The organism is Pasteuria ramosa, assembly GCF_056496785.1.
Genome location: NZ_CP143099.1, coordinates 1,229,388 through 1,287,058 on the forward strand (window position 1 = coordinate 1,229,388; position 57,671 = coordinate 1,287,058).

Consider the following 57,671-nt stretch of genomic DNA (forward strand, 5'->3'; position numbering starts at 1 on the left):
AATAGAATTGTGGTCATGACAAGTGTTTGTAAGTTTTTTTTCGTGAATTTAGACAATATATGCTCACTCCTATCGACTAAGGTTATCTAGCTTGCCTTAATATTTTAATTTTATTATTTTATTAAAAAATACAAAATATTTCTATTAAGTTTTTTAAATTTATTTTTTAAATTTATATTTTTTTGAATTTATAATTAATAAACGGTTTAGTTAGTTATTCGTAAATTTTTAAATAATAAATAAATTTATAATTTAAATTATATCTTTAAATTATAATTAAGTCTATGTTTTGGGCTAATTTTATTTTTTTTCAAACTTCATTTTCTTACATATTAAATATTTGCTTATGATGTAATGTGTTTTTATTTATAAGTTTAATTATTTATATTTTTTTATGATTTTGATATTTTCCTAATGATTAAATTTAATATCTATAATTAATCTTAATAATACACCGGATTAATATAAATGTAAATTTAAAAATATTAAATTTAATTCATATAATTTTTTTGAGATTTTGTTATTTGCACTCATGAGCATAATCAGCTACCATGTAGTTGCTAAGCTCACTTTTTCGTTTATTTGTTAGTGTAAATTTGTTGGTAGAGGGTGTTTGCGATAACGATAGCAGTTGTTTTAGCTGGTGCGAGTGGACGTATGGGAAAGATTGTTACACAACTCATAGCAAAAAATCCTACTTTTAGTTTAGTAGCAGCTGTTTCACCCTCCAAAGCTGGTCAAAGTGTAGGCGTTGAGGGTCTTAAGTTCATAGGCAGTGTAGAAGAAGCTTTAAGTTCCGTAGATTGCGATGTTTTAGTTGATTTTACAATACCTCATTTGGTAAAACAAAATCTTATGTTGGCTTTGCGTCATAATGTTTGTCCCATTATAGGGACCTCGGGTGTAACAGAAGTTATTTTAAATGAATTTGGTGCTAAGTACAAAGATATTGGTTTAGGAGGTATTATTGTACCTAATTTTGCTATTGGTGCTGTACTTATTGGGATGTTTGCTGCTGATGCTGTGCGTTATTTACCACATGTAGCGATTACCGAAACACACCATGATAAGAAATTGGATGCGCCTTCAGGGACAGCTCTCAAGTTGGTTGATATGATGGATGAATCTGGGGGCTTAACCGCTAAGACTTATGATGATAATGGTGTTTATAAAGGGGTTAAGATCAATAGTTTTCGTTTTCCTGGTCTTGTAGCTCATCACCGAATTTATTTAAGTGGTTTTGGCCAGTTATTAACATTGCAACATGATGCGACGCAACGTTTTTCTTTTATGCCTGGTGTAAAGTTAGCGATTGAACGTGTAGGTTATTTAGATCGTTTAGTTTATGGATTGGAGCATTTGATCACATTATGAATGATCATTTTTTTGATGGTGACAAAAAACAGGCTGGGATTTATGTATTAAAACGGCTTGAACAAGCTGGTTTTGAGGCTTATTTTGTCGGTGGTTGTGTGCGTGACATGTTGCGTGGTTGTTTGCCTATCGATTATGATGTAGCGACTTCTGCTACACCTAATGATGTGCAATCTCTTTTTCCGCATAATATACCTGTTGGATTAAAGCATGGTACAGTTATGGTTGGTGTGGATAAATGTTTTTTTGAAGTGACAACATTTCGTGTTGAAGGTGCTTATGACGATAATCGTCGTCCTAAGTATGTAACTTTTGTGACTTCATTGCGTCATGATTTAGCTAGGCGTGATTTTACGGTTAATGCAATGGCAATGGATGTTCGAGGTCATCTATATGATTATTTTGGTGGACAAGTTGATTTAGAACATCGTTGTTTGCGTACTGTAGGGATCGCTGCGGATCGTTTTTCTGAAGATGCTTTGCGTATGGTTCGGGCAGCGCGTTTTGTAGCTCAGTTAAATATGTGTTTGGTACCTAGTGTACAGAAGGCTATTTTACAACATCGAGAACTATGTCGCCATGTTTCGGTTGAAAGAACAGTTGCTGAATTCGAGAAAATATGGCAATCTACGGATCCAGTTTCGGGTTTGCGTATTTTTTTTGATTGTAAATTACATCAAACATTATTGCCGTTTGCTAATTGGCGACTTAAGGATGATTATGGGGATTTATTAGGTAAATTTAGTTTGTGTAAAGATAGTGATGTTTGTTGGGGTTTATTTTTAAACTTATTTTATATTACAAATTTATCTGGTCAGGTAGCGGCTTTAAAATTTTCTCGATTGAAGCAAAAAAAAATTACGTTGCAATGTACGCTTGTACATCATTTGCAACCGTTTACCAAAGACCACGTTCAACCTTTATTGCTTAAATATGGCCTTGCGATAGTCAAAAAAGGGTCTTTATTAGCTCAGGCTCTAGGATTGATTATGTCTGATAATAATATTCAAGAAGAGATAACGACTTGGTTTTTTTTATTGAAAATACATAATTTATCATCATTAGCTATCGATGGTAAAGAACTTTTAGCTCGCTTAAAAGTAGCGCCTGGCCCTTTTATGGGTTCCATTTTACAGCAGCTGTTTTATGATGTTGCTTTAGGTGTTCTGGCTAATGATAAGGATACTTTATTAACTAAAGGAGAGCAATTATATTTTGAGCAATGCTGTTCAAATGCATGATCTTGTCATTTCACCAGCTCTGAAAGAAAAATTGATAATTAGTTATTTGAATGAGGTGATTTCAACCCAAGATACTGTGGTCGATTATTTAAAGCAGCATCATGATGGGCTGAAAAATATTCTTGTGATAGCTAATTATCAAACCCATGGACGTGGACGTCTTGGGCATTTATGGCGTACATTTGGATATACAGCACTTACATTTAGTTTTTCTTTACATCGTGAAAGTGTTCCTTCTACGTGTCATTTACCTTACTATATGGCGCAGATTTTAGCTAAAACTATTATGTTTTTAGTGCAACAAAAAGTCCAAGTTGTTTTTCCGAATGACTTGTATATGAACTATAAGAAGGTAGCCGGTATATTGGTTGAGCTCAAAGGGCTTTTTTATATTATCGGTATCGGTTTAAATGTGACAACTACAGAACATGCGCTCGCTATGGTAACAGACAAACCAATATCTTCTTTGTGGATGGAAACAAAGCATGTAAACTGCTTACGTGGTTTGCTTTTAAGTCATTTTTTACAGACATTAGATGATGATATATGTTTATAATGGGGGATGAAGTTTGGCAAAACGTTTAAGCGTACGTTCGTTGGCTCAGATGTTTGTTGATAAAGTACCGATGACGATGTTAACAGCTTATGATATGCCTATGGCTTTTTTTGTCGATCGTGCAGGAATTGATATTATTTTAGTTGGTGATTCATTAGGTGCGGTGGTTTTAGGTTATGAGACAACTGTACCTGTGACCATGTCTGATATGCTCCATCATACAAAAGCTGTTGTTCGTGGTAGTCATCGTGCTTTTATTGTGGCAGATTTACCTTTTGGACAAGCCCATTTAAGTACGGACTGTCTATTGCAACAGGCAAGTAGTTTGCTCCAAGAAGGCGGAGCGATGGCTGTTAAAATAGAGGGTTTCACAGATCATTTATTTAATAATATTAAGCGTTTAGTTGAAGCTGGTATACCGGTAATGGGCCATTTAGGACTTTTGCCGCAGTCGATTAATAAGCTTGGGTCATATTTGGTTTCAGGTAAAAGTGTGGAAGCAGCTGAAAAGTTAATCTATGAAGCACATCATTTAGTTAAAGCTGGGGTATTTGCAATTGTTTTAGAATGTGTTCCTGAATTATTAGCTAAACATATCGCAGAAAATATTTCTGTACCTGTTATAGGTATTGGATCGGGTCGATTTTGTCATGGTCAAGTATTGGTTTTGCATGATTTACTTGGTTTGACGGTTGGGCATGTGCCTTCTTTTGTTAAGCAATATGCTCAACTAGGTGATATGATTGATGTTAGTGTTAAAAATTATATTAAAGATGTAAAGAACGGATCTTTCCCTTTGGAAAAACAAGGGTTTGCTCTACCTGATGAAGTTAGGATAGCTTTAAAAATAAAGATGCATGGAAGTGAGGCGTGATCTTTTGCAATTTTGTGAAGATATTTTATCTTTTAATAAAAATATGACATGGCGTCATAAAGATATAAGTGTTGGTTTTGTACCTACTATGGGTGCATTACATAAAGGACATTTGTCTTTATTAAAAAGAGCACGTCAAGAAAATGATTTAGTCGTCCTATCGATTTTTGTTAATCCATTACAATTTGGTTCTGGTGAAGATTATCAAACATATCCACATTGTTTACAGCGTGATTATGATCTAGCTATTTCCATGGGCGTAGATATTTTATTTGTACCGAAGCAACAAGATATCTATGGTTTAAATTTTGCGACCACGGTTCATGTTGAAGGTGCGGCAGAAGGTATGTGTGGTGCGAAAAGAAAGGGTCATTTTGATGGTGTTGCTACGGTTTTATTAAAGTTTTTTAATATCATCAGACCGACGCGTGTGTATTTAGGTGAGAAGGATATTCAGCAACTCGCTGTTGTTAAACAGATGGTACAAGATTTTAATTTATCGGTTGAAGTTATCCCTTGCGAAACAATACGCGAGGTAAATGGATTGGCTTTTAGTTCACGGAATGTATATTTGGCGCAGGAAGAAAAGAAAATCGCTGCCGCTTTTCCTGTTGCTCTAAAACATACCGTCGACATTTATTTACATAGCAAGCGCGTTGATGACTACGTTGATTTAGAACATAGATTACGCGATCGCTTAGAAAGTATCGATAATTTGACTGTAGACTATGTAGCTTTAAGATCCTACCCAGAGATGGCCATACCTGTTAATTTAGAGGTCAGACCTCTTGTTCTCATGGCAGCTGTTTATCTGGGAAAAACACGCTTAATAGATAATATTTTAATAAAAAAATAATTTTTTATTTTATACATTCCTTATATGCTTTTTTGAAATAATTTTTCTCAAGGTTTATTTATATTTATTACAAAATCAATAATTTGCATAATTTTTTTATTTTTTATTGTGAGCTTGTGCCTAAACCTTAATGTAGGTTAGGCTTTTTTCAAGATTGATCATATGGTAAAATTTATAGTTTTAAAAAATGCATAAATTAGCTTAGAAACTAAGGATGGGTTATTGCATTTAAAATATATATAATATTAAAATATCAACAAAAAAATAAGTATAAGCTTATATTTTAGTTTCCTTAATTTATGTCTAATTTATATATTAAAACTATAAATGGTATGTAATTTCATTTAACGTATACAACTAAATACAATAATTTCATTTGTCTTATTTTTTAAATTTCGAATCTTCCTGTAGGGATAATTCTTAATTATAAAATACTTGTTGCAAAACAGACATGATGGGAATAAATAATGATTATAATATTAAGGACTTGTCCTAAAATATTAATATATCCGAAAAGGTAAAAGTAATTTTTTTTCTATTAAGGTTTATGAGTAATGTTGTAATCTAAACACAAAAATAGACATTATAATTACTTTTAGTGCATTCAATTAGTTTTTTTAATTCTCTTTACATTGGTTTTTGGACAAGTTCTTATGATAGAATAATAAAACTTGGTTTTTTTATTTGATTTTAATTAAGATATCAAAAATAAAAATAAATATTAACCATAATAATAAATATTAACCAACTTTACTAATGGGCTACATTAGTATTATCTTGCACGTATAAGTATTAAATGTCGTTTGGAATCTTTTATCTTTAATTTTTAGTTGAATAATTATAGAATTTTTCTTTTCTTTTTATATAAAAATAATATTTTTTGGCTTAAAATAATTTTGATAGTCTTTTACTCGATTAAGTATTTTCTATTTTTTGTTATTCTATGTATAATATCCATAGAGATGCAAAAGGATTTTACATAGACAATTTTTCTCTTAGATTCTATACCAAATCCTTTTGCTATGGATCTAATTATTTTTCATCTAAATAATTTTTAAAATAATATTTTTGCAGGCGGTTTTTAAATTAATTCTAAAAATAATTATATTATTTATATATTTTATCATGAAAAATATAGTTTTCCATGTTTTTATCGATGTTCATAATAAACATTTTTTGAAGTATTAATATTGATACTATAAAAAACAGATAATTTTTTATAGTAATTAAAAAGGCTAAGCTTATAATTATAAGCTATTTTTTGATTGTTTTTTATATTTCAAATATTGCATTTTTAAAATCCTAATTTATACTAACAGAAGATTTCTTTATATAATTTATTTATTTCTGTGTTAATAGGAAAATTATTAAGTGGCTTCTTTGAGTTTTTATTTTGATACAAAGCAATAGCCATCCAATAATTGAACTTTTGTTTTAAATTTGCGCTATCCTGGTATTTATTAATAATGTCATAAATCTTATCTAAATTTTTAATTTAATTTTTATATATCATATTTTGAAACAATCCAGCTATTTCTTTGTTCTTGTCATTTCCTAGTTTATCATGTAATTGATGGTTAATGATATCTTGAAATACATAAGTTTGGTATTTAATATTATTACGATAGAAAAGATCTTTCAAACCATGATTTTCATTTTCTTTAGATAAAATTTCATCCATATTAGCTACTTGTAGTTTCAAATTACCTAAAATAACCTCGTAGTCATTTATAGCTTTATCTTTTTCTCCTGGTTGTTGTAATTCTCTCATCTTTGTTTATGCTGCTGTTAAATTTGGGGAGATGTTATTAAATAGATTCTGATCTAATTTTAATGTCATATATTGAAAAACAAATTTTTCTATGTGAGGATAACTAGTTCTTTCATTAGCAAATGATCCTGAAGATAAACTACACACAATAAGTCCTAATATAGATAACTTCGCAATTTTTTTGAAATTCAAATTAAATTCCCCCATTTTATGTTTTTATTTAAAAGCGGTACTTGCAAAAACAATAAAAGATTTAGATAGATACTAGTAATTGATTATTAAGATTAGCTTATAAATATATATTACATTATAAAATAGAATTAAATAAATATTTTAAATAATAAAAATATCAAAATTAAGTCTAAAAAATTAAGTCTATTAAATTATATGTTTTATTGTTTATTTACCCAGCTTTTTCTAAAACCGTTGTATAGAGCGTTTAAGAGCCTAATTGAATGCAATAAAAGCGATGATAATTGTTATTTTTTTAAATTATATTAATATTAATCTATTATATTAATATTTAAGATAAATACTAATATATAAAATATGAATTAAAGCGCAAATAAATTGCTAATGTATTTTAGATTATTGCTCTTAATGAAGTTTGAGGTATATCTTAAAATTAAAAATTTTCATTGATAAATATATGGACTTAAGAGACGAAGATATCTTTAATTATTATGCAAACAGATGGGTAATTAAAATATATTTTAAAATATCTAGATTTCACCCTACTTAGAAAGTGTATCAAGAAGAGCTTTATATCTATAATTAATTTTAAAGTTTTTTATAGATATTTATTGTATACATATAGGTGATGTTAATTTTCTAAAGGGCTTTCATAAACATTAGGAGAAAAAATAAGCTGATCTAATTTAAGGTACGATCTATATTTACTTTCTATAATTTATGGAAGGAATATCATCTTTGAATATTATTTTCCATAGCACTGTCGAACTTATTTTATCCCATGGGACTTTTGGTTTAAAAAAGAAAACATTAATATAATATATAATTGATTATTCTATTAAATTAAAAACAGGTATTATAAATCTATAAATAAACTTAATAAAGTATAAATATGGTAATATGGTAAAAAACCTAAAAAGGTTAGGTTTTTTAGGGCTATCCGGAAATATAGTTAAATTGATTAGGATAATATAAATATATAAATTCTGATTTTCAGATAATCACACATAAGTCTTTTTAATTATCTGAAAAATAAAAATTATCTTTTGGTATGAACAAATAACATTCCGACTTAGATTAAATTCAACTTGTTAAGTTCATTTTTAAAAATTAAAAATTAAAAATTAAAAATTATGACCTTATGTGTTTCTAAATTACAGATGTTTAAAAACAACTCCTATTTAATGTTTGTTTTGTTCGATATATTTTTTAATTTTGATAGCGTATGTATACGTTTTCAGGAAGTTTTTTTTTCTGATGTAGACGACCTTGTTGGTCGTATATGTATTCATAAGCTTGGTATTTTTCTAATTCGAATGTTTGTTTGTCATTTTGATCATTAGTGATTTCTTCCTTGTTTTTGGTGGGGATGATAGTTTTTTTTTGTGCAAATTCCCAACCTTGTTGTATAGCGAATGGTGTTGTTTGTGTGCTTAATGCTTCGCTTATTTTTGGTGTATTGACGATATATGGTAGTGACAAGAAGGTTAATGATATTAAAATGCTCGCAACGCCGCTGTTTAAGAGGATGGCTTGCCAGTTTTTAATTTTTTATTCTCCTTACTATATATTTTTTATTGCTTTTTATGGGCATGATATTTTTTTATATATAAATATGTTTTTATTTTTGTATATGCTTTTTGTTTTTTATTTATTTTATGTTCTTTTTTTTATGTTCTTTTTTTTATGTTCTTTTTTTTATGTTCTTGTTTTAGAATTGACCGGAAATATTAATATAGCTAATTAGTGATGATGTAATTTAAAAAAACAATAGCTATTATCATAGCTTTTATTGCATTTAATTATGTTCTTAACATGGGTTTTTTGGACAAGCTTTTTATTCATGTTCTGTTTTTTGTATTTATTTTTTATTTTAAGTTTCTTTTATTTATTTCTTTTAGATAATAAGTTGTTTTTTATTTATAATTATTTTGGATTTTAATTATTATTTTTTTAGGGGTTGAAATTATTTTATGTGGGGTAACTTAAGGGAGAGCTACTTTGTAAATTAGTAGTTTGTAAATGGGGGGATTTTTTTGGATAAGGATAAAGGTTTTTGCGGATGTAATAGTGGTGGTTCTAGTGATCAGCCGAATAATAAGCAGCAAAATAATTTCAATGAAGAAATTGGTAGAGAAGAACGGATGATACCTGATTTATATTTTACGCATTCTCAGGACAGACATCAGAAGGCTAGACATGATCAGAAAACAGGTGTACCAAAGCCTGCAGAGCGTTTTTTGGATGGCTTGCCTTCAAGTCAAAATCATGGGGCGCATGAATTGTTTTCAGTTCATGAAGTGTTGCATACTAATTTAAATGTTTTAGATCAATTTTTGCTTTTACGTTCACAAGTAACAGATGAGCGTTTGTTGAAGATTTTGGATCGTCAATATGCATTTTTAGCTGATGAGTATAATATGCTTGTGCAATGTTTTGCTACTGGTCAGGACCCAGAACATCGAACAGTTTCTTATAAGATGCGTCAAGATAATAAGACTTATTTTCACACATCTCAAGATGGTATGCCTATTCGTCGTCCATTAGATTCTCCTGAAGCTGTTTCTTGTGCACATGTTGCTATGTATATGATGGGTATGTTAAAATCTCTAGTTTCCATCAAATCTATAGCTTCATGTGAGGTTACTAATCCGGTAGTTAGACGTGTTCTTGCTGATAGTTTGCCTAACAATATTGAAATGGCTTATGAATCATTCCTTTATTTGAATTCCCAAAGACAATATACTGTTCATCGACTTGCTCCGGAATTTTCTCAACCATTGGTGAATGCTTTTGTCCAAGCTTTGCCTATGAATAATGTTGGACATAATTCGTATTTGCAATAATATAAGCATCGCTGTTTGAGGCGATGCTTATAAGATTTTTTTTGTTTATTTTTGTTTATTTTTGTTTATTTTTGTTTATTTTTGTTTATTTTTGTTTATTTTTGTTTATTTTTGTTTATTTTTGTTTATTTTTGTTTATTTTTGTTTATTTTTGTTTATTTTTGTTTATTTTTGTTTATTTTTGTTTATTTTTGTTTATTGTTTTTGTTTATTTTTGTTTATTGGTTTTTTTAGACTTTTTATTACTTTTTAATGCCCATTTTTTTATTTTTTGTGTTATTTTTTTCGCAGAATAAAATGTTTTTTCTTTGATTGTGATAATAATTTTTAGTGCATTAGCATAACCGGTAAGTTAAAATAAATTTAGTAATAATTATTTGGGATAATTAAATATATTTAGGAGGACGACACAATGGTCATTTGGCAGAAGCCAAATTTAATTACTGCTAAAAAGCGGAGTAGGGATCCGGCTTCGGTATTGAAGATGGAACCATTATCAGAAAAACTTAAATCTTTAGGCATAGGTAAGAAATATAAAATTATTACTTATGGTTGTCAAATGAATGTCCATGATAGTGAAGCTATAGCTGGGTTGTTAGAGCATATGGGATACATAGCTGTGTCTGAAGATGAAGGATATGAAGAAGCTGATTTGGTGTTATTAAATACTTGTGCTATACGTGAAAAAGCCGAAGATAAGGTTTTTGGCAAGCTAGGTACTTTGGCTAAGTATAAGCGTGATAATCCAGGACTTATTTTAGGTGTTTGTGGTTGTATGGCTCAGGAAGAAGTTGTTGTTAAGCGTATTTTGCAGAAATATCCATATGTTGATTTGTTATTTGGTACACATAATATTCATCGTTTACCTTATCTTTTAGAAGATGCATATTTTAATAAGGAGATTGTTGTCGAAGTTTGGTCACGTGAAGGAGAAATTGTTGAACAAATTCCTCGTTTGCGTCATGATCAACTTAGGGCTTTTGTAAATATTATGTATGGGTGTGATAAGTTTTGTACCTATTGTATTGTCCCGTATACTCGGGGTAAGGAACGAAGTCGGCAACCCGAGGATATTATTGAAGAGATCAAGCAATTAGCGGAGCAGGGGTATCAGGAAGTTACGTTGCTGGGTCAAAATGTGAATGCTTATGGCAAAGATTTTGATAAATTTCCTTATCGTTTGTCAAATTTGTTAGATGATCTCAGTAAAATAAATATATCTAGGGTTCGTTTTACTACAAGTCATCCCAAAGATTGCGACGATGAGTTAATTAATGTGTTAGCAAAACGCGGAAATTTAGTCGAACATTTTCATTTACCTGTTCAATCAGGAGACGATACAATTTTAAAACGGATGGGTCGTGGGCATACGCGTGAGCAATATCTGATGTTCGTACAACGGTTGAGGGAAGCGATACCGGATATTGTGCTTACAACGGATATTATTGTTGGTTTTCCAGGGGAAACAGAAGAGCAATTTTTGAATACGATTGAATTATTGAAAGAAGTACAATTTGATGCAGTATTTTCTTTTATATATTCACCTCGTTCAGGTACACCTGCTGCTGACATGGAGTGTAATCTTTTAGATGTGACGAAGAGCAATCGTTTGCAATATTTACAAACTGTACAAAATGATATTAGTTTAGCATGTAATAAATTACTTATTGGAAATAAATTAGAAGTTCTTGTTGAAGGTCAAAGTAAGAAGCGACAAGATCGTTTAACCGGTCGTACGCGTACTAATAAGTTAGTTCATTTTGTTGGTTCAAGTGAACTTATCGGTCAATTGAAATGGGTGGAAATTACATCGACTAATTCTTTTTTTCTGCATGGTCAAATTATTGATCAACCTTTTTGATGATAAAATTTTATTTAATTTATTTATGTTATATGGAGGCTGTTTTTTATGTCGATTTATAACATAAATCATATTTTTTTATATTTATATTTTTTTTAAAATAATTGATAAATTATGAAAAAAGGTTAATTTATATTATAACTGTTGCATATTTTACTAAATCTGGGACTTTTTTCTAACATAAGCTTGGAACGCTAGGCGGATGTCCTGCATACACTTTTATAGAAAGACGCTAGGAGGAGGGAGCACGTTGTCGCGTACCGAACGGGCACCAACTTACCGACAGATCATCACACGTGCTGTGGTGGGTAAAGGGCGAAAATTTTCACAATTATCACATACATTTGGACCCCCAAATAAAATGCACACTATTCTTGGCGCTTGGGTCATTAATCATAAATATGACTGTCGTCGGCAGGACGAGATGATTGAGGTTTTAGGTAGCTATGATTTAAATATTTGGTATTCTACGGGTGGAAATACAGAAACTGCTGTTCTTAAAGAAAATGTCGATTATGTAGAATCTATACCTATGATATATATGGATCATAATACGAATGATTTGAATTTAAAAATAAATATGACTGTGACACAGTCACCAAATTGTGTCGAAGCGGCTTTTAATATTGCTAAAGATGCAGTTCAAGTACGTGTTGAGAAAGAGATTTTAGTTGAACTTGTTGGTGAGACTAGATTATGCGTTGCTGTTTATCCTCTTTCGTATGCGGAAGCGGATGATAAAGAGCATAGTTTGATGGAAGATTCAGGTGAAATACAGTCTTTTGAAGATCTTGATCCTGATCTTTTATTAGACGATCTTGAAAATAATAATTAACAAATTATTAACGCTGTTTTTAGATCCTTATTAAGTTGAGGACCATCTCTGCAAGGAGGGTGTCAGATGGGTACCCTCACGCTTTCTGGAGAAGAATTAATTTTATTAGATGAAGATAATCTGGCCAAAAAGATTTTAATTCAAGGTCGATTACCTGAATCGATTAAACTGGACATGGAACCTAGGAATGATTTATTACATGTTTTAAATGCACCAGAACGCTCGACGATGTCACGACCTGAAGCTCAACAAGAAGAATGGTTGAGGTTACATGGTATTTCTACAGCTCTTGATATACGTCTTTTGCGTGTTTATTGGGTAGGTATTTTCCAAACGAAAATCTTACGCATTTATCGTTCTGTCGATACGCCGGCTTTACTCACGAAAGCTCATTTAACTCATAAGCAAAGTTTTCGTCGGGTATCGCTGCACGATCAGAATAATAAGGAATTAAAGCGTGTTAGTCGCATGGCCATACATGCACTTTATGCCTTAGGCTTAGATTATGGTGTTGTGCGTTGTGGAGTTGGTACAGAACGTCGTGTTTGCGTCTCACATGTTCTTTCCAATCCACGATGTCATTATGAGTTAGCTAAATTATTTGCGCAAGCAATATTAGAATATTATCAATGGTTAAAAAAAGAGCCTTGGCTAAAGCACAAATTATCCCTAGGTGCTGATCCGGAATTTGTGATGCAATCATTACAAGGTTATTTAATGGTTGCTTCACATTATTTTCCTGTTAAAGGCCGTATAGGATGCGATGCTATCTGTGTGGGTACAGGAAGAAATAAAAAACCTATTGTTGAATTAAGGCCACCACCACGTACTGAGCCTAATGCTTTATTTTTTGAATTGCGTCATAGTCTTTTACAAGCTAATTTGCGTATGAAAAATGTGGAATCTCGTTGGTTAGCTGGTGCCATGCCTCATAAAGGGCTTCCTTTAGGAGGTCATGTACATTTTGGTGGTCTAAAACCTACTTTCCCTATTTTGCGAGCCTTAGATAACTATTTAGCTTTACCATTAACACTTATTGAAGACGATCGCAGTCGTGTTAGGAGAATGAAATATGGTTTTTTAGGTAATTATCGTGAAAAAGACCATGGTGGGTTTGAGTATAGAACATTACCTAGCTGGCTTATTTCTCCTCTGATAACACGAGGGGTGCTTTCTGTTGCTGCTCTGGTGATCAAAAATATACATCTTTTGCATCAGGAACCATTACGTGATCCAGAAATCCAACGAGCATATTATGCTGGTGATAGGAGTCGTATACGTGTATGGTTGCCGCAAATTGACGAAAAATTAAGATTATTACCTTTGTATGAAAAATATAGTAAAGAAATTGCAGCTTTTTATAGACATCTTGAACTAGGTAAATCTTGGGACGAAAAGAAAGATTTTCGCTATGCATGGAAAATAACACCTTATTCTAATAAAAGAAATAGAAGTAAAAGTTGAGTTATAACTTGATTTTTACAAGAATTTTAAAAGGGTTTATTTTAAAAAATATTACAATATTTTAATTTAATAACTGTACATGCAAAAAAAGCAAAAAAATGTAAATTATTAATAAAAATAATAAAATTTTATTATTTTTCCAAAGTTTACAATATATTATATTTTAATATTTTACAAACAAAAATAGACATTCCTCTATCACCTGTGTAGAATGTAAGTGTTAAGCACACACACAACAGGGGGATAGCAAATGTCTATTAATTGTAGGTTAACAAATAAATCCCATTTGGTCAAATTTTTTCGTAAATTGGGGTTAATATCCCAATTTACTTCATCTTTTTTTTGGCAATTACAGTAATAATTAAAAAGATCCATAAAAGTTTTTATTTTTATATATTGGTTTTAAAACCGTGGTTACTACCAATTACATTATTGCGGTATACTCTGTTTATTTATAAATTGATTTATTTTTTTATTAGATTTTCTGCTTATAAAACTTGAAATTATAAAATAAAACTATTTATATTAGTTTTATTTTCTCTTTTGTTTTAGAATTTATTTTTATTTTATTGTACTTTGTTTTTGTATAATATTAATTATCAAATAACATTAAATTAATATTAATTTGTAATATTAATTTAATGTTAATTTAAAATACGTTTATCAGATGTGTTTTTTTTGGATCAATATCATTTTTATTTTAAGGTACTTAAATGGTACTGTTTCAGAAAGATAATCGGGTGATTTTTTTAAGATTTTTGTTTTGTTTACTTTTTGCGATCTTTGTTTAGATCAAATGTTGCTATGGCCTTAAATTTTGGTACGCAAGCTATAGTAGGACAACCTAAGTCTTTTTCTTATTCTTTTGGTAAAGTTTCAGCTTCTTTAAAATGCAAATAATATTTTTGTTGGTAAATCAAACAATCAAAAAATATGATAAATGGTCTTATAAATAATTTTATTAAATTATTATGCGGCATTTTTTTACCTGCTAATCAATTATCTTTTCAAAAATCTTTGATGGCACAACCAAATACGCATAAATATAATGTTCATGCTAGTTTTTTTGTTAATATGATTAAAGGTATTTTTAATTTTTATCTTGAGCTAGTATTTTGAATTATTCTTAATCATATAAATAGAAAGTAAAATATTATTATATTTATTTAAGTTTTTCTACTTGTTTTCCGGGTGTTTTTCGTATAATATCATGTTTATCAAATATTATTTCATAACCAAGATTGCTTTAGTTTAATATCCGGAAGGTGGTTGGGGAATTGATATTTTATTTTAGTAATAGACATAAAGCTTTATTAATATTATTATTGATTTTTTTCTTGTGCTTTTCATTAGGAATTTATAATGTAAATGCTGCTTCTCCTCATAAGCATTCTAAGAGTTCGATTTCGCGTTCTAGGGATAATGTTGATGATGAAATGAGCACACTTAAAGATACGATAGTTTCTCCCGGGGATAGTGCACAAGTAGATTCTTTAGCTTATGATAAGAAGATAGCTATTTTAGCAAATGGTTTAGAGCAACAGCAGAAACAGATTGCAGCTTTATCTAATAATCAACAACAGATTACGACTGCTGTGAGTAATCAGCAGCAACATCAACAACAGCAACAAGCTAATGCAATACAACCAGCTACGACAAGTGTTAGTAATGGTAGTAATGGTCTTATTGGTATTGTTAGTGATATTGTAAATATTGTAAGCAGTGTCGTTCGTGGCTTGTCATCTTAAAAATGTAAATATTTATTAGTTTAAATTATATACCCGTATATTCATAACGCACAAGAAGGAGATCTGATATGGAATATCTTCTAATGTTATCTACCACAAGTGTCGGGAATATGATCACCGTGACGCATCCTGAGATAGCTCAGGCAGCTTCTGCTTTGATAGATATCGTACAGCCGTTTATAGTTCCATTTATGGATAGTATTCTTCCTATATTAAAAACCTTAACAAGTTCTGTTTAGTGGTTTTTAAAGGTTTTAAAAATTTTATGCGGCTATACCTTGTGATATTTTATGAATATTTTCTTTTTGTGGTTTCACACAAGGACATAGGCTCAATAGTTTAGTTTTGGATATATTAAATGGTTCTATGTGATTTTGTGGATTGACAACAGGCGGGTTGATCAATATTATTCAAGATTATTTTATTTTTTAATCAAATCAAATCTGCTTTTACAATTTGTCTTACAGAGGAGGATGGGATGTGAGCGGATTTCTACATTTGATGGTTTCAGTTGCATCATCTTTTATGCCTCTTGTAAATAAGATCATCACTGCTATTGTTAATTAATTTTCATTCTAAAAAAGACTAATCCTTAATAAGGTTAGTCTTTTTTATTTATTTATTTATTTTTTATTTTATTCTCAGTTAAATTTTTTAATTTCATTATAAATTAATATAAAGATTGATTAAATAAAATCTAAAATCCATTAAATTAAAAAATTACCTTTGGGTTATTTTTTAAAATCAATTTAAAATTATTAATAATATATATGACAAAAATATTATTTTGGATATATCAAAAAATATATATAAAGTTTATTTTTGTTTTTAATTCTTTTAATAAAATTAGTAATAGATATTAAGCCTATTTGCTAATTTTTTATATTCGTATTTTCCGGCAAGTTCTAGTTATTTTATAATAAATATTTATAAGATTAATACTTATATTTTTAAATTGACATTATATAGAAATAATTTATAGGTTAAATTATGGATTAATATTATTTTTATTTATAATTTGAATATTATTTTATAAGTTAAAGATGTTTTAAAAAACACAAAACAAAGTTTTTTGTCTATATAAAGTTTGTCAGAGATTTTTTGGTTTTTAGTTTTTGTTATGAGAAGTTCAGGTGAAAATTATTTTTATTTATCTAGGATAATTTTATCTTAATTAGTAAAGTTTTATAAATTTATTCTTATACAGTCATATATTTGTGTTTTATTGCACAAAATGATGGATGACCAAAGATAGAGCATATAAATTTTTATCATAAATAATTGTTTATTGGACTTGTCCAAGAATCAATTTGAAGAGAGTTTAAGTGTTTAATCAAAGTCACTAAAAGCTATGATCATGGCTATTTTTTTGCATTAAATTAGACCATTACTAATCGGCTATATGGACTTGTGCCTAAACTTTAATACATGTGATTAAGACGAACAATTGTCATTTATGGATATTTTTAAATTTTTTTAAAAATATAAAATTTCAATATCTATTCTTATTTATGAGCTATATTGTTATAATAATCTGAATAAACTAAAAAATATTATATATATTATTATTTTTTTGGAATTTCATTAAGATATGAAAAAAGATAAATTTTTGTGTTTTGATATCTTTAAATTAAAATGCTATTTCTTTATATACATAAAAAAAACAACACTATTATTAAATTGTGTTGTTTTTTTTATGTATATATACTACTATTAATATGGAATTTAACACTAAAAGAAAAGAGCAGATAACTATGTCTAATATTAACAAGAGATATGTAAATATGGAATATGCAAAAATAGCAAAATTAACAGAAAAAGAATTTATGTCCGCCGTAGGCGTCGATAAAATAACCTTTTCAATTATAGTAGAAAGTGTGCGGAAATATGACTTGAAAAACCATGAAAAAGGGGGTAGACCAAACATACTTGACCCGGAAAATCAAGTGTTATTGTTTTTTCATAATTTTTTCTTTGGTCGTACTTATAGAAGTATTGCAAAAACTTTCGATGTTACTAGCAGTACTGTTAATAAAACTATAAAAAAGGTACAAGCTGTCGCAACAAAAGTACTTAATAAAGAAAATCCTAAAAATATGAAAAAATATCTACCTAGCTTAACATATGGCAGATTCATTATAGATGGTACAGAAATATGCATTCAACGTCCTAAGGTGAATTACAAACCCTATTTATCTGGACGTAAAAAACAAACAAGTAAGAAATCCTTAATTTTAATTTGCTCTAAAACTGCCAAGATTTATTTTACAAATTACGCTCCTGGTAGCGTACATGATTTTAATCTTTACAAAAAATCACGTATTCCATTATCAGAAAACGCAACGTTGCTAGGTGATTCAGGTTTTAAAGGCCTAAACCAATATCATTTGTATGCGATTATACCTTATCAAAACAGTAAATACAAGGTTTTAAGCCAAGAAGAAAAAGACTATAACCATATTTTATCCCAAGAAAGATCCTTAGTTGAAAGAGTTATAGGATGGCTAAAAAGATTCAAGCTTATTGCTAATAGATATCGTAATAAACTGAAAAATTTCTCAAAGCAATTTGATCTAATCTCAGCAATATTCAATCATCATTTATCTTTAGATAAATTCAAAAAATTTATATAAAATCCAAAAATATAAATTAAAAAATTCAGACAATTTACACGAACAATCAATTGTATCAAATCAATATAATTTTAGCTATTATTTAAATTTAAATAATTAAATTAAACATATAAGAGGAATAAGTAAAACTTAGTTTCCTTATTAAAACATGTTTATTGATATTTTAACACTTATGATAAAATATAATCATGAAAGTAATGATAATAACATCTTTGAAAACACTTTATTAGTCTCAAATAAACATTGCATTAAAGTTTAGGCACAAGTCCTATTAATATTTCTGGACAAGTCCATCATACATAATAACTTTTTATCATATAACATTTTTTAGCATTTTTGAATTTTTTATTTATCTTTTTCTTTTAAATTTTACAATTTTTTTCTTAATAATTTATTTAGTATTTATTTATTTTTTTTTCTTTTAAGTATCATACTAGACAGATGTTAAGGAGGGTATTTTCTTGGCTATAGATGTTTCCTCTGCGCTTTTGAGTTGGTCTTTTTTTATTTTATTGTTTACGGGTTGGTTTCGTAATTTTGCTCCTATGTTGCATTTGAAAGTTTTTTATTTAAAGGCAATGTTTTTTATGATTAGCTTGTCTTTTTTATTACCTTCTTTTATGGTAAATGAATATGTGTTTGTTCATGTTTCTTATATAATATGTTTTTTTTTATTTTGTATTTTTTTGTTTCTTTTCGTTGGGAAAGATTATTTTATTTATTAAGTGTTATTTTGGTTTTTAGTACGGTTCCGCTTCTGGGTATTTTTCTTTTGTCTGACTTGATGTTTTTTATTAAATTATGGTTTTCTTTGTTTATTCTCTTTTTTTGGGTTATATGTTCTGTATTATATTTTAGTCGTTTAAGTCATGCCATAAGTTTTTGTTTAGGTAATTGGATGTTTTGGAAATTATGGTGTTTCCTTTTATTAAAGGATAGATTAATACCAGTTATTCTGGGTGATGGTTCTTTTCGTTTAGGTTTTATCATTATTATTTTAAGTGGTTATTTTTGTTTTATTATAAAAAATATATCTATAAAAAATAGATTAAGAAAGGGAATTATATAGAATGAATTTCAAGGGGTTTGATATTTTATGGATTTAAATTTCGATTTAAAAACATGGGCAGTTATTGTAGGGATGATTGTAGGGATATCTGTAAGGCTACGTATTTTGCAAATGGATTATCGTCAATATCCAAGTTATCCCCATGGATATATTGTTCATGTTTCTTTAGGCATTATTGCTTCAGCATTAGGTTCCGTGGCTATTCCTGCTTTATTGGATGAGAACTATATCGCAGTAACTTTTTTATCTTTAGCAGCGCAGCAGTTTAGGGAAGTTCGTAAAGTTGAACGAGATACATTGGCTTGTTTGGATACAACCGAATTAGTACGGCGTGGTTCTAACTATATTGAAGGTATGGCTATGGTCTTTGAAGGACGTAATTATTTTGTTATAGGGGCTTCGCTTGTTAGTTCTTTAGTTACGATGGTTTTTCAAAGTCCTGGTTTTGGTTTGTTAATAGGATCTGTTTTATTTTTGGTCAGTCGTTTAATTTTACGTAGTCGTTGTATTCGTGATATTGCTACTGTAGATATTGTTCCTATTACATTTTCGGATGCTGATTTGTATATTAATAGTATATATTTAACGAACATTGGTGTGAAAGAGATGAAACAAACTATAGAAAAATTTGGCGTTGGTCTTATTATAAGACCTAAACAGCGTTGTCATGAAATGATTTTTACTAATTTAGGCCAGAGACAAGCTATTTTACACGATGCTTCTACTGTTTTAGGTATCTATTTTGATGTTGCTATGCCTATAATTACTCCTATGTCTAAACGTGATTTAAAAAATGGTGGTTTAATTGTTTTATTAATCCCACATACTGTTTTTAATCACGATATAATTAAAAAAGTTATTTATAATATACCGATTTTAGAAAGTGTAGTTCGTGGTCCAAGCAAGGCTGGAGTAAAACAAATGGAATAATCAATAAATATGAATTATAAAAACAGAAATAAATTTAAAAAATAAAAACAGAAATAAATTTAAAAATAAATATATTTACATAATATATTGAAAGGGATGATTTATATAAGTAGAATAAGCATTAATCGACCAAAGTTAGTAGCTATAGTGACAACTGCAGAAGATAACATTGTTAGCGGATCAGGAGTGACGGTTTTTAAGGTTTCAGATAAAGATAGCTTGAATCGATATGCTGGTATTTTAGAACGTTTTCTATTAGCATGTGCGTATGCTTTAGATGAGCATACTTTTCTTTTAGTTCAACGTAATTAAAATTGCTTGATCTTATTTTTATATGTTACTTTATATGCTATAAAATGAATTGAAAAATTATAAATTAATTTTGGGTGCATTTTATCTATGGAACTCTTGTTGATTTTTATTTGATATAAGATAAATTTCTTTATTAAATAAATATATAAATTTTAACTAATAGCATTTATTTATGCTTTTGATACTGAGAGCTTGTCCCGAAATCCGCTGTAAATAGGTTTTAAGAATCTAATCGAATGTACTAAAATCTATGATAATGGCTAATTTTTGGTTTAAATTACATGAGATAGTATTAAAATATAAAAAATAAAATAATATTGCAATTTAAATTTACACGAATTATAAAGCAATAAAAGAATTTTTCTCTGATTTATTTTTTAGAAGAAATTTAAAACTATTAATATTATATATTTATAATGAAAATTTTGGTTTTTATATGTTAATTAAATATATAAAAGTCATTATTTTTAATTTTGTGGTTTTAGATAAAATTTTAAAAATATAAATAAATGCCAATCATCTTTGCTAATTGTTTATATTATTATTTCTATAAGAGTTAAATAAATTTTATTTTTCTAAAATCAGGTTCAACCTTAAAATCTAATTTCTAATTTTTTACTGCATTTCTTTTTGCTGTTTAATTTAAGCGTCGGTTTTTTGGCTTTTAAGATTATTGGTATATCCGTTTTTATTTTTTTTATATAATAATAATAAATATTTATAATTTTTAATATTATATTTTTTATTACATAAATAACATAATATTAAAAATTATAATGGACTTGTCCAGAAATATTAATATAGACGATTAGTAATGTTGTAATTTAAACACAAAAATAGCCATTATCATAGATTTTTTTGTATTAAATTAGAGTCTTAAACACTATTTAACATGGGTTATGTGACAAGCTCAATATTAAAAATGGATATTTATGCTTATATTGTTGTTTATTCTTTTGATATATTAAGTTATGCTTGATTTAAAAACCGAGAAAATGATTTATATGTGAATAAGAGGTTGGAAATTGAACAGTTTGGATTTACATACCTTGATTTTCTTATCCAGGAATTGAAATTGGTTGATATTAATTGCGTGGGGTATGTTCGTAGTGTTAGTATTTACTTGTCTCTTCTTTTAGCTTGATAAAGGTGGTTTTTTTATGCAAACGCCCATAGTTGCTGTCATAGGTAGACCTAATGTTGGTAAGTCATCTCTTTTTAATCGTCTTGTCGGTGAGAGGCATGCTATTACAGAAAATATGCCTGGTGTCACACGGGATAGGTTGTTCAGGCAATGTGTGTGGAATGATCGCGCTTTTACACTCGTAGATACGGGTGGTTTGTTAGGTGATGAGCAAGATCCTTTTGTCGCTTCAATTAATAAGCAGGCTGAGGAAGCAATGGCTGGCGCTGATGTGATTATGTTGTTACTAGATGCCCGTGAAGGGATTACATCGTTAGACCAGGAGATTGCTAACCGTTTAAGGCGTATGTCTAAGCCTGTTTTATTAGTTGTTAATAAGGTTGATGATCAGCAGAAGGTTTCTACCGCTTATGATGCTTATAATTTAGGTTTTGGCGATGTTTTTTTTGTTTCTGCTGCTCATGGTTTAGGTACAGGTGATCTTTTAGATAAATTGATTGAATATTTACCTTCATCTAAAATTGGTGAAGAAGAAAATGATGGTGATGCCATTAAGGTTGCACTTGTTGGGCGGCCTAATGTCGGTAAATCATCATTGTTTAATAAGTTACTAGGTTTTGAACGTGTTATCGTAAGTGATGTACCTGGTACAACTCGTGATTCGGTCGATACTTTTTTTACATGGGGTAGTCAGCCTTTTGTTTTAATCGATACAGCTGGTATGCGTCGTAAAAGTCGCGTTTCCCTCTTTACAGAGCATCTAAGTATTTTGAAAACTGTTAAGCAGATTGAACGTGCGGATGTTGTATGTATGATGTTTGAAGCACAAGAGAAGATTACAGCGCAAGATCTACGTATTGTAGGTTTGATTCAGGATGCTAATAAGCCTATGGTATGTATTTTAAATAAATGGGATTTAGAATCTGAAGGAAAGAATCAATGGCGTCAAGATTTGAAACATCGTTTGTCGGCTTGTAAAGATATTCCTGTTTGTTTTGTTTCCGCTAAAACAGGATGGAATATTAATCAGCTATTACCGATGGTGATTGATCTACATCAAAGGCAGCAACAAAAATTTCCTACTTCATTGATTAATAATATTTTACATGAAGCTCAAGGACACATGCCTCCTCCTTCCAAAGCTGGTAAGGCTTTTAGGATATATTATGCGACACAAGTAGCTACGTCTCCGCCTTGTATTTTAATTTTTGTTAATGATCCCGATCGTTTACATTTTAGTTATTTAAGATATTTAGAAAATGCTCTGTACCGTGCATTACCCCTTTCTGGTATTCCTTTGAAAATCCGTCTTCGACAGAAGACTTCTTTGATAAAAAGGTGATGTTTTATGAATGGGATCTAATTATATTATTTTAATTATCTTTCTATGTATTGTTTCTTATTTAATAGGCTCTTTTAATCCAGGGTACCTTATTACGAAAATTATGTTTCATGGTCAGGATATACGCGAACAAGGTAGTGGAAATGCTGGAGCAACAAATGTTGCACGTGTTTTAGGTAAGAAATTTGGTATCTTGGTTTTGTTTCTAGATGCAATTAAGGGTGTTTTAGCTGTTTCTTTACCTTTAGTTTTTACTTCTTTTTTTGATGTTACAAGTCAGGATTTAATCTTGGTAGGTTTTTTTGTTGTCGCGGGGCATATTTTTCCTGCTTTTTTGCGTTTTAAAGGAGGTAAAGGTATTGCCACGATGATGGGTATGGTGGTAGTTTTTGATTGGCGTATTACTACATGGATTGTATTATTGGCCTTATTGGTGATTATTTTAACCAGGTATGTATCTTTGGGTTCGATCTTAGGCGTATTATTTTTTCCTTTTTTAGTTTGGTTTTATGCGTACAGTGTTTTATCTGTTATTGTGGCTCTGTTTTTAGCGTGTATTTGTATCTGGAAGCATAAAGAAAATATTTACGCCTTATTTCATCGAAGGGAGAGGCGTTTTTGGTAGATGTTGGTTGTCCTGGTCATGTTGCGGTTTTAGGAGCGGGTAGTTGGGGTACAGCTTTAGCTTTTTTGTTTGCAAAGCAGAAGTTTATAAAGAGTGTTAAGCTATGGGCTCGTAGTTCCGTTGTTGTTGATGAGTTAAATAATTGTTTGACGAATGATCGATATTTACCAAGTGTAAAATTATCGTCTCGTATACAAGCTTCGTCATCTTTGTTTTATGTTTTACAGCATGCTCAAGTCGTTATCTTTGCTGTTCCTTCATTTGCTATGAGGGAAGTAGCTGAGCAGGCTAAGGAATACGTAGCGGATGATGTTTTGGTTGTGCATGCAGCAAAGGGTTTTGAAGATAGTACTTACAATTATATGTCAGAGGTATTAACAGAAACCTTATCGCTAAAACAACCTATTATCGCTTTAGCAGGCCCCAGTCATGCTGAAGAAGTGGTGCGTGATTTACCTGCTGCTGTAGTTGTGGCTTCGCGTTCACAACATTTTTTGGAGACTATGCAAAAGTTGTTTTTAGGTTCTTGTGTACGTGTATATACTAATCAGGATATTGTTGGGGTAGAGATTGCGGGAGCTTTAAAGAATATAATAGCTTTAGCATCCGGGATGGTGGATGGACTCTGCTTAGGTGATAATGCTAAAGCTGCTTTGTTAACAAGGGGATTAGCGGAAATTGCCCGTTTTGGAATACATTTTGGGGCCAATCATGCTACTTTTGGTGGCTTAGCTGGCATTGGTGATTTGATTGTTACATGCAATAGTCATCATAGTCGCAATTGGAAGGCTGGTTATTTGATCAGCCAGGGTATGCCTGTGGATGAAGTTCAGTTAAAATTTGGGATGGTTGTCGAGGGCATTAGAACAACTAAAATTGCTCATTTCTTGTCACAGAGGGAAAATATTGTTATGCCTATTACTAGTTCTTTGTACGAGGTTCTATTTTTGCATAAGGATCCTCTAATTGCTGTAAAAGCTCTAATGTATCGTAAATGTACGGCCGAAGAAGTTTCTTTATAATTTTCTTAAGAGTTAGCACATTTTAGGGTGAAAATACGTATTATACAGACAGGCTTCTAATTTTTTTTCAATTATGATTTATTATGAAATTATCAAGAGGGCTTGGGATTGTAAAAATGAGGAAATTAGGGAAGCCGGCCATGATTGTTAATTTAAAATTAGAAGCAATAAAAAAGGGTATCTGGCCTTATTGGCCACTACCCTTTTTTATTGCTATTATTTAGCCATTTAGCTAACCAATGTTGTACCATAGGTGATTGCAAGATACCCATAATCATTTTAGGATCAGGTAATTTTTCATTTTTATCATTTTCTTTAATATCACTAAAATCTTTAAATGATGAAGAATCTAATTGTAATTCATTCAGTCCTTCCTTATGATGATTTGATTTGTTTTGCATACTAAAATGAGGTTGTAAATTTTTGTTAGGTAGCGGTGGTAAACTTGGTTTATTTTTATTTGGTAATCCAGGTAAAAAGTTTTCTGTGGGTCCTTGGGTAGGTGGTTTTCCTTTCTTATCCCAAATACTTCCTGCTACACCGATCATCTGATAAGCAGAGTCCATGATTTTTTCTAATCTTTGAAGTGATTTATTTAAGGTTTTGACTGTTGTACGAATTTTGATAAATCCATGCCAAATCTTTGGCCATTGAGCTGAAGATAGGATATTTATGATTGATCCTAAACCGCCAAGTTTTGGTATTTTATCACTTGTAGCTACAGGGTAGATGGATGAAGGCATATGTGTTGGTTTAGGTGGTATGGGATGTAAGTAATTTCTACGACGGCGTATTCGTCGGCGCCTTAGTCTAACCCGTTTATTTCGATTTTTCAAACATAAAAGCTCCTTTGTGATTAACAATATTTAATTTGATTATTGTTATATATCTTATGAATAAAGTAACTGTCTTGGACGGGCGTTTGGTGAGCAATATGCTTTTATTTTTGTGAAAAAAAGCTCCCCTGATTGGGAAGCTATTTAAAATAATCTGACCAATGTGATGTCAATGTTAAAGACAGTAATTGGTAAAGTGCCACTGTTATTTGCGGACAGGCGATATATGCCGCTCGTTCCAGAACCTGTTTTAATAATGAAAGAAGAATTTAGCCACACTTGTTCGCCGGGAATAATCGATGTCATACGACTTCCTGGCACAATAATATTATGTTTTCCTTCTCTTAATTGATAGTTTAAAGATAGAATTTGATCTTTTAATGGTAAAGCATTTATTTGTGTAATAGCTAAATATTGTTGATTTGGAGATAATATTATATAAGGGCATTCCATATAAATGCTATCACCGTTTATAGATATATTTGTATTCACAGGAATATCTTCGTATGATTCTACCGATAGCCCGTCATAGAAAACACCGCTCAATTTAGCATTATTTCCTGACACTTCTTGACCTGAGGGGCCTGTAGGGCCTTGAGGGCCAATAGGACCAGGAGGCCCACCGCTTGGACCAGTAGGACCAGTCACACCAGTTGTGCCAGTAGCACCTGTTATACCATTCTCTCCGATTGGTCCTTGAGGACCAGGACAACCTTGAGGACCAGGACAACCTTGAGGACCAGGAGGCCCGCCGCTTGGACCGGTAGGACCAGTTATACCTATACCGGTAGCACCTGTTATACCATTCTCACCGGTTGGTCCTTGGGGACCAGGGCAACCTTGGGGACCAGGACAACCTTGAGGACCAGGACAACCTTGAGGACCAGGACAACCTTGAGGACCAGGACAACCTTGAGGACCAGGACAACCTTGAGGACCAGGACAACCTTGAGGACCAGGACAACCTTGAGGACCAGGACAACCTTGAGGACCAGTAAAACCAGTAGGACCAGTAACACCAGTAGTGCCAGTTTCTCCAGTAGTGCCAGTTTCTCCAGTAACACCAGTAGGACCAGGAGGTCCGCCACTTGGACCAGTAGGACCTGTTATACCGATACCAGTAGCACCAGTTTCTCCAGTAGAACCAGTATCACCAGTAGAACCAGTAGCACCAGTTACACCAGTAGCACCAGTTTCTCCAGTATAACCAGTTACACCAGTAGTGCCAGTTTCTCCAGTATAACCAGTTACACCAGTTTCTCCGGTAGCACCAGTAGTACCAGTCACACCAGTAACGCCAGTTTCTCCAGTATAACCAGTTACACCAGTTTCTCCGGTAGCACCAGTAGGACCAGTCACACCAGTAACGCCAGTTTCTCCAGTAACACCAGTAGGACCAGGAGGCCCGCCACTTGGGCCGGTAGGACCTGTTATACCGATACCAGTAGTTCCAGTAATACCAGTAGTTCCAGTAATACCAGTAGCACCCGTAATACCAGTCGCTCCAGTAATACCAGTCACACCAGTAGCACCAGTCACACCAGTAGCACCAGTCACACCAGTAGCACCAGTCACACCAGTAGCACCAGTCACACCAGTTATACCCGTAATACCAGTAGCACCCGTAATACCAGTCACACCCGTAATACCAGTCACACCAGTAGTACCAGTCACACCCGTAATACCAGTCACACCCGTAATACCAGTCACACCAGTAATACCAGTCACACCCGTAATACCAGTAGGACCAGGAGGCCCGCCACTTGGGCCGGTAGGACCTGTTATACCGATACCAGTAGTTCCAGTAATACCAGTAGTTCCAGTAATACCAGTAGTTCCAGTAATACCAGTCACACCAGTTATACCCGTAATACCAGTAGCACCCGTAATACCAGTCACACCCGTAATACCAGTCACACCAGTAGTACCAGTCACACCCGTAATACCAGTCACACCAGTAATACCAGTCACACCAGTAATACCAGTCACACCCGTAATACCAGTAGGACCAGGAGGCCCGCCACTTGGGCCGGTAGGACCTGTTATACCGATACCAGTAGTTCCAGTAATACCAGTAGTTCCAGTAATACCAGTAGTTCCAGTAATACCAGTAGCACCCGTAATACCAGTCGCGCCAGTAATACCAGTCACACCAGTAGCTCCAGTCACACCAGTAGCACCAGTCACACCAGTCACACCCGTAATACCAGTCACACCCGTAATACCAGTAGCACCCGTAATACCAGTCACACCCGTAATACCAGTCACACCAGTAGTACCAGTCACACCCGTAATACCAGTCACACCCGTAATACCAGTTACACCCGTAATACCAGTTACACCCGTAATACCAGTAGGACCAGGAGGCCCGCCACTTGGGCCGGTAGGACCTGTTATACCGATACCAGTAGTTCCAGTAATACCAGTAGTTCCAGTAATACCAGTAGTTCCAGTAATACCAGTAGCACCCGTAATACCAGTCGCGCCAGTAATACCAGTCACACCAGTAGCGCCAGTCACACCAGTAGCACCAGTCACACCAGTCACACCCGTAATACCAGTAGTTCCAGTAATACCAGTAGCACCCGTAATACCAGTCGCGCCAGTAATACCAGTCACACCAGTAGTACCAGTCACACCCGTAATACCAGTCACACCCGTAATACCAGTTACACCCGTAATACCAGTTACACCCGTAATACCAGTAGGACCAGGAGGCCCGCCACTTGGGCCGGTAGGACCTGTTATACCGATACCAGTAGTTCCAGTAATACCAGTAGTTCCAGTAATACCAGTAGTTCCAGTAATACCAGTAGTTCCAGTAATACCAGTCGCGCCAGTAATACCAGTCACACCAGTAGCGCCAGTCACACCAGTAGCACCAGTCACACCAGTCACACCCGTAATACCAGTCACACCAGTAATACCAGTAGCACCCGTAATACCAGTCGCGCCAGTAATACCAGTCACACCAGTAGTACCAGTCACACCCGTAATACCAGTCACACCCGTAATACCAGTTACACCCGTAATACCAGTTACACCCGTAATACCAGTAGGACCAGGAGGCCCGCCACTTGGGCCGGTAGGACCTGTTATACCGATACCAGTAGTTCCAGTAATACCAGTAGTTCCAGTAATACCAGTAGTTCCAGTAATACCAGTAGTTCCAGTAATACCAGTCGCGCCAGTAATACCAGTCACACCAGTAGCGCCAGTCACACCAGTAGCACCAGTCACACCAGTCACACCCGTAATACCAGTCACACCCGTAATACCAGTAGCACCCGTAATACCAGTCGCGCCAGTAATACCAGTCACACCAGTAGTACCAGTCACACCCGTAATACCAGTCACACCCGTAATACCAGTTACACCCGTAATACCAGTTACACCCGTAATACCAGTCACACCCGTAATACCAGTAGCACCCGTAATACCAGTCGCGCCAGTAATACCAGTCGCGCCAGTAATACCAGTCACACCCGTAATACCAGTCACACCAGTAATACCAGTTACACCCGTAATACCAGTTACACCCGTAATACCAGTAGGACCAGGAGGCCCGCCACTTGGGCCGGTAGGACCTGTTATACCGATACCAGTAGTTCCAGTAATACCAGTAGTTCCAGTAATACCAGTAGTTCCAGTAATACCAGTAGCACCCGTAATACCAGTCGCGCCAGTAATACCAGTCACACCAGTAGCGCCAGTCACACCAGTAGCACCAGTCACACCAGTCACACCCGTAATACCAGTAGCACCCGTAATACCAGTCGCGCCAGTAATACCAGTCACACCAGTAGTACCAGTCACACCCGTAATACCAGTCACACCAGTAATACCAGTTACACCCGTAATACCAGTTACACCCGTAATACCAGTTACACCCGTAATACCAGTAGGACCAGGAGGCCCGCCACTTGGTCCGGTAGGACCTGTTATACCGATACCAGTAGTTCCAGTAATACCAGTAGTTCCAGTAATACCAGTAGCACCCGTAATACCAGTCGCGCCAGTAATACCAGTCGCGCCAGTAATACCAGTCACACCAGTAGCACCAGTCACACCAGTAGCACCAGTCACACCAGTAGCACCAGTCACACCAGTATTACCCGTAATACCAGTATTACCCGTAATACCAGTCACACCCGTAATACCAGTCACGCCAGTAGTACCAGTCACACCAGTTTCTCCGGTAGCACCAGTAGTACCAGTCACACCCGTAATACCAGTCACACCAGTAATACCAGTAGGACCAGGAGGCCCGCCACTTGGACCGGTAGGACCTGTTATACCGATACCAGTAGTTCCAGTAATACCAGTAGTTCCAGTAATACCAGTAGCACCCGTAATACCAGTCGCGCCAGTAATACCAGTCACACCAGTAGCTCCAGTCACACCAGTAGCACCCGTAATACCAGTCACACCCGTAATACCAGTCACACCCGTAATACCAGTAGCACCCGTAATACCAGTCGCGCCAGTAATACCAGTCACACCAGTAGTACCAGTCACACCCGTAATACCAGTCACACCCGTAATACCAGTTACACCCGTAATACCAGTTACACCCGTAATACCAGTAGGACCAGGAGGCCCGCCACTTGGTCCGGTAGGACCTGTTATACCGATACCAGTAGTTCCAGTAATACCAGTAGTTCCAGTAATACCAGTAGTTCCAGTAATACCAGTAGCACCCGTAATACCAGTCGCGCCAGTAATACCAGTCACACCAGTAGCTCCAGTCACACCAGTAGCACCAGTCACACCAGTCACACCCGTAATACCAGTCACACCCGTAATACCAGTAGCACCCGTAATACCAGTCACACCCGTAATACCAGTCACACCAGTAGTACCAGTCACACCCGTAATACCAGTCACACCCGTAATACCAGTCACACCCGTAATACCAGTTACACCCGTAATACCAGTAGGACCAGGAGGCCCGCCACTTGGTCCGGTAGGACCTGTTATACCGATACCAGTAGTTCCAGTAATACCAGTAGTTCCAGTAATACCAGTAGTTCCAGTAATACCAGTAGCACCCGTAATACCAGTCGCGCCAGTAATACCAGTCACACCAGTAGCACCAGTCACACCAGTAGCACCAGTCACACCAGTTATACCCGTAATACCAGTAGCACCCGTAATACCAGTAGCACCCGTAATACCAGTCGCGCCAGTAATACCAGTCACACCAGTAGTACCAGTCACACCCGTAATACCAGTCACACCCGTAATACCAGTTACACCCGTAATACCAGTTACACCCGTAATACCAGTAGGACCAGGAGGCCCGCCACTTGGTCCGGTAGGACCTGTTATACCGATACCAGTAGTTCCAGTAATACCAGTAGTTCCAGTAATACCAGTAGTTCCAGTAATACCAGTAGCACCCGTAATACCAGTCGCGCCAGTAATACCAGTCACACCAGTAGCTCCAGTCACACCAGTAGCACCAGTCACACCAGTCACACCCGTAATACCAGTCACACCCGTAATACCAGTAGCACCCGTAATACCAGTCACACCCGTAATACCAGTCACACCAGTAGCACCAGTCACACCAGTAGCACCAGTCACACCAGTTATACCCGTAATACCAGTAGCACCCGTAATACCAGTCACACCCGTAATACCAGTCACACCCGTAATACCAGTCACACCAGTAGTACCAGTCACACCCGTAATACCAGTCACACCCGTAATACCAGTCACACCCGTAATACCAGTCACACCCGTAATACCAGTTACACCCGTAATACCAGTAGGACCAGGAGGCCCGCCACTTGGACCGGTAGGACCTGTTATACCGATACCAGTAGTTCCAGTAATACCAGTAGTTCCAGTAATACCAGTAGTTCCAGTAATACCAGTAGCACCCGTAATACCAGTCGCGCCAGTAATACCAGTCACACCAGTAGCTCCAGTCACACCAGTAGCACCAGTCACACCAGTCACACCCGTAATACCAGTTACACCCGTAATACCAGTAGGACCAGGAGGCCCGCCACTTGGTCCGGTAGGACCTGTTATACCGATACCAGTAGTTCCAGTAATACCAGTAGTTCCAGTAATACCAGTAGTTCCAGTAATACCAGTAGCACCCGTAATACCAGTCGCGCCAGTAATACCAGTCACACCAGTAGCTCCAGTCACACCAGTAGCACCAGTCACACCAGTCACACCCGTAATACCAGTCACACCCGTAATACCAGTAGCACCCGTAATACCAGTCACACCCGTAATACCAGTCACACCAGTAGTACCAGTCACACCCGTAATACCAGTCACACCCGTAATACCAGTCACACCCGTAATACCAGTTACACCCGTAATACCAGTAGGACCAGGAGGCCCGCCACTTGGACCGGTAGGACCTGTTATACCGATACCAGTAGTTCCAGTAATACCAGTAGTTCCAGTAATACCAGTAGTTCCAGTAATACCAGTAGTTCCAGTAATACCAGTAGCACCCGTAATACCAGTCGCGCCAGTAATACCAGTCACACCAGTAGCTCCAGTCACACCAGTAGCACCAGTCACACCAGTTATACCCGTAATACCAGTAGCACCCGTAATACCAGTAGCACCCGTAATACCAGTCACACCCGTAATACCAGTAGGACCAGGAGGCCCGCCACTTGGACCGGTAGGACCTGTTATACCGATACCAGTAGTTCCAGTAATACCAGTAGTTCCAGTAATACCAGTAGTTCCAGTAATACCAGTAGCACCCGTAATACCAGTCGCGCCAGTAATACCAGTCACACCAGTAGCACCAGTCACACCAGTAGCACCAGTCACACCAGTTATACCCGTAATACCAGTAGCACCCGTAATACCAGTCACACCCGTAATACCAGTCACGCCAGTAGTACCAGTCACACCAGTAATACCAGTCACACCAGTAATACCAGTTACACCAGTAATACCAGTCACACCCGTAATACCAGTAGGACCAGGAGGCCCGCCACTTGGACCGGTAGGACCTGTTATACCGATACCAGTAGTTCCAGTAATACCAGTAGTTCCAGTAATACCAGTAGTTCCAGTAATACCAGTAGCACCCGTAATACCAGTCGCGCCAGTAATACCAGTCACACCAGTAGCACCAGTAACACCAGTAGCACCAGTCACACCAGTAGCACCAGTCACACCAGTTATACCCGTAATACCAGTATTACCCGTAATACCAGTCACACCCGTAATACCAGTCACGCCAGTAGTACCAGTCACACCAGTAATACCAGTCACACCCGTAATACCAGTTACACCCGTAATACCAGTCACACCCGTAATACCAGTAGGACCAGGAGGCCCGCCACTTGGACCGGTAGGACCTGTTATACCGATACCAGTAGTTCCAGTAATACCAGTAGTTCCAGTAATACCAGTAGTTCCAGTAATACCAGTAGCACCCGTAATACCAGTCGCGCCAGTAATACCAGTCACACCAGTAGCACCAGTCACACCAGTAGCACCAGTTATACCCGTAATACCAGTAGCACCCGTAATACCAGTAGCACCCGTAATACCAGTCACACCCGTAATACCAGTCACGCCAGTAGTACCAGTCACACCAGTAATACCAGTCACACCAGTAATACCAGTTACACCAGTAATACCAGTCACACCAGTAATACCAGTAGGACCAGGAGGCCCGCCACTTGGACCGGTAGGACCTGTTATACCGATACCAGTAGTTCCAGTAATACCAGTAGTTCCAGTAATACCAGTAGTTCCAGTAATACCAGTAGCACCCGTAATACCAGTCGCGCCAGTAATACCAGTCACACCAGTAGCACCAGTAACACCAGTAGCACCAGTCACACCAGTAGCACCAGTCACACCAGTTATACCCGTAATACCAGTATCACCCGTAATACCAGTCACACCCGTAATACCAGTCACGCCAGTAGTACCAGTCACACCAGTAATACCAGTCACACCAGTAATACCAGTTACACCAGTAATACCAGTCACACCAGTAATACCAGTAGGACCAGGAGGCCCGCCACTTGGACCGGTAGGACCTGTTATACCGATACCAGTAGTTCCAGTAATACCAGTAGTTCCAGTAATACCAGTAGTTCCAGTAATACCAGTAGCACCCGTAATACCAGTCGCGCCAGTAATACCAGTCACACCAGTAGCACCAGTAACACCAGTAGCACCAGTAACACCAGTTATACCCGTAATACCAGTATTACCCGTAATACCAGTCACACCCGTAATACCAGTCACGCCAGTATTACCAGGAGGTCCACCACTTGGACCTGTAGGACCTGTTATGCCGATACCAGTACTTCCAGTAGCACCAGTAATACCAGTAATACCAGTAATACCAGTAATACCAGTAATACCAGTAATACCAGTAATACCAGTCACACCAGTAGGACCGGTAGGACCGGTAGGACCGGTAGGACCGGTGTTACCGGTCACACCAGTCACACCAGTCACACCAGTCACACCAGTCACACCAGTCACGCCAGTAGCACCTGTAGGACCAGGAGGTCCTCCGCTGGGACCTGTTGGCCCTGTAGGACCAGGGGGTCCGCCACTTGGTCCTGTTGGACCAGTAGCACCTGTATTGCCAGTTATGCCGATTGTACCTGTGCAGCAAGCTTTTTCGAAGTTAAGGATGGATTCTAATTTGTCTGTTAAGAGCATTTCATATTTAACCGCTTGACTTAACACCCTTAGCAATAGCCATTTATCTGGCTTTACACCTTACGTGAATTTTTAAATTCATAAGGCGTTTCATTTAGTTATTAAACTAAATGGGGATCTGTCCCTCTGCGATGTTTCCATCGTTTCTTTGGTCTAGTAATCCCTCTTTTAATCTACGTTCCGCATCGATATTTCTACTTCAATCCTTAGGTGGGGATTTTAAGCTATGCAGATTATGGTTAGATACCATCACATTTTTTGGTTAGCGATCCCTTAATAAATGTTATCTGCATAAAACCTGTAAGTTCGTCCCTTTGTCAGTCGATTCATGACATACTCACCATAGATTTTTTCCTGAATTTTACCTGGCTCTATGCACATTTATTGTGCATACAGGTTTTAGGATTAGTTTTTTAACTATTTTTCGATGCAGTTATTTTCCTTTGTTAAAGGAATGTCTAATTTCATAAAGTTTGATTATTTAAGTTATCATCACTTTACTTGTATAGAAACGTATCGCACCGCTATTGTTTACGGCTAATAGATCGCATACATTAGCTTCTGAAGGACATGTTACCGGGAGTGTGCCCAGTATGTATTGTAGTTTATAGCAATAGCTTTATTTACTATTGCTTTACACCGTACGTGAAACTTTCATTTCATACGGCGTTTAGTCAAATTGCTTGACTGACGATCCATTCTTCCGCGATGTTTCCATCGTTTCCTAGGTAAGATAATCGTCCCTTTCATAGATATTTTCTCTATTTCCCACGTTCCGAATCATTTAGCTTTCTTAATATATCTTTAGGCGGGTTTCAAGTTTAGCAGTTAGTTTTAAACCGATCTTTTGAGATCTTTGTTTATCCAGGTGAAAGAAGAAAGAACAAATAACCGCTGGATTCTTCATCAGAATTTTAGAAACTTCTAAGCCCTTTGCGTATTGCTCGCCATTAGATATTTTATAGCTACCCGGCTGTTTATAAATAGCCGTCTTTACCTGGCTTCTTACGTTTAATTAAAAGCGCAAGCAGGAGTTTAGGATATAATGTATTTTCATTATATAAACGATTCAGTTCTTTACTTACGAAAGCCTGTTTGACCTAATGATCAACCAGGAACGTGTCGCACTTCACCCTCAGAATTTATAATACGAGGTAGCGTTAGGGATGCCCCTCCCGAACCGTGCGGGCGTCTTGCAACGCACACGGCTCTCTATCCATTTTTGTTTGTTAACTCGTTTTATGTTTATGATCTCTCATCATATTTTTATTTAAATAGTGGTTGACAAACAAAGTAGACTGCTTTCGTTCGCCTTGTATATGGTTTTCCCATACGCTGACTAAAGTGGAAAGCTCCGTTGTTTTTCATTCAAAACAACACCTTTTATTAAGTAATCAGTTCTTTAAGATATAAAGGATGTAATTATCTAATCCAATTAAACTTCATATTAATATAAAGTTTAACCATCTTTTGGTTTTTATACATAGTTACATTAGCCACATAAATGTAACTATAAAGATGGATGCATTTTATGCGAGCTGTCATTTTGCTTTATGGATATAATTATTTATACAAGCATTCATCCGTTGATATCATATATAATTTACAGATTATTTTTAAAGGTAAACGTGGCTAAGACTTATTTCTTCGAGGGCTATGGATGACAGTAACATGTTAATTACATCTTCACGCTTGAGCGAAATACTTGGGGTCATGTTAGGTATAGATGCCTGGGACATTTAATTTCCTCCTATAATAACTGATTATTCGGTTATAATGATATAATATTGACAGATGCCTATTTACGTTCCTTACAAGTGCGGAAAACATGGCATAATTAATTTTATTTATATGTTTGATGATATAATTTTTTATTAAAAAAAGAGGTATTTCAATAATAAAAACCAAACAACATGGCAGCTGTTTAGTTTTTATTATTGAAATACCTATTATGATTTACTTATAAAATGCATTTGCTTAGGGTTGGTTTTTCTTTATAATTATATTTTATTGACATTTGCTTTTTTTTGCTTTTTTTTGCTTTTTTTATTGGTATTTTCTTTTTTGCTAAGTAAGGTATAATTTTTATATAACCTTGGATATCTAAAAATTATTTTGTGTTTGCTGCTTTTTCTATTTTGCCGTTTTTCAATGCTTTGGCACATACAAGTACGCGTTTTCGTCTAGTTCCTTCCCAAATACGAACGGTTTGTAGATTTATTTTGAACCAACGCTTACTCTTTTTATTAGAGTGACTTACTTGATTACCACGGCGATTTTTTTTACCTGTTATACTGCATTTTGCCATGTAATATTTCTCCCTTCTGGTAGTTGATTTTTTTACTTGCTTTGCTGGATGTGTCGTTTATGTTCCGTTTAAGGATTAACATTTTCCCACAATGAATTTATTAAAATTTTAGTGATTTATATATTTTATGTCCATTTCCTTTTGTGCTGAAACTTATACACATAATACAGCAAAATTATAACTAATGGTTATATTTATATAATACCTAACATATCTTTTATAACCTGTGTATTTATCATCAGAGCTCGGTCATTGTAGCATAATTTAGGATATAAAAACAAGTTTTTTGGTTATTTTGGTTATATGATATATATTTGTTTTTTTGGACTTATTTTTAGTTCATTATCGTTAAAAGTATTTTTTTTTTTCTGTGCATAAAATGCTGGTTTAAAGTGTTGTATAGGTTAATATCTTACTTCCTTTTAAGGCTACGCTAGTGTACAATGAGGCTAGCTGTGACGTGGGAGAAGTTTGTGGAGGGGGGATTTTGATGGGACTGGAGATATTGAATGATTTGGGCAAAATAGAAGTAGCTGATGGTGTGATCGCTGATATAGCCGGTGGTGCGGCAATGGATTGTTATGGTCTTGTTGGCATGGCTTCACGTAGTCAAATTAAAGATGGTATTATTGAATTGCTTGGTAAAGAAAATAGGAGTAAAGGTATTGAGGTTTGTACTACAGAGGGTAAGCTTATTATTGATATTGATATCGTTGTAAGCTATGGTGTTAAGATTCCTGAGGTAGCTCATAATATACAGTGTAAGGTGAGTTACACATTAGATCAAATTATAAGCGTTAAATCGAGTGAAGTAAATGTCCATGTACAAGGTGTACGTTTGGTTAAAGAAGAGTAAAATATACTTTTATTTTAAGGAAGGGGCGGAGTTTGGGTGTATATTATTGATCAGCCACTCTTGCTCCGCATGTTGCATGGGGGCAAAAAACATCTTTGTGACAATGTGGATCGCATTAATGCGCTGAATGTTTTTCCCGTTCCAGATGGCGATACGGGTACGAATATGCATCTTACATTTGATGCTGGTTTACAAGGAATAGCAGTTAATCCTCCTTTGTTATTAGGTGAGATGGTTGCCTCTTTTGCACGAGGTTTATTGATGGGTGCAAGGGGTAATTCAGGTGTTATTTTATCGCAATTATTTCGTGGTTTTGCTGATTCATTAATCGGAAGAGATAGTATTAATGCTAAACAGTTTGCTACGGCTTTACAAAGAGGTGTAGATACAGCTCAGCGTGCTGTTTTGAAACCGGTTGAAGGAACAATTTTAACGGTTGCTCGGGAGGCTGCCTTAGCCACGGCGCAAGCATCTTACACGATTAAGGATATTGGGCTGGTTTTGCAAACTTTAGTACAAGCTTCCTCAAAAACATTATCTCGTACAAAATTATTATTACCTGTTTTAAAAGCTGCTGATGTTGTTGATGCAGGCGGTAGTGGTTTGTTATGCATTTATGAAGGTATGTTAGCTGCTTTAAATGATAAAGAGTTGCCGAGTTTTCGGCCAGAAAAAATTGATTATCCGGTTGAAGCGATAAGTGAGCAATATCAAAGTATGCCTAGTGAGATTACCTTTGCTTATTGCACGGAATATTTGGTAGATTTGACGACATCACATAGGTTAATTAAGCCCTTTAAAGAGGATTCATTGCGTAAATATCTCGAAACACTCGGGGATTCTATTTTGATTGTTAAAGATGATCAATTTTTGAAGGTTCATATGCATACAAATGATGTTAATAAAGTTTTGTTAGATGCTGTCAATTATGGCGATTTTGTGAACATCAAGGTAGAAAATATGCGCTTACAGAATTTAAAGCTTGCTAAAGAATGTACACCTGCTCAGGAGCTTGAAAAGCAGAAGTCGGCATATGGTATTGTTGCTGTCTTGATGGGTAAGGGGCTTGAGAAATTTTTTAAAGGGCTAGGAGTTAATTCGCTTGTTCCTGGTGGGAAAACAGCTAATCCTAGTGCACAAGAAATTGCTTTGGCGATTGATGCTACATATGCAGAGAACGTTTATGTATTACCTAATCATAAAAACGTGTTGTTAGCAGCTAAGCAGGCTTCTGAATTGGCTAAATCTGCTAATGTTTTTGTAGTACCTGCACGTACTGTTCCGCAGGGATTAGCGGCTTTGCTTGCATTTTCGAAAGATGTCGATGAACAAACGAATCTAAGTAATATGATCGAAGCAGCTGAGCATATACATTCCGGTGAGATTGTAAGAGCGGTGCTAACGAATAAGATGGATGGCTTTTCCGTTAATGCTGGTGATATTTTAGGCCTCTATGAAGGTAAAATCGTTACGGTTGGTAGTGATATTTTAGTTGTTGTAACTTCTTTGCTTAGTCATATGATTAAGAGAAGTGAAGGACATTTAGTTACTATTTTTACAGGCCAGGATGCGCAGGATCATATTACGAAAAAACTGCTTATTTACATGGAAAAAAATCATCCTGATACCGAGCTAGAAGTCCATCCAGGCGGGCAACCGTTATATGAGTATATGTTAGCGGTTGAGTGAATTTGCAATTATGAGGAGCAACGAAAATAAATGATTCATATTGTTACTGATAGCACATCTGATTTATCCCCAGCAGTATGTGCTTCTTTACCTATTTCTATTATCCCTCTCTCTGTTCGTTTAGGTGATGGACCTTTTCACGAAGATACATCTATTGATAAGGCTCCATTCTATGAAAAATTATTTGATAAGAAGGCAGCATTACCGCAGACATCACAGCCTTCACCTCAAAAATTTGTTGAATTATATCAAAATTTGATTCAACAAGGGGTTACAAAGATTATTTCATTTCATATCTCTCTAGGTTTAAGTGGGACATGTAAATCGGCACACATAGCTAAAGAGATTATTCATCAATCTTCGCCTGATATTGAACTTATTATTGTTGATTCGCAAGTTATTTCATACAGCTTAGGCTTAGGTGTTTTGGCTGCTGCACAAGCTGTGGTTGATGGTAAAGATGTAGAAATATGTCTTCAACGAGCTAAAGATGCTTTTGCTAATTCTTTACTCTTATATAATGTTGATGATTTTCATTTTTTGAAACAAGGCGGAAGAATTGGACGCGCTTCATACATGCTAGGTTCTGTTTTAAAGATTCTTCCAATTTTGTCCATGAAAGACGGTGAAGTTATTGGGATTGATCGTGTACGTGGTCGTATGAAATTAGCGGAGCATTTTTTAAAACATATTCATAAGCATACCAAGCCTGGTACTCTGATTGATGGTGCTTTGTTATATAGTGCTGCGATCAGCGATGCTGCTAATAGTGTATATGAACGTTTGAATAACGATTATCGCTTAGGTTATTTTCCCAAGGTGATGCTATCACCATGTATCGTATGTCATCTAGGCCCTTCTATTTGGGGGATTGTTGTTTTTGAAAGACGTGTTTATGATAAGTAGATTTTTGATAGTTACCTATTAATATATCCATTTTATGGATATATTATGAGTTATTTTTGATGATATATGATTTAGATTATGAAAAAAGATTTTATAAATTATATATGGACCACGTATTGTGCATATAGTTAAAGACCAATGAATTCAAAAGATGAATTTTTGGCGGATTTGCTAAATGTAGGCGGTGTTTATGTTGATTATAGGTATTTCTACGAAGCCGTTATCAAAGATCGAGGATATTACACCTGCTAAGCTCAAATGTTTACTTGCGCTTAATTTAGTTAACGTGGCTGATCTTATGTTGTATGCGCCTATGCGTTATGAAGATCATCGCTTGCGATCAACGGTTAATAGTTTTAAAAATGGTGAAGTAATTTCTATTTATGGCAAAATTAGCAGTCATACTAGTTTAAGATGGTATGCTCAGAAAAAGACACGCAGTAGTAGGTTAGTTGTCAAGATGCAAATTTGTACGGCTGAAGATTTGATGATGGATGTGGAATTAGTTTGGTTTAATCAACATTATTGGCGCGATAAATTGGCGCAAGGTGATTTTTTGCGCGTTATCGGTCGATGGGACGATAAGAGGCGCCAAGTTGTTGTTCATAAAACTTTTTTTCAGCCTAAAGATGTTGTTAATGATGTTTTGACGCCTATTTATAGTTTGAGTAAGGGTATTACAACTACTTGTGTTGAAGGTATTATTCAAAATGTTTTAGAGCTTTATCATGAAAGTATTAAAGAAATTTTACCTTTGCATCTTCAACAACAATACCGTTTATTATCTAGAAAAGAAGCTATTTTTAAGATACATAAGCCAAGCACTTTAAATGATGCTAAACAGGCTAGGCGTCGTTTAGCCTATGAAGAATTATTGTTATATCAGCTTTGTTTATTAGCTCGTCGTGCTAAAAGACGATTAAAAGTAGGGATTTCTCGTACTTGGTCAAAGGAAAAATTAGCTGTTTTTTATAAATTTATACCTTTCAAACTTACAATTTCGCAACAACAGGCTGTTGAGGAAATTTTATTTGACTTAGGTTCATCTTATCCCATGAAACGTTTGCTTCAAGGGGATGTTGGGACCGGAAAAACAGTGGTTGCTGCTTTGGCATTATATGTTAATGCACTTAGTGGATATCAAGGTGCATGTATGGTGCCGACAGAAATTTTGGCTTCACAGCATTATGAAGCGATGAGTAAATGGCTTGTACCTTTAGGCATACGTCTTGTTTATTTAACTAGCCGTATGACATCTAAAGCCAAGCGTGAAGCTTTAGCACGTTTAGCCGATGGTACAGCTGATGTGGCAATTGGCACACATGCCCTGATTTCTGATGGTGTAAGTTTTGCTAATCTAGGTTTAATCATCACTGATGAACAGCATCGTTTTGGTGTTAAACAACGATCTGCTTTATATGAAAAAGGTAATTTACCCGATATGCTTTGTATGACAGCTACTCCCATACCTCGCACTTTATCCATTACTGCTTTTGGTGAACAAGATGTTTCAATTCTTAATGAGCGACCTAAAGGCCGAAAACCGATTGATACGTATTGGGTTCGAGGCAAGGCATGGCCTAAGATTATTAATCATTTAAAAGAAGCTTGTGCTCATGGAGAACAGGCATATGTTGTTTGTCCGCGCATCGAAGCGATGTTTGAAGAAGATGTACAACATGCTGAAAAAAGGTTTCAAGAGTTGACGGAAAAATTAATTGATTATAAAATTGGCCTCTTACATAGCCGCTTGTCAGGTGAGATGAAAGAACAAGCAATGCATGCCTTTGTTAAAGGTGAAACGCATATTTTAGTCGCTACTACTATGGTGGAAGTAGGAGTTGATGTTCCTAATGCGACGACAATGGTTATTGAAGCAGCTGATCGTTTTGGTTTAGCACAGCTTCATCAGTTAAGAGGTCGTGTTGGTCGAGGAGAAAAGAAATCAACCTGTTTTTTAATTGCTGATCCTTCGACAGAGCAAGGTAGTGAACGTATGACAATTATTACGCAAAATGAAGATGGTTTTAAAATTGCTCAAGAAGACCTAAGATTGCGTGGCCCAGGCGAATTTTTAGGGGTTAGACAGAGTGGATTACCTACCTTTCGCTTTGCTGATTTACAAACAGATCAACGCATGCTAGAAGTTGCCCGCGCAGATGCTGCATGTCTTCTTGAAAAATTATCTAAAGAACCCGAATTAGCATATTTAGCAGAATATATTGAAAAAGAAATTACAGAAACCAGGGCTGTCTAAAAGGCTTGTTTTTTAGGAACAAGCTTTTTTCTGGTTTTTATCACACGAAAATATTTATTTAAACAATGAATATTTTCGTGTGATAAATTGGATTTTAAGTTAAAAGGGGTGTTTAACTTAATGACTATCCAGAATCCACTTAAACAAAATTACACCAATATTGTTAATAAGATGATCAACGACAAAAAAACGTTCTTTCGTATTATGAAAGCTTTTTTTGTTGGAGGTTCGATATCTTTATTAGCAGAAATGTTTTTGCTTTGGCTAAATACTGTAACACTATTTAGTGAAAAAGATAATCGTACGATAGTTATGCTAATTTTGATTATCATAAGTTGTATATTAACAGGACTAGGTAAATTCAACAAAATTTCTCAATGGGCAGGAGCAGGAACAGGCGTACCGATAACAGGTTTTGCTAATTCAATTGCTTCTTCAGCCTTAGAACATCGTACAGAGGGCTTTGTACTAGGGGTTGCTGGTAATATGTTTCGTTTAGCTGGTTCAGTTATTGTTTACGGTATTGTTTCAGCATGGATAGTGGCTTTTATCTATTGGTTATTTTATATATGATATCTAGATTTAAATATATTTTTTAATTTAAATATATTTTTTAATTTAAATATTTAAAAAATATATAAATTCCATAGCAAAAGTAAAAAAGTAAAAAAGTAAAAAAGTAAAAAAGTAAATTTTTAATAAAAATAATAAAATGTTATTGTATTTCCAAAGTCTTAAAATATATTATATTTTAAGACTTTGGAAACAAAAATAGACATTCTTCTATCACCTGTTTAGAATATAAGTGTCCTAATAAAACACAACAGGAGAATAAAGAATGTCTATTAATTGTAGGGTAACAAATAAATCTCATTTGGTCAAATTTTTTCGTAAATTGGGGTTAATATCCCAATTTACTTCATCTAATAAAACATACTGTATTCTTTATTAATCGGATATATTGGTATTCTTGGACAAGTTCTATATTTGTTTTAAAAAGATTTATTATTACTTCTAATTTATATAGAAATATAATAAATAATAATTTTTTTATTTTTAAAAAATATTATTTAAAAAATATTATTTAAAAAATATTACTTTAACCAATATCGATACACCACATAATGAATTATTTATAAAATGAATTAAAATGGATGCCCATAATCCATAACGCTTAGCAATCCAACCTAATAATAATGAAAATAAAAACGTAAATAAAAGAGTTGCCATATCATATTGGACATGGAGGATGGTGAATAAAAAACTTGTTAATATAATACCTATTTTAGGTTGTAAAAATCCGCGACACAATAATTCTTCTCCTAAAGCGGGTAAAATAGAAGTAAGAACCAAGAGTGATAAAATTAATGATGGCGATATTATGATGGAATTATAAATTTCATCCATAGGATCTGGTTGATGGGTAATAAACAATCTTATTAAATATTCCAGACCATAGTTTAATAAAAATAAAATAATAGAAGCTATTATTAAGTTACAAAAAACCTTGAAAGAAAGAGATTTATTTAATCCTAGACGCTCAATGCATTGTTTAGGTGTACGATAAACATATATACCTAAACCGGAAAAGACAATTAATATGAAAGTTAAAAAATTCATATAGGTGTCTAATTGATACAACGCACCAACATCAATTATACTTCTAGCAAATTTACTAGCATTTTGTGCGAATTCTTCGGGTATTCTGGATAGAACAAATTGACAAATTATCAAAAGAGATACTAGAATAAATGATATATGCGTAAATCTACGATAATCTAAGCGGAATATTTCTGTAATTTTTTTTCGCGGATAAGAAAACAGCAGGGTAGATCCTATTAGAGAAAAAGTTAAAAATATACAACCTTTGAAATAGTCCGGACTATAAGTTTTATTATTTTGAATTAAGTAAATAGATAAAATAATTAAACTTAAAATTAATAAAATATATAGGAAGCGAAAAATCAAATTAGTATTATTGATTTTATTTTGATTAAAAAATAACTTTCTTTTTAATGACCCTTCTTTTAATAAAAAACATCTCTCATCGTATTTTAAACTAAGCATGATAATCAAAGGAAGCAAAATTAAAATTAACAATGAAATATAAATTGTACAACCTCCTCAATTATTTAGGGAAAGTAATTGCTAGTGGATTTTAGGGATCAGTGGTTATGATTACCTCAATAAAGTAGACAAACTTTATATTTTAGATATTCATCTTAATCTTTTATCATGTATTATAAAATAACATTAATATAATTGTCAAATAAATATTTTTATTTGTTTATATATATTTTTCAAAATTAGCGTAGTTAGCAATATTAGATAAAGAGAAGATACAAAATTATTTTTCTATGAATTTGTTCAATAATTAATGTAAAGTGAGTTCAATGACTTAATCAACAGCACTAAAAGCTATGATAATGGCTAGTTTTATGTTTAAATTCCATTAATTGTGTTCAAATATAAAAAATAAAAGATTTTTACTTTAGTGATTTTATCATATGAGAGATGAAAAATATGAAAACTTACTTATAGGATATCTTGTAGATAATACTTTCTTGAAGGTGCATTGTATCTTTTGTATGATTTTATTAAAAGTGCTTTTACTAATACCAAAAATTTGCGCAATTATTCTATTCTTAAGTCCAAGTAAAATAATTAAAAAATAATTATACTTGATTTTCGTATTCTAGGATATTTGTTCTCCCATGCTTTTTATGGTTCTTTAAAGCTATTTTTCTAACTCACTAAACTATTATTGAGAAGATTATTTTATCTACACCGACAGCAGACATGGATTTACCGTCATTCGAATGCTGATATTTTTTCATATCCTAGTATTTACCTTTATATTTATACATTTATGTTTAATCATTTCTTTTAAATATCAAATTCTATATATTACAATTTTAATTTAAAAAAATTAAAAAAGATAAAATAATTTTATATGAACTGATTTTTTATCATAAACTTAAAACTATTAATAAAACATACTGTATTTTGATCCTAAATTATTAATATTAAAATAATTGCAACATTAGTATTTATATGTCTTAAAAAATATATAAAAGGCATATTTATTGTTTACTTTAAGCTTTTTATAAAATTTTAAAATAAACAATAAATACCAATTATCTGTATTAATAGGATATATTGGTATTCTTGGACAAGTCCTATATTTGTTTTAAAAAGATTTAGTATTACTTCTAATTTATATAGAAACAGAATAGAAAGTTTTGAAAAACAATTTCAATGTTATAATTGATATTTATAATTATGATTTACCAATAAAAAGAAATTTAAAACTTAAAAAATCAGATGATCAATGCTTATTATTTAGTTAGTTACTAAAGTTATAATTTTAATATCTAATATCTAATATCTAATATATATATATTAGATATTAGATATTATTAATTTAATGATAAATTTTTAATGTTAAAAAATATAAAATTAACTTTAATTACATAAATTGACTGATCTATATCTAAAAGTTTTTATTAATACCAATATTTTTATAATATTAATGAAATTAACACTAAGCAAATCATAAAGTTATTTGCTTTGTCTTGTTATTTATATTTTGACAATAAAAATTATTTTTGCTTATTTTTTCTGAATAATTACTAAAATAAAAAAAGGTAACAAAATGCATTCAGGGTGTAAAAAGAATGGAAGCTATAACCATTTACTATATAAAAATTGATTTGATTTTGTGAATTATTAACATAGAAAAGATAGTTTATCGTTTTAATTGTGATTTTTTATTATAAATAATATATATCTTAAAATAATTATTATAATAACCAAAAAAATTTGTGCTATTTGGAAGCTTGTATTTATATTTTTTTAATTTTATTTTTCATTGCATTGATGTAAGGTTTGATTTATACATTGTTTTGTATATAATTATTACCAATTTTTGTTTGAAATTTTTTATATGTATAGTTATTACCATCATTTCATATCCTAACAAGAAGTGAAATTAGTTTCCTAAAAGTGAGGGGGAGATGATGTTTGTATTTTTAAAATTACTGAATGGTCATCATAACAGCTTTATGAAATCATTATTTCGTAGAGGTTTGTTGTTTTTATTTGTTTTACTAACAGTTTTTTTTCTTTATCTGCGTTTTTGTCCTTTACCTCCAGTTAAGATTGGCATGGCTTCAATGTTATACGATGAAGATGGTTCCAAGATTGCTCATTTAGGAGTAGGTCCTTCGAGAGAACATATCTCATTAAATCAGATACCTTCACATGTGGCTATGGCCACATTAGCAGCGGAAGATCGTTCTTTTTATCAACATTTTGGTTTTTCGGTTTCTGGTATTTTTAGAGCTTTGTTGGTAAATTTATCAAAGGGTAAAGTAGTTGAAGGGGCAAGTACAATTACGCAGCAATTAGCTCGAAACTTGTATCTTGATCACAATCGTACGTGGATGCGTAAGTTTAGAGAAGCATTTTATGCTTTGCAGCTAGAATTACAATTTAGTAAAGATCGTTTGTTAGAGCTATATTTGAGCACTGTTTATTATGGTCATGGTGCTTATGGAGTAGGTCAAGCAGCTCAAGTGTATTTTAATAAATCGATTCGCGATGTTAACGTATCTGAAGCCGCTTTTTTAGCTTCGTTACCTCGAGGTCCAAAGCATTATTCACCTTATAATCATTTTTCGCGTGTTCAACGTCGTAAGCTACATATTATTCATTTGATGAAAAACAATAAATTTATTTCTCAAGAAAAATCTGTTGAAGCTATGCATCAGAAAATACAACTTGCTCCTTATCATGATAAACCAGTATATCAAGCTGGTTATTTGCGTAAACCCATTATTTTAGAAGCAATGGATATCTTAAAATTAAGTGAAGCTGATATTATTAAGGGCGGTTTTAAGATATTTACCACTATCGATATAGAACTTCAGCAACAAGCCGAAGGGATTGTTTATAATTATTTGAAAAAAACACCTGAATTACAAGGTGTGATAGTGGCGGCTGATCCTCACCAGGGTGTTGTTAAAGCAATTGTTGGTGGCCGAGATGATTTAAAATCGCCTTATAATCGGGCTTTATCTTTAAGACAACCTGGTTCAACATTTAAACCTTTTTTGTATTTGTTGGCTCTTAAACATGGTTTTACACCTTTAACCAGAATTGATAGTTCTCCTAAGAAGTTTATATATGAAGATGGTGTTTATGCGCCTGCCAACTATGATCATAATTACGCCTATCGGCCAATTACTATGCGAGAATCAATTGCTCAATCAGATAATATTTATGCTGTCAGCACTTACTTTAAACTAGGTGGAGAAAATATAATTGAGCTGGCTCGTAAATTGGGCATTCGTAGTCATCTGAATCCAACGCCTTCGTTAGCTTTAGGAAGCTATGCCATTACACCTTTGGAACTAACGGAAGCATATTCAACCCTTGCATCACAAGGTATTCATAAGTCATTGCGATTCATTTCACGTATTGAAGATGCACAAGGCAAAGTTTTGTATACGCGTAATAATGAAGGTAAACGTGTTTATTCACCTGAACATATATATGTTTTAAACAAGTTATTAAGAAATGTATTTGACCAGGGAGGAACAGCATACCGCATTTCTAACTGGGTATCTAAAGATGTTGTGGGTAAAACGGGATCAACAGATTGGGATGGTTGGTTAGTTGGTTTTACACCCGATTTAGTAACAACAACTTGGGTTGGTTATGATCAGAATAAAATATTATCAACCGACGAAGTACGCTTGAGTCAATTTATCTGGGCAGAATTTATGCAAAAAGCACTAGCGAATAAGCCTAAAACCGCTACTTTGCCACCACCAGGTGTGATTGAAGTTAATATTGATCCGGAGACAGATCAATTAGCTACAGCGAGTTGTCCAAGAGTATACAAAGAGTTTTTTGTTAAGGGTACAGAACCCCAGCATGTATGTACTAGGCATAGTATTGAGGATGACATGACATGGTGGGATCGGTTAACAGACTTTTGGGAAGGTGTTTTTTAACACCTTCTTTTTTAATTCATGGAAATTTTGATAAAGAGCTTGTCCAATAACCCATGTTAAAGAGAGTTTAAGAACCTAATTTAATGCACAAAAAGCTATGATAATGGCTATTTTGTGTTTCAATTACATCATTATTACTAATCGGCTATATTCATATTTATGTACAAGTCCTCTATACATGCGATTTAGGAATGTCTATGTTTTTTTTTGCAAAATCTTAAAATATAAGATTTTGCAAAACTTGGAAATACCGTAATATTAACATTTCCTTATTTTTTATTAATAATTTATATTTTATTTATTTTATTTTTTTAATTTTCATATTTAATCAAATATTTATTTTAAATATCTTTACTTGTAATAAACTTGACAAATATGTTATAAAACATTACAATTTTATGGGTGAAAATATTTTAATGTTTTTATGAAATTAAAAATAAAAATATATACATTATATTTGACTATTATTTTATTTTAAATTCTTAGTTTTATATTGTTTTAGACAATATAAAATGGAATATATAGACCAAACGAAATATATAGGAGAAAATTAATTTATGGCAATATTTTATTCAAAAAAATCAGAGAAATTATTTTTATCATTGGCTTTATTTACATCCCATTTAATTTTCCCAGATAGTGTTATAGGGATTAGTACATCTTTGGCGAATGAGTTAGGAGATATGAGTAGGGATGACTTGACAGATATTATACATTCAACATCCTCTTTAGATAGTAAAATTAATAATACAAATATGGAAACATTAATATCATCAGTTAATAATAATATTAAGGAAAAAGTGGATGGGAATCAGAATTATGATGAAAGGGATTTGACAGTTAATATTTCTGAGGGATTTTTATCATCTAAGTTCATAGAACCTAATTTTATATCTCATAATATCGATGTGTTAACAGAAAAACCATATATTATTTCCGAATCGGAACCTAATGGTTATATTAGGGCTAAACGAGGTTTAGCTGATCATAAGAGTTTTAAGCGCCCTATTATATTACCCAAAGGGGTTAGTAATGGTGAGGAAGAAACAGGTGTTATAAAAACTGATGAATCATTAGATAAATTAGATTCTAAATTTTTAACAAAAGATAGTAAGGAAATGGTTGATGATTATAAGCGCTTATCTAATTTAAATTTTGCAGTTCCTGGAGATATTTTTAAAGATTGGGAAGATATTGCATTTCGTGTTATAAAGCCAATTAATGAGATATATAGGTATATATCTGGGCATATTATAGAAAATCAGTTTCTATCACCAGATTATGATAAATTTTCAAAAGATATAGGGGCTATTTTAGATAAATTAGAATATTTCGAAGATAGCAAATATGAATTTGGCAATATCAATTTGAATAATTTACCTTATACAAATGACGATTTTGGGATATTAGAGGAAGCTCGCAAGTTTGTTTTAGAAGATATTTTTGTGCTTATTTTTAATCATTTTAAAAAAGATGGTTTTAATTTTGAACAAGCTAAATTTAAGCAGATAATTTTATCTGAGGATGGATCAACTGTATTGGAGGAAGCTACTTCTGAGAAGAATGATTTATATGATAATAAAAGAGAACTTTATAATTATATAGGCGAATATTTAAATGAATATTCCGAAGAAACAAAAGAATACTATGATAGTTTTAATTGGCAGTTACCGCTTATGCAGAATAAACATTTTACAGAAGATTATCAGAAACTTTTGAAACAAAGATTACATAACATGACCATAGCTCTAGATGAACAAAAGAAACAAGGATTTATATCTACTGAAGAATATACTATTATGCAAGATAGTCTAAATTCTCTAAATTCAAATATTTCTGTAGCAGAAAGAACAAGTGTTTTTATGAGTTATTTGCATTCATCTTCATATACACCTGTGAAAAATTCAGATGAATACAATAAAAAGATCTATAAGGCAAATTCTTCGTTGTCTAAGATAAGTTATCATATAGGTAATAATATTAGGTCAGCATTTTTAGATAAATTATTAGTTTTTTTGAAAGATAAGTTTGGACAGGATCATTTTTTTATTGGATTCAAAGAGGAATTGGCACATCTTTTAGCGCGTGATTTTGCTGAAGCAAAAGTTAGAATTTCTGATCGGATAGAGTTTTTTAGTAAGTTAGCTGCTGATAATTTGATCGAATATTCGGATGATTCCGAAGATGATTCTTTAGGTAAATCAGGTTATACGATAATTGAACATACACAATTTTACGAAGAATTTCGACATTTAGTTAATAATGCTGAAGAATTGAAAGGTTTTTTGGATGAATTTTATAACATAGGTGCTAAACGTGGTAATGATCGTGATGCCGAAATGTATGATAAAAGGAGACCTTTGGCAAAAGAGATATGGAAATTTATTTATGATAAGGTTAGTCCAAAATATAAGTTATATATAGATCCTATTTTACAACCTAATCCAAAAAACAGGAATCCCGAGATTGAAATAGCTATTGATCCATCAACAAAGAAACTTATTAGTAATGAAGATGAATTGATCTATCTTTTAGGTTATAAGCGAGATGATTTTAAGAAACGAATTTCTGATATCATACGTGGATCTTTGTTAGGTATTTATAGTGATTTCTTTTATCTTAATATTAATTATGCTGATTATATTTTAGAAGAAAAGATGAAATCAAGTATACCGTCTTTTTTTGAAATATTACAGGAAAAGATAAAAAATGGACTATTTTGGGATTCTCTTACAAGTATTTTTATGAATATGCCTATACCTACTAAGATTACATCTAATATTAAGAGCAATATTTTCAAGAAAGCACAAGTGGGAATTGCTGTTGCGGATCATTATAAAGATCAGATATGGCCTAAAATGTCTAAGACATTAAAACCATGGGTTATACCAAATCATATGAAAAAATTGAATAAAGAAGATGTATTGTCAGAGATTTCGCTGACGCGGCCTAATAGATGTAAAAGGGGAGCTGAAGATTTATGTTATCCATCATCATCGATAAAAAGAAAAAGTTCACAGTCAGAAGATACGACATCATATTTAGAAAAGGTTTTAGGTAAATATAATATTAATAAAATCAATATGTATAGAAATGATTTAGAAATACAAAAAGAAAAAATTTCTAAAGTTACAGATATGGTTATGAAAGAAGAAATAAAATTCCAAGAATATGTAATGCAGAATTTGCCAAATATTCATATTAAGCCAAAAGCGGAATTTTTGCAGTCAATTTATCAAAAAGCTAAGGAAGAATATATTGCGATAAAGATATATATTCATGATCTTAGAATGAATTTATATTCAGCAAAAGAATTACCTGAAAGTTTAATTGCTAAGCAAATATTTTCAAGTTTGCATACAGATATTGTAAATTATAACCGCTATATCCAAAATAATATACATATATTTTTAGTAAAAATTAATATATTATTAAGGAGATATATTAGACCAAACAATTTAAGTTCACATTTTAATGATTATATACAAGAAGTATTAAAACTAAAGAGTATAAAAGATTTTTTATTTAAAATTGATTCTTTAAATACACACTATAAAAAGCGTCAATCCACGTTTTTAGAAATAGATAATGATCTTATTTTGACCTTGAAAAAAAAATCAAAAGAAATAGAAACAAATTTAGGTGCATATGGAGATGCAAAGAAAGACTATGAAAAATATGAAATTATATATGAATGTGTTAGTGATAAGTTAAATCATATGATAATTTTATTAAAAGAAAAAACATCGGATCATACAGAAGTTTCAAATGCGATATACATGGTTTTATATCAAGAATTAGTTGAAAAATTATTTGTGCTTAATCGACATTTTCATAGCATTCGAAGAGAATGGGATGATTTTTCACTCAAATACCATGCTTTACAAAAAGGTATATTTTTAGAATCTTCTTCAAGTTCTGAACCACCATTAAAAAAATCAGCAATGACTACTCCTTTACCAGTACAAACAAGATCTATATTAGAACCATTAGCATCGACATCCCAAGCTTCAATAACTGCATCATCAGGACAAACGAGATCTATATTAGAACCAGAAGCATCGACATCCCAAGCTTCAATAACTGCATCATCAGGACAAACGAGATCTATATTAGAACCAGAAGCATCGACATCCCAAGCTTCAATAACTGCATCATCAGGACAAACGAGATCTATATTAGAACCAGAAGCATCGACATCCCAAGCTTCAATAACTTCATCATCAGGACAAACAAGATCTATATTAGAACCAGAAGCATCGCAATCAACTTCATTTTTTTATTCTGGTAAAGGTGGGAATTCTAAATCGAGACCGTATCAGATAATGGAAGGGGTAGAGGTCCCTGCTGATAAAGTTAAATTTTTTATGAAAGAAAATTTAGATAAATGGGATGAGATGCTAAAAACAGAAATTTATTTTCTTTCTAATTGGAAAAACAACGAACTTTTAGCATATGAATCCATAATAAATAGACATATTGATGATTTACGGAAAGCTTCAGCAAAATTATCTGAGTTTAATATAAAATTTCCAAATGATGGCGATTTTTCAGAGAAACAAAAACTAATTTTACCATTGGCAAAAATTTTTTCTGAATCATTAGAACTTGCTTCAGGGCCTATTTTTATCAAAGAATTTATTAAGATAAATCCAACTGATGATATTAATGCACATATTACGTATCTCAGATATGCATTAGAAATAAATAATCGATATACAGAATTAAATAAATATTTATATGGTTTTTTCAATGTTGTAGTTAATCAACAAGCTGATTATTTTAAATCTAAATTTAATAATATTTCTTCTTTCGAACAATCAATAGATGCTCTTGAATATTTAAATTTTTTTAAGCAAGAATTTGTTAGTCGTCTTAAATTGCATTCAGATTTAATATTTAACCTAGCTGATAATAGGGATTTATTACATAAAGAATTACAGATTTTTATTCCTATGTTAGAAAAAAGCATTAAAACCTCAGAAAATTTAGGAATGAAATTAAAACAAGTATTGAAATCATCAGAAAATTTCGGAATGAAATTAAAACAAGTATTGAGCTCAGCGCAATATCTTCAGACTAATTACCCTGTTGTGCCCGGAGGTATCTTGCGTTTAGAATCAGAACGCAATCTAAATCATATTCATAGTTTTGTTAAATCTTCTGAAGATAAATTAGGTAAATTGATAAATTTACCTGAGCTATTACCTATATAAAAATTTTATATCTGATTTGTGATGTTTGCTTAAAAATCAAAATACTGAGACTTATTAATGAATATTATCAAATTTTATGCTATTTTTAAATTTTGCAACATCGTATATTTGAAGAGGTTGCAAAAAAAAAAATAAATATTCCTAGGTATTTTTTGTAAAATATAATTTTTTATTAATAAAATATAATCATAGGATAGTTGTGATTCATCTTAATTATACTATATATTTCTTTAAAAAAACAACTTTATTAATCAAACACGCTTTAGAAGCATTATATTATTTTTTAAAATATAAAAAAGCTCTGATTATATTTCATCTGAGCTTTTTTATTTTGAGCTTGTCCAATAACCCATGTTAAATAGTGTTTAAATTACACCATTACTAATCGGCTATATTAATATTTCTTGACAAGTCCTTTATAGCACATGTCCAAAAAAATAATCAACCAAAAACATTACTACTTTCAGAATTAAAGGTTAATTATCATAAATTTTTATGGGCGGTAATCAATTTATAAAAGTATATAAAATGGCAATAATTTAGTGCCATTTTATATACTATATTTTATTTTTGCAACAAGTCTAATAAATACCCCTATATTAGGTTACTAATATGTGTAACTAATTTTTTAAGGGAGGCCGCTTATGGATAAATTACCCATCGTGGTCATTTTGGTGGACGGTCTGATGGATAATCTATTGAGCGAAGCTATTAAAAAAGGTTACGCTGATACCTTAGCCTCTTTATGTGAACATGGCTTATATAATCCTAAAATGATTGCACCTTTCCCCTCATTACCCATCTGTTTAGAAGCAGCACTTTTAACAGGTACGGATCCAGTTATTAATGGTATCAAAGGTTACAATATTTATTGTCCAATGCATAAAAATCTGGTAAATATTAAAGCAAGGGTCTTGAAAATAGGTATATTCAAAAAATTTTTTTTTGTAAAAGATCATTTTTATGCAGCTAGCCAAACATTATTAAACAAAAATATACCCACATTACATGAAACAGCAAAAACCAAAACTGGATCCTTAGGTTTAAAAATATATCGCGGGACACAAGAGAAAAGTATTAACTTACCTTGGATAATTAAACGAAAGACAGATTTTTCAAATAGCCTGGTCCAAGCAACCCATTTTTTTTCTCTTGGATCATTTTCTAATTTAAATAATAGAAGTAATAAGTTTAAAGAACCAGCTTATGGTATAACAAATGAAAATATCATAAATGAATTTCAAGTTATGATAAACCGTGATAAAATTCCACAACTAACTTTGATGTCATTACCTGATCTTAGCTATACTTTAGCTTCAGGAAAAAAGTATGCCATAAATGCTATTAGAGATACAGACAATACCATATTTAAAATTATGGAGACATTTGGATCGATCAAAAAAGCTATTTCCAATGCGCGATGGTTAATTATCGGTGGAGGTAAAACTTTTTTATTGCCGATAACCAAAGCATATATTGATTTAGATAAAACTCTTCAAAGATTCAAAGTATCTAATCATCAAAAACATATAAATAATCATACACAAATTATTATCGCACAAAACGAACGCTCTGCTTTTATACATATCGCAGATCTGAATATAAATCCCAAACAAATAGCAAATCTGCTTCAAACAGAAAAACAAATTGATATTATCGCATGGTATGAAGAAGAAGCGGTACATGTTATAAGCGGTACAACAGCTGGTAAGATGCGTTTTTATCCTGATAAAGCTAGTCTATTAATAGATCACTTTGGACAACATTTTACAATCAGCGGTGATAAAACAATAATCGATATTATTATTGAAAAACCAAAAGATAACCAGCATCAACCTAAAATTATTTATGGCTGTTATCCAGATATCCTCAATCAACTATGGCATTGTTTCATCAACGATCCACGAGCTGTCGTCATAACTTGTGCACCAGGATACAAAATTCTTGACCAGCATTGTTTTAAACATGATGATGTTTCAAGTGGATCAATGCATAGCGATGATGTCTACACACCTCTAATTGCCTGTGGTACAAATGATCAACCAAACACCAACCGTATTACCGATATTGCTCACTGGATACTGTCTATGATGCAGGTCTAAGCTAAACTTCGATATAATAATAATAAAATGCATTCCCTTAAAATAATAAATTGAAAGGTTAAATGAGGTGTAGGGTGAAAAACGACCTTTTTATATGGCATAAGTTGACGTTACCAAAAACTTGGCCAATATTAGAAGAACATGTACTATATCAGCTAGCGTTAAAAACAGACCGTATATATCCTTTCCTCACCAAAAACCAAAAAAATGCAGCCATTGAAGAAGCAATTAAATTTGGTACATCAGTAGCTAAAGAAATAAAAAAACTGAACACACCTCTAGAATTGTTTAACCTAATTTTAAAACATAAAGTTCGTATAATTAAAGATACCCAAAAACCAAAAGACCAGACAATGCCGAAAAAAACCACTAAAACCGCCATAAATAAACTTGATTATATCTATCCAGAAAATATTCAAGCCACCTATTTAAGTAAACCACCTACTATTATCATCCATCAACCTCACATCGATTTATTAAAACAGTTCTTTTCATATGACCCAGTACCACCAAATGAAAAAGAAATAACCAGCCTATACATTTGTAATGCTTTTTTTTATCATTTAACAAAAAAAAGCTATAAAAAACATAGTACACAAATAATTATCAAAAATTTAGGTCTGTTAAAATACAAAAAATACCTCACCAAACCACATGATATTGCATCATATATTTTTACCAAAAATGTTTTGAAATTAAAATGGAACCCTATGATAATTGATCATCTGATAACATTGCGGCAGTGCGGATGGTCAAACGAAAAAATCAGCATTTATTTTCAATCTTTAAATCAAAAACATAAAACGGCCATAATAATTTAAGCTTATTAAGAAATAGAAATCAAGCTAAATAATGTTAATTTTATCAATTTAATAAATCAAATAAAAAAACAATAAAAATAAATAGCTTAAACAAATAAAAATAAAAATGTTAGGTTATTGCACAATTAGTAATCATGCAATAACCTAACAACAAAAGAAAGGATGTTAAAATGAAAAGATATAAAGAAGCTATTTTTAAATTAATCACTGAAACATCAACTAATTTACCTTACGATGTAAAACAAAAATTAACTGAAGCAAATCATCAAGAAATTTCTGGTACAAAATCATCTTTTGCTTTAACAACTATTATGACTAATATCGAACAAGCTGCACAAAATACAGGTCCTATATGTCAAGATACAGGTATGCCGACTTTTATCATCAATTTTCCTTATAAATTTAACACCTGTTATTTAGAAGAAGATATTAAAGAATCAATCGCAAAAGCAACTACTCAAGGTATACTGCGACCTAATAGTGTTGATCCTTTAACAGGAAAAAACTCAGGCAATAATATCGGTAACCATACACCTGTTATACATTTTTACCCCTGGGAAAAAAACTTTATGGAAATAAAGCTCTTACTTAAAGGTGGTGGTTGTGAAAATAAAAATCAACAATACAGTTTACCCTATGACCTACCTTATTTAGGCAAAGCAGGTCGTGACATCGAAGGTGTTCGTAAATGTATCTTACATAGCATCTATAGTGCACAAGGACAAGGATGTAGCGCTGGCTTTATCGGTGTATGCATCGGTGGTGATCGTACATCAGGCTATGAAGGAGCCAAAGAACAATTATTCCGTAAATGCCATGATGTAAATCCAAATCATTCATTAGAAAAATTAGAAAACTACATCATAGAAAAAGCAAATACCCTAGGCATTGGAACCATGGGTTTTGGTGGAGAAATAACGCTACTTGGATGTAAAATAGGCACGAGAAATCGTATACCAGCAAGCTTCTTTGTCTCAATCGCTTATAATTGTTGGGCATTCCGACGCCAAGGTATACGGTTAGATATAAGTACTGGTAATATTATAAATTGGTTGTATAAAAAAGAAGGCAACGAAAAGAAGAATGAAAAGATAAACGAAAAGAAGAATGAAAAGATAAACGAAAAGAAGAATGAAAAGATAAAAGAAACAACAACACAAAGTACTATGCAAATAACATCGTACGAAAATAAAGCAACCAACATTCAACAAACACAAAAGGTAATTAAATTGCAAACACCTTTAACTGAAGAAGCTATTTTAAAACTTAAAATAGGTGATGTCGTC

The 57,671-nt window shown here is 33.0% G+C and carries 40 protein-coding genes (2 of these 40 cut by a window edge); 32 read left to right on the forward strand and 8 right to left on the reverse strand.

All coding sequences use genetic code 11. The annotated features are described in order from the left end of the window. A protein-coding gene (locus VS182_RS05325; protein WP_479484134.1) for a thioredoxin domain-containing protein crosses the window boundary here: on the reverse strand, positions 1 to 56 show its 5' end (the start). The gene continues 811 nt to the left of window position 1, outside the view; the window shows 56 of its 867 coding nt (coding positions 1-56); the start codon lies at positions 54 to 56; its stop codon lies off the left edge, out of view. A gap of 553 nt (positions 57 to 609) precedes the next feature. Between VS182_RS05325 and dapB the strand changes: the two genes are divergently transcribed. From dapB to panC, 5 genes are read left to right on the forward strand one after another with little or no spacing between them, the layout of a single operon-like run. Next, the gene (gene dapB / locus VS182_RS05330; RefSeq protein WP_479484135.1) at positions 610 to 1,374 is read left to right on the forward strand and encodes a 4-hydroxy-tetrahydrodipicolinate reductase; all 765 of its coding nucleotides are present in this window, start codon (positions 610 to 612) and stop codon (positions 1,372 to 1,374) included. Continuing rightward, entirely contained in the window at positions 1,371 to 2,615 is a 1,245-nt protein-coding gene (locus tag VS182_RS05335; protein ID WP_479492412.1) for a CCA tRNA nucleotidyltransferase, read from the forward strand. Before dapB ends, VS182_RS05335 begins: the two co-directional genes overlap by 4 nt. After that, positions 2,590 to 3,171 carry a biotin--[acetyl-CoA-carboxylase] ligase gene (locus VS182_RS05340; protein WP_479489010.1) on the forward strand — a complete coding sequence of 194 codons (582 nt, stop codon included), beginning with the start codon at positions 2,590 to 2,592 and terminating at the stop codon, positions 3,169 to 3,171. The genes VS182_RS05335 and VS182_RS05340 overlap by 26 nt, the downstream gene beginning before the upstream one ends. Before the next feature lie 13 nt (positions 3,172 to 3,184). After that, entirely contained in the window at positions 3,185 to 4,045 is an 861-nt protein-coding gene (gene panB, locus VS182_RS05345) for a 3-methyl-2-oxobutanoate hydroxymethyltransferase (RefSeq protein ID WP_479484138.1), read from the forward strand. Beyond that, positions 4,029 to 4,901, forward strand: coding sequence for a pantoate--beta-alanine ligase (panC, locus tag VS182_RS05350; RefSeq protein ID WP_479492413.1), 873 nt, complete (start codon positions 4,029 to 4,031; stop codon positions 4,899 to 4,901). Before panB ends, panC begins: the two co-directional genes overlap by 17 nt. Positions 4,902 to 6,396: 1,495 nt before the next feature. On the opposite strand, the gene VS182_RS05355 is transcribed toward panC, so the two are convergent. Both VS182_RS05355 and VS182_RS05360 read right to left on the reverse strand, forming a co-directional pair. Then, positions 6,397 to 6,672, reverse strand: coding sequence for a hypothetical protein (locus VS182_RS05355; protein WP_479492414.1), 276 nt, complete (start codon positions 6,670 to 6,672; stop codon positions 6,397 to 6,399). Positions 6,673 to 8,073: 1,401 nt separating this feature from the next. Further along, a complete protein-coding gene (locus tag VS182_RS05360) occupies positions 8,074 to 8,346 on the reverse strand; it encodes a hypothetical protein (protein WP_479484142.1) in 273 nt (90 codons plus the stop codon). A 554-nt stretch (positions 8,347 to 8,900) separates the two neighbouring features. Here VS182_RS05360 and VS182_RS05365 point away from each other — a divergent pair. The 17 genes from VS182_RS05365 (at position 8,901) to VS182_RS05445 (ending at position 24,695) form a co-directional block, all read left to right on the forward strand. Then, on the forward strand, positions 8,901 to 9,710 hold the full coding sequence (locus tag VS182_RS05365) for a spore coat protein (RefSeq protein ID WP_479492415.1): 810 nt from the start codon (positions 8,901 to 8,903) through the stop codon (positions 9,708 to 9,710). 412 nt (positions 9,711 to 10,122) lie between these two features. Then, positions 10,123 to 11,571 carry a tRNA (N6-isopentenyl adenosine(37)-C2)-methylthiotransferase MiaB gene (gene miaB / locus VS182_RS05370; protein ID WP_479492416.1) on the forward strand — a complete coding sequence of 483 codons (1,449 nt, stop codon included), beginning with the start codon at positions 10,123 to 10,125 and terminating at the stop codon, positions 11,569 to 11,571. Positions 11,572 to 11,821: 250 nt separating this feature from the next. Then, on the forward strand, positions 11,822 to 12,406 hold the full coding sequence (gene cotE / locus VS182_RS05375) for an outer spore coat protein CotE (protein WP_479492417.1): 585 nt from the start codon (positions 11,822 to 11,824) through the stop codon (positions 12,404 to 12,406). 66 nt (positions 12,407 to 12,472) lie between these two features. Beyond that, complete coding sequence (locus tag VS182_RS05380) at positions 12,473 to 13,870, forward strand: putative amidoligase domain-containing protein (protein ID WP_479484146.1); 1,398 nt, start codon at positions 12,473 to 12,475, stop codon at positions 13,868 to 13,870. 774 nt (positions 13,871 to 14,644) lie between these two features. Then, positions 14,645 to 14,770, forward strand: a complete 126-nt coding sequence (locus tag VS182_RS05385; RefSeq protein WP_479492418.1) for a hypothetical protein — start codon at positions 14,645 to 14,647, stop codon at positions 14,768 to 14,770. A gap of 33 nt (positions 14,771 to 14,803) precedes the next feature. Further along, positions 14,804 to 14,989: a hypothetical protein gene (locus tag VS182_RS05390; RefSeq protein ID WP_479492419.1), complete on the forward strand. Its 186-nt coding sequence runs from the start codon at positions 14,804 to 14,806 to the stop codon at positions 14,987 to 14,989. Between the two features lie 158 nt (positions 14,990 to 15,147). After that, entirely contained in the window at positions 15,148 to 15,618 is a 471-nt protein-coding gene (locus VS182_RS05395; RefSeq protein WP_479492420.1) for a hypothetical protein, read from the forward strand. 68 nt (positions 15,619 to 15,686) lie between these two features. After that, the gene (locus VS182_RS05400) at positions 15,687 to 15,857 is read left to right on the forward strand and encodes a hypothetical protein (protein WP_479484148.1); all 171 of its coding nucleotides are present in this window, start codon (positions 15,687 to 15,689) and stop codon (positions 15,855 to 15,857) included. Between the two features lie 1,479 nt (positions 15,858 to 17,336). After that, positions 17,337 to 18,251 (forward strand): transposase family protein, encoded by a 915-nt coding sequence (locus tag VS182_RS05405; protein WP_479492400.1) that lies wholly within the window; start codon positions 17,337 to 17,339, stop codon positions 18,249 to 18,251. 461 nt (positions 18,252 to 18,712) lie between these two features. Next, positions 18,713 to 18,976, forward strand: a complete 264-nt coding sequence (locus VS182_RS05410; RefSeq protein ID WP_479489013.1) for a hypothetical protein — start codon at positions 18,713 to 18,715, stop codon at positions 18,974 to 18,976. An 8-nt stretch (positions 18,977 to 18,984) separates the two neighbouring features. Next, a complete protein-coding gene (locus tag VS182_RS05415) occupies positions 18,985 to 19,320 on the forward strand; it encodes a hypothetical protein (protein WP_479492421.1) in 336 nt (111 codons plus the stop codon). Between the two features lie 27 nt (positions 19,321 to 19,347). Next, on the forward strand, positions 19,348 to 20,250 hold the full coding sequence (locus tag VS182_RS05420; protein WP_479484151.1) for a YIEGIA domain-containing protein: 903 nt from the start codon (positions 19,348 to 19,350) through the stop codon (positions 20,248 to 20,250). A gap of 96 nt (positions 20,251 to 20,346) precedes the next feature. Next, complete coding sequence (locus tag VS182_RS05425) at positions 20,347 to 20,562, forward strand: capping complex subunit for YIEGIA (protein WP_479484152.1); 216 nt, start codon at positions 20,347 to 20,349, stop codon at positions 20,560 to 20,562. A gap of 1,006 nt (positions 20,563 to 21,568) precedes the next feature. Further along, positions 21,569 to 21,706: a hypothetical protein gene (locus VS182_RS05430; protein WP_479489014.1), complete on the forward strand. Its 138-nt coding sequence runs from the start codon at positions 21,569 to 21,571 to the stop codon at positions 21,704 to 21,706. A gap of 16 nt (positions 21,707 to 21,722) precedes the next feature. Further along, positions 21,723 to 23,048, forward strand: a complete 1,326-nt coding sequence (gene der, locus VS182_RS05435) for a ribosome biogenesis GTPase Der (protein ID WP_479484154.1) — start codon at positions 21,723 to 21,725, stop codon at positions 23,046 to 23,048. A gap of 10 nt (positions 23,049 to 23,058) precedes the next feature. Then, positions 23,059 to 23,673 (forward strand): glycerol-3-phosphate 1-O-acyltransferase PlsY, encoded by a 615-nt coding sequence (plsY, locus tag VS182_RS05440; protein ID WP_479489015.1) that lies wholly within the window; start codon positions 23,059 to 23,061, stop codon positions 23,671 to 23,673. Next, positions 23,667 to 24,695 carry an NAD(P)H-dependent glycerol-3-phosphate dehydrogenase gene (locus VS182_RS05445; protein WP_479484156.1) on the forward strand — a complete coding sequence of 343 codons (1,029 nt, stop codon included), beginning with the start codon at positions 23,667 to 23,669 and terminating at the stop codon, positions 24,693 to 24,695. Before plsY ends, VS182_RS05445 begins: the two co-directional genes overlap by 7 nt. Before the next feature lie 197 nt (positions 24,696 to 24,892). On the opposite strand, the gene VS182_RS05450 is transcribed toward VS182_RS05445, so the two are convergent. The 4 genes from VS182_RS05450 to rpmB all read right to left on the reverse strand — a co-directional run bounded on the left by VS182_RS05450 (position 24,893) and on the right by rpmB (position 36,518). Continuing rightward, on the reverse strand, positions 24,893 to 25,531 hold the full coding sequence (locus tag VS182_RS05450; protein WP_479484157.1) for a hypothetical protein: 639 nt from the start codon (positions 25,529 to 25,531) through the stop codon (positions 24,893 to 24,895). 144 nt (positions 25,532 to 25,675) lie between these two features. Further along, complete coding sequence (locus tag VS182_RS05455) at positions 25,676 to 34,237, reverse strand: beta strand repeat-containing protein (RefSeq protein ID WP_479492422.1); 8,562 nt, start codon at positions 34,235 to 34,237, stop codon at positions 25,676 to 25,678. A 1,589-nt stretch (positions 34,238 to 35,826) separates the two neighbouring features. Continuing rightward, the gene (locus VS182_RS05460) at positions 35,827 to 35,949 is read right to left on the reverse strand and encodes an alpha-helical endospore appendage domain-containing protein (RefSeq protein WP_479484161.1); all 123 of its coding nucleotides are present in this window, start codon (positions 35,947 to 35,949) and stop codon (positions 35,827 to 35,829) included. Between the two features lie 371 nt (positions 35,950 to 36,320). Then, positions 36,321 to 36,518 carry a 50S ribosomal protein L28 gene (rpmB, locus tag VS182_RS05465; RefSeq protein WP_479484162.1) on the reverse strand — a complete coding sequence of 66 codons (198 nt, stop codon included), beginning with the start codon at positions 36,516 to 36,518 and terminating at the stop codon, positions 36,321 to 36,323. A 490-nt stretch (positions 36,519 to 37,008) separates the two neighbouring features. On the opposite strand from rpmB, the gene VS182_RS05470 reads away from it, so the two are divergent. From VS182_RS05470 to VS182_RS05490, 5 genes are all read left to right on the forward strand, one after another. Beyond that, a complete protein-coding gene (locus VS182_RS05470) occupies positions 37,009 to 37,374 on the forward strand; it encodes an Asp23/Gls24 family envelope stress response protein (RefSeq protein WP_479484163.1) in 366 nt (121 codons plus the stop codon). Positions 37,375 to 37,410: 36 nt separating this feature from the next. After that, positions 37,411 to 39,063, forward strand: a complete 1,653-nt coding sequence (locus tag VS182_RS05475; protein WP_479484164.1) for a DAK2 domain-containing protein — start codon at positions 37,411 to 37,413, stop codon at positions 39,061 to 39,063. 30 nt (positions 39,064 to 39,093) lie between these two features. Further along, a complete protein-coding gene (locus tag VS182_RS05480) occupies positions 39,094 to 39,969 on the forward strand; it encodes a DegV family protein (protein WP_479484165.1) in 876 nt (291 codons plus the stop codon). A gap of 190 nt (positions 39,970 to 40,159) precedes the next feature. Continuing rightward, entirely contained in the window at positions 40,160 to 42,226 is a 2,067-nt protein-coding gene (gene recG / locus VS182_RS05485) for an ATP-dependent DNA helicase RecG (RefSeq protein ID WP_479492423.1), read from the forward strand. A 120-nt stretch (positions 42,227 to 42,346) separates the two neighbouring features. Beyond that, entirely contained in the window at positions 42,347 to 42,799 is a 453-nt protein-coding gene (locus tag VS182_RS05490) for a SpoVA/SpoVAEb family sporulation membrane protein (protein ID WP_479484167.1), read from the forward strand. Between the two features lie 507 nt (positions 42,800 to 43,306). Here VS182_RS05490 and VS182_RS05495 read toward each other — a convergent pair. Further along, positions 43,307 to 44,194 carry a CPBP family intramembrane glutamic endopeptidase gene (locus VS182_RS05495; protein ID WP_479484168.1) on the reverse strand — a complete coding sequence of 296 codons (888 nt, stop codon included), beginning with the start codon at positions 44,192 to 44,194 and terminating at the stop codon, positions 43,307 to 43,309. Between the two features lie 2,051 nt (positions 44,195 to 46,245). Here VS182_RS05495 and VS182_RS05500 point away from each other — a divergent pair. The 5 genes from VS182_RS05500 to VS182_RS05520 all read left to right on the forward strand — a co-directional run. Further along, positions 46,246 to 48,246, forward strand: a complete 2,001-nt coding sequence (locus tag VS182_RS05500; RefSeq protein ID WP_479484169.1) for a transglycosylase domain-containing protein — start codon at positions 46,246 to 46,248, stop codon at positions 48,244 to 48,246. 557 nt (positions 48,247 to 48,803) lie between these two features. Further along, positions 48,804 to 53,462, forward strand: coding sequence for a hypothetical protein (locus VS182_RS05505; RefSeq protein WP_479492424.1), 4,659 nt, complete (start codon positions 48,804 to 48,806; stop codon positions 53,460 to 53,462). A gap of 644 nt (positions 53,463 to 54,106) precedes the next feature. Next, positions 54,107 to 55,564 carry an alkaline phosphatase family protein gene (locus VS182_RS05510; RefSeq protein ID WP_479492425.1) on the forward strand — a complete coding sequence of 486 codons (1,458 nt, stop codon included), beginning with the start codon at positions 54,107 to 54,109 and terminating at the stop codon, positions 55,562 to 55,564. Between the two features lie 74 nt (positions 55,565 to 55,638). After that, entirely contained in the window at positions 55,639 to 56,385 is a 747-nt protein-coding gene (locus tag VS182_RS05515) for a hypothetical protein (RefSeq protein ID WP_479484289.1), read from the forward strand. Positions 56,386 to 56,555: 170 nt separating this feature from the next. Then, a protein-coding gene (locus VS182_RS05520; RefSeq protein ID WP_479492427.1) for a FumA C-terminus/TtdB family hydratase beta subunit crosses the window boundary here: on the forward strand, positions 56,556 to 57,671 show its 5' portion. The gene runs 534 nt beyond the window's last position; 1,116 of the gene's 1,650 nt are visible here — the first part of the coding sequence; it begins with the start codon at positions 56,556 to 56,558; the stop codon falls past the right edge of the window.

Bases quoted from the DNA above. Each gene is read 5' to 3' on its own strand.
- recG (WP_479492423.1), top strand. From the start codon at position 40,160: ATGTTGATTATAGGTATTTCTACGAAGCCGTTATCAAAGATCGAGGAT.
- plsY (WP_479489015.1), top strand. From the start codon at position 23,059: ATGGGATCTAATTATATTATTTTAATTATCTTTCTATGTATTGTTTCT.
- VS182_RS05400 (WP_479484148.1), top strand. From the start codon at position 15,687: ATGGAATATCTTCTAATGTTATCTACCACAAGTGTCGGGAATATGATC.
- VS182_RS05355 (WP_479492414.1), bottom strand. From the start codon at position 6,672: ATGAGAGAATTACAACAACCAGGAGAAAAAGATAAAGCTATAAATGAC.
- VS182_RS05490 (WP_479484167.1), top strand. From the start codon at position 42,347: ATGACTATCCAGAATCCACTTAAACAAAATTACACCAATATTGTTAAT.
- panC (WP_479492413.1), top strand. From the start codon at position 4,029: ATGGAAGTGAGGCGTGATCTTTTGCAATTTTGTGAAGATATTTTATCT.
- VS182_RS05460 (WP_479484161.1), bottom strand. From the start codon at position 35,949: ATGTCCCAGGCATCTATACCTAACATGACCCCAAGTATTTCGCTCAAG.
- miaB (WP_479492416.1), top strand. From the start codon at position 10,123: ATGGTCATTTGGCAGAAGCCAAATTTAATTACTGCTAAAAAGCGGAGT.
- VS182_RS05335 (WP_479492412.1), top strand. From the start codon at position 1,371: ATGAATGATCATTTTTTTGATGGTGACAAAAAACAGGCTGGGATTTAT.
- rpmB (WP_479484162.1), bottom strand. From the start codon at position 36,518: ATGGCAAAATGCAGTATAACAGGTAAAAAAAATCGCCGTGGTAATCAA.
- VS182_RS05510 (WP_479492425.1), top strand. From the start codon at position 54,107: ATGGATAAATTACCCATCGTGGTCATTTTGGTGGACGGTCTGATGGAT.
- VS182_RS05505 (WP_479492424.1), top strand. From the start codon at position 48,804: ATGGCAATATTTTATTCAAAAAAATCAGAGAAATTATTTTTATCATTG.
- VS182_RS05500 (WP_479484169.1), top strand. From the start codon at position 46,246: ATGTTTGTATTTTTAAAATTACTGAATGGTCATCATAACAGCTTTATG.
- VS182_RS05390 (WP_479492419.1), top strand. From the start codon at position 14,804: ATGATAAATGGTCTTATAAATAATTTTATTAAATTATTATGCGGCATT.
- VS182_RS05420 (WP_479484151.1), top strand. From the start codon at position 19,348: ATGGATTTAAATTTCGATTTAAAAACATGGGCAGTTATTGTAGGGATG.
- VS182_RS05405 (WP_479492400.1), top strand. From the start codon at position 17,337: ATGGAATTTAACACTAAAAGAAAAGAGCAGATAACTATGTCTAATATT.
- VS182_RS05480 (WP_479484165.1), top strand. From the start codon at position 39,094: ATGATTCATATTGTTACTGATAGCACATCTGATTTATCCCCAGCAGTA.
- VS182_RS05425 (WP_479484152.1), top strand. From the start codon at position 20,347: ATGATTTATATAAGTAGAATAAGCATTAATCGACCAAAGTTAGTAGCT.
- VS182_RS05470 (WP_479484163.1), top strand. From the start codon at position 37,009: ATGGGACTGGAGATATTGAATGATTTGGGCAAAATAGAAGTAGCTGAT.
- VS182_RS05380 (WP_479484146.1), top strand. From the start codon at position 12,473: ATGGGTACCCTCACGCTTTCTGGAGAAGAATTAATTTTATTAGATGAA.
- der (WP_479484154.1), top strand. From the start codon at position 21,723: ATGCAAACGCCCATAGTTGCTGTCATAGGTAGACCTAATGTTGGTAAG.